Source organism: Streptomyces sp. NPDC037242 (assembly GCF_055604165.1).
Genome location: NZ_JBVJUY010000027.1, coordinates 1 through 56,005, shown reverse-complemented (window position 1 = coordinate 56,005; position 56,005 = coordinate 1). Strand labels below are relative to the sequence as shown.

The window sequence follows — 56,005 nt, the reverse complement described above, 5'->3', positions numbered from 1 at the left end:
GCTGGCTGAGCGGCTCCCTGACCCTGGAGCGGGCCCGCGAACTGCTCACCGGCGCCGTGGACGCGGAACTCGGCCCCCGCCCCGAGTAGCCGGTCGCCCCGGACCGCCCCGGACCGAGCAAACGCCCGGGACGCAGAACGACCCCCGTTCCTCCTCCAGGAGGCACGGGGGTCGTGCGTACTGCTACCGCGGGGACCGTCAGACGGTCAGCGGGCGGATCGCGGTCGGGGCGTGACCCGGCTCGGTCGCCAGCTCCTCGAACTCGGTGACGTCGCTCATGTCGACCGTCTTGCTCATCGAGATGTTGGTGACGCGCTCCAGGATGGCCTCGACGACGACCGGGACGCTGTACTCGGCGGCCAGCTTCTTGGCCTCCTCCAGAGCGGCACCCAGCTCGTTCGGGTCCTGGACGCGGATCGCCTTGCAGCCGAGACCCTCGACGACCTTGACGTGGTCGACGCCGTAGACACCCAGCTCGGGGGCGTTGATGTTCTCGAACTCGAGGTTGACCTCGAAGTTGATGCCGAGACCACCCTGCGCCTGGCGGATCAGGCCCAGGTAGGCGTTGTTCACCAGGACGTGGACGTACGGGATCTTGTGCTGCGCACCGACGGCCAGCTCCTCCAGCATGAACTGGAAGTCGTAGTCGCCGGAGAGGGCGACGACGGGGGTCTGCGGGTCGGCGGTGGCGACACCCAGCGCGGCCGGGATGGTCCAGCCGAGCGGGCCGGCCTGGCCGCAGTTGATCCAGTGGCGCGGCTTGAAGACGTGCAGCATCTGCGCGCCGGCGATCTGGGAGAGGCCGATGGTGGTGACGTAGCGCGTCTCCGGGCCGAAGGCCTTGTTCATCTCCTCGTAGACGCGCTGCGGCTTCATGGGGATGTTGTCGAAGTGCGTGCGGCGCTGCAGCGAGCCCTTGCGCTCCAGGTGCGAGGCGACCCAGGCGCTGAAGTCGGGCAGCTTGCCCTCGGCCTTGAGCTCCTTGGCGACCTCGATGAAGACGGTCAGCGCGGCCTTGGCGTCGGAGACGATGCCGAGGTCCGGGGCGAAGATCTTGCCGATCTGGGTGGGCTCGATGTCGACGTGGACGAACTTGCGGTCGCCGAGGTACGCGTCCAGGTTGTAACCGGTGTGGCGGTTGGCCCAGCGGTTGCCGATGCCGAGGACGAAGTCCGACTCCAGGAACGTCGCGTTGCCGTAGCGGTGCGAGGTCTGGACACCGACCATGCCGGCGGCCAGCTCGTGGTCGTCCGGGATGGTGCCCCAGCCCATGAGGGTGGAGATGACCGGGACGCCGATGAGCTCGGCGAACTCGACCAGCAGGTCGGAGGCGTCGGCGTTGATGATGCCGCCGCCGGCGACGATCAGCGGGCGCTCGGAGGCCAGCAGGAACTGGATGGCGCGCTCGGCCTGCTTGCGGGTCGCGGCCGGCTTGTGCACGGGCAGCGGCTCGTACAGGTCGGGGTCGAACTCGATCTCGGTCAGCTGGACGTCGATCGGCAGGTCGATGAGGACCGGGCCCGGACGGCCGGAGCGCATCAGGTAGAAGGCCTCCTGGAACACACCGGGGACCTGCGCGGCCTCCAGGACCGTGGTGGCCTTCTTGGTGACCGGCTTGGCGATCGACGCGATGTCGACGGCCTGGAAGTCTTCCTTGTGGAGCTTGGAGACCGGGGCCTGACCGGTGATGCACAGGATCGGGATCGAGTCCGCGATGGCCGAGTACAGGCCGGTGATCATGTCGGTGCCGGCGGGGCCGGAGGTACCGATGCAGACGCCGATGTTGCCCGGGGTCGTGCGGGTGTAGCCCTCCGCCATGTGCGAGGCGCCCTCGACGTGGCGGGCCAGCGTGTGGTTGATGCCACCGACGTTCTTGAGCTCGCGGTAGAACGGGTTGATCGCAGCGCCGGGCACGCCGAACGCTTGCGAAACGCCCTCGCGCTTGAGGATCTCCACTGCAGCGGCGGCGGCTGTCATACGAGGCATCGAGTTCTCCTGCGGGTCTGGCGGTCAGGCTTTTCCGTAATCCGGAAGTTTTGTTCTGCTATACGGAACAAGCTAAGCGGCGACTCCGCGCACGTCAAGGCGATACGGCTGCCAGGAACCCACCAAAAGCCGCGTCTTGGGCGGTGAGCTGTACGAATGTCCAGCGCTCGACGGAAATTCGAGGACGGCCTCGCCCCGGTGGTAGCTCGTGGTGGAGCATGGAGCTACGCACGGCGACGGAGGGGATCCACGGCTCATGGCGGATGCGGTACCGGTGCGCTGCCCGGCGTGCCTGCGCGAGAACAGCTACATCGCCCCGGTCTTCCCCTGCGCCTGCGGGAGCCCGGTCACCCCGCCGCTGGACCTGGCGGGACCACCCGAGCCGCTGACCCATCGCACGTGGTCGGACAGCTGGGTGGCGGTACGGTGCACCGCCTGCGGGCGGGAGAGCGAGTGGCCGCACCCGGAGCTGGGGTGCGGGTCCTGCGGGACGGTGGTGCGGATTCCGGTGCATCCGCTGGAGACCCCGGACTCCGAATCGGAACTGGGTGCGGCACTGGGTCCGGGCCCGGGACGTACGGACGGGGTACGGCCGCGGCCGCCCGCGGCGCCGCCCCTGCTGCCGGAGGCTCCGCCGGAGCCCGGACCGGCGCACGCCGCGCCCGCGACGCCGCCCGCGCCGCCGACGGCTCCGGTGCCGCGGCCCGCCTTCCGCCCGGTGACCATCCGTACGGCCCGCGACGCGGTGGCCACGGCCGCGCTGTACCTGCGCTGGCTCGGCTTCCAGGACGTACGGCAGCCCGACGGGCGGCCGATCCCGTCGGCGGCGGTGGACCTGCGGGCTCCGGGCCTGGTCGCGCAGGTGGACCCGACCACGGCGCCGGCCGGGCTGCGGGCGGTGGAGTGCGTCTGGCTGAACGGCCTGACCGCCTCCGCGACCAGCGTCTACTTCGCGCTCGCCGGGTACACCCAGGACGCGCGCACGCGCGCGGACGACCTGGGGATACCCCTGTTCGTCATGGACCTCACCGGAATGCCGCAGCCGGTCAACGACCCGGCGGACGCGCTCGTCGGCGGCGGGGCCTGAGGGCCGTCCCCTTAAGCTCGGAGGCATTAGCTGCCTTTTCCCGCCGAGGAGAGCTCGATGAGCCTGTACGACATCCCGCTGACCACTCTGTCCGACGAGCCCACCAGCCTCGCGGCCCACAAGGGCAAGGCGATCCTGCTGGTGAACACCGCGTCGCAGTGCGGGCTCACCCCTCAGTACTCGGGCCTGGCCCGGCTGCAGTTCAAGTACGAGGAGAAGGGCTTCACCGTCATCGGCGTGCCCTGCAACCAGTTCGGCGAGCAGGAGCCCGGCACCGCCGACGACATCCAGACCTTCTGCGCCGCGGGCTTCGGCGTGACCTTCCCGATGCTGGAGAAGACCGAGGTCAACGGCGAGAACCGGCACCCGCTCTACCAGGAGCTGGTGCAGACCCCCGACACGGAGGGCGCCGCGGGCGACATCCAGTGGAACTTCGAGAAGTTCCTGATCTCTCCCGCCGGCGAGGTCGTGGCCCGCTTCCGGCCGCGCACCGAGCCCGAGTCCCCCGAGGTCATCGCGGCCATCGAGGCGCTGCTGCCCGCGTAGGGCCACGAACACCGACAGCCCGGGCCGTTTCCGGCCCGGGCTGTGTGCATCACGGGGACTATCTGACGGTCAGGGCGTCGAGGTAGGACCGTACGTTGCGGCGCGTCTCGGGGACGCTGTCGCCGCCGAACTTCTCCGCGACCGCGTCGGCCAGCACCAGCGCGACCATGGCCTCGGCCACGATGCCCGCGGCCGGGACGGCGCAGACGTCCGAGCGCTGGTGGTGGGCCGCCGCGGCCTTGCCCGTGGCCACGTCGACGGTGGACAGGGCCCGCGGCACGGTCGCGATGGGTTTCATCGCGGCCCGTACGCGCAGCAGCTCGCCCGTGGTCAGGCCGCCCTCCGTGCCTCCGGAGCGGCCGGAGGTGCGGCGGATGCCGTCCGGGGTCGGCACGATCTCGTCGTGGGCCCGCGATCCGGGCACCCGCGCGAGGTCGAAGCCGTCGCCGACCTCGACGCCCTTGATGGCCTGGATGCCCATCAGGGCGGCGGCCAGCCTGGCGTCCAGGCGGCGGTCCCAGTGGACGTGCGAGCCCAGACCGACCGGCACTCCGTACGCCAGGACCTCCACCACACCGCCCAGGGTGTCCCCCTCCCGGTGGGCCCGGTCGATCTCGGCGACCATCGCCTCGGAGGCCTGCGCGTCGAGACAGCGCACCGGGTCCGCGTCCAGCCGGTCCACGTCGCCGGGGACCGGGTACAGGCCGTGCGGGGCCTTGGCCGCGGCCAGTTCGACGACGTGCGAGAGGATCTCGATCCCGGCCGTCTCCCTGAGGTACGACCTCGCCACCGCGCCCAGCGCCACCCGGGCCGCCGTCTCCCGGGCGCTGGCGCGCTCCAGGACCGGGCGGGCCTCGTCGAAGCCGTACTTCTGCATGCCGGCCAGGTCGGCGTGGCCCGGGCGGGGCCGGGTCAGCGGGGCGGCCCGGCCGAGGTCGGCGAGGACGTCCGGGTCCACGGGGTCGGCCGACATGACCTGCTCCCATTTGGGCCACTCGGTGTTGCCCACCATGACCGCGACGGGCGAGCCCAGGGTCAGGCCGTGGCGGACACCGCCGAGGAAGGTGACCTCGTCGCGCTCGAACCTCATCCGGGCGCCGCGTCCGTGGCCGAGGCGCCGCCGCGCCAGGTGGTCGGCCACCGCCTGCGTGGTGATCGGTACGCCTGCGGGAACGCCCTCCAGGATCCCCACCAGTGCCGGTCCGTGTGACTCCCCCGCGGTGAGCCAGCGCCACCTGCTCAACTGAGGGCCCCCTCGCGTACGGCCGGGAGCTCCGGGTCGCGTGCGGGACGGCGGCGCAGCTCGGCGGCGGCGCTGACCAGGGTGAGCAGCAGGGTGATCCCCACGCCACCGAGGATGGCGACCACGGGGGTGGAGCCCGAGAGGACGGTCGCGGCCACGGACGCGGTGATGGTGTAGCCGACGCCCTGGACGGCGTACTGGATGGAGTACCCGGCCGTGTGGGCGTGCTCCGGGAGGCGCTCGCGCAGGCTCATGCTGCGGGTGACCATCACGCCCGCCTGGAAGACGCCGGCCGCGAGGAAGGCGAGGGCGATGCCGACCAGGTTGGTGAACACCGCGGACAGCGCGACGCAGACCGAGGTGATCAGCAGGAAGACCAGGCTCTGGCCGCGTACCGTGCCCGGCCAGGTCCGCAGGCCGTAGAGGAACGCGCCGGCCGCGCTGGTCAGGGAGAACAGGGCGAGCAGGGCCCCGGCCCAGTTGACGGTGAGCTGCCGGTATTCGAGGAGCGGGGTGAGGGCGAGCTCCGCGGTGGCCAGCATGGACATCGCGCCCGCGCTGGTCAGGTAGATGGGCCAGGCGGAGGCGAGCACCCGGCCCCGGCCGATGGTCTTGGCCTTCTTGTCCGTCTGCCCCGCGGCCGCTGCGTCGGCCTCGGCCTCGGGCCGGTAGGCCGGCAGCAGGAAGAGGATCACCGCGGCCGCGAGGAACCCGACCGCGCCGACTGCCATCGGCGCGCTCGGCGAGGCGTTCACCGCCAGGACGACGACGAGCGCGGGGGCCCCGCCCCAGGTGATCTGGGTCAGGACCGTCTCGGCGCTCAGCGCCCGGGGCTCGTCGGCCTTGTCCACGAGGGCGATCAGCATCGACCGCATTCCGCCGGGGCCCGCGGCCGGGGCCGCGCCGGCCGCGAAGGCCAGTGCGGCCGTCACGGCCACCGGGGCCTCGGGGAACAGGGCGAGACCGGCGAAGGCGGCGGCGCCGGCCGCCATGCCGACGGCCAGGTGGACGTGGAGCCGCTTCGGGCGCATCCAGGCCCCGAGCACCACTGATCCCAGCACCTCGCCGAGGACGTAGGCGGCGGCCAGCGTCGCGCCCAGCGAGTAGCCGCCCGCGGTGTCGCGGACGAGGAACACCAGGCCCAGGGGGGCTACGGCGATGGGCAGCCTGCCGACGAAGGCGGCGGCCATCCACAGCAGGACGTTCCCTTTGAGGATCTTCCGGTAACTCATGGTCCTTCTTCTCTTCGCTTCTTGTTGCGGGTCGTCGGCCGTGGCGGGTGGTGGTCGGCCGCAAGCGCTCGTCAGACGAACAGCCCGGACAGGAGGTCCTCGGTCTTCTCCGCGGCGGCCATGTCCTCGGCGACGAGGCAGTACTCGACCGTGCCGCCGTGCGTGCTGTCGTCGGAGGTGATGACGACGCCGGTCCGGGTCTGCGGGTCGAAGGCGAGGCCCAGTTCCCGGATCCTGTCGACGGCTTCCCGGAAGGACGGCACCTGCCAGTGGTGGCGCTGGATGAGGATGCGTTCCCGGAGGAAGTCCGGTCCCACGAGCTGCTCGGCCAGGTAGTTGATGTGGGTCGAGCCGCCCACGCGCCCGTTGAACTCGTTGATCAGGATGTCGCCGCCGGGCGTGACGATCGCGTCCACGCTGATCGGGCCGCGGTAGCCCATGGCGCGGACCGTCTCGCAGAGGCGGTGTGCCTCGGCGAGGAACTGCGGGAAGCCCGGGTGGTCGGCCGACTTCGCCGGAATGACCAGACCGTTGAAGATCGGACCCATCAGCATCTCGCCGTGCCCGAAGAGCTCGGTCTCCTCCTCGCCGATGCGGAACTCGGCGTAGACGGGCACGCTGTCCGGGGTGTAGTCCTCGACGACCACCGGCCGGCTGTCGTCGTCCGAGTACCAGGACCACCGCTGGTCCAGATGGCGGGCGAGGTCCTCCCGGCTGCTGAGGACGGTGACTTCGGGGGCGCCGATGGGGGTGACGCCGCCGTCGCGGCTGAGGATGGCGTTGCCGTAGCCGGCGACGTGGAAGTCCTTCTTCACGATGGCGTGGCGGTCCCGTCCGAGGAGTTCCCACAGGAACTCCTCGGCCTCGGCCCGGGCGAAGGCCACCACGCCCCTGGGGATGGGGTTGCCGATGCCGGCGGCCAGTGCCCGGAACGTCGCCTTGCTGTTGAGGAGTTGGCCCCCGCCCTGGTGGATGTAGCGGAATCCGGGGGTCGTTCGGCCGAGTTCCAGGGAGTGGGCCAGCCGCACGACCGGGCTGTCGTAGTAGATCGGGAAGACCCGGTCGACGCCGGACTCCTCGGCGTTGCGGCGGAGTTCCTCGACGAACGGCCGGTCGTCCCAGCGGTCCGGGGTGAGGACGTCGACGCCCAGGGTGCCCGCGGGCGGGGCCAGGACGGTGATCCGGTCGCGGTCGGCGCCGGTCAGGGCGGTGACGTAGGCGAGGAACTCCTCGCTGGGTACGTGCGGTACGACGAGGACGTCGCCCTCGGACGCGTACCAGATCATGCGCTGGGCGGTCACGCCCGCGGTCCTGCGGTGCTCCGCGGTGAGTTCTGCCAGGTCGCCGACCATCTGGGCCGTGCGGTTGTTGGCTATGAACAGGGTGCTCATCGAGTCTCCACGGTTGCTTCGAGCCGCTCGATCTGGTCGGCGACGGTCTGGGTGGGCAGCACCACGGCGCAGCGGCCGGCCGCGTAGTGCAGGGCGCTGCGGTGGTCCTCCGCGGTGAAGTCGGCCACGGCGTCGGCGACCAGGAAGGTCTGGATGTCGTTCGTGTACGACTCGACGGCGGTCGCCAGGACTCCGATGTTGGCGTAGATCCCGCAGATGACCAGCTGGTCGCGGCCCTGCTCGCGCAGGAAGCCGAGGAGGCCGGTGCGGTGGAAGGCGCTGTAGCGCCACTTGGTGTACACCTGGTCGCCCGGCCGCGGTGCGATGCCGTCGACGACCTCGCGCTGCTCGGGGCTCACCGACATGCCCGGCCCCCAGAAGTCGCGCAGCAGGCCGCGGTCCTGCTCGCTCATGCCGCCCGGCTGGGCGGTGTAGGCCACCGGAATCCCCTGTGCGGCGCACCGCTCGCGCAGCTCGCGGACGTTGGCGGTGAGGGAGAGCACGGGGTCGGCGGCGGCCGGGAAGGCGTCGACGAAGTACCGCTGCATGTCGTGGATGAGCAGCACCGCACGTGCGGGGTCGACCCTCCAGTCGGCCTTGTTGGCCGGGAGTTCGGCTTCGGCCGGCATGGGGTAGGGCTGGATTGCTGGCAGTGACACGGGAGTTGGGGAACCTCTCACTGGTGGGGCCAGGACTCGGCGACCGTGATGGCCTGTCCGAGGTTGAGACGGGGGTCGCACAGCGTGGTGTAGGCCTCGCCCAGCGCGTTCAGCTCGGCCTCGTCCGCCCAGCACTCGACGACGGGGGCGGCGGTGGCTTCCAGGTGGAGCCCGCCCGGTACGCCGCCCTCCTGGAGCACGGCGGAGTGGAAGCCCTGGACCTCCCGTACGACGGTGGCGACGGAGCGGGTCTTGTGGCCGGCCGGGCCGGTGACGGTGTTGCCGTGCATGGGGTCGGACAGCCAGATCACCGGGTGCCCGGCGTCCCGTACGGCCGCGACGAGGGCGGGGAGGCGGTCGGCGACGAGGTCGGCGCCGAGCCGGGGGATCAGGGTGAGCCGGCCGGGCTGCCGGTTGGGGTCGAGGCGCTCGCACAGCGCGAGCAGTTCGGCGGGCTCCATGGCGGGCCCGACCTTGCAGGCCACCGGGTTGGCGACCTGGGAGAGCAGTGCGACGTGGGCGCTGTCGAGTTGGCGGGTGCGTTCGCCGATCCACGGCCAGTGGGCGGAGGTGAGGAAGGTCCGGTTGTAGGCGTCGCGGCGCAGTTGGGGCAGCTCGTAGTCGAGCAGGAGGGCCTCGTGGCTGCTCCAGAGCGGAGCGCCGTCGGTGCCGTCCTGGCGTTCGCGCAGCAGGCCGAGGACGTCTCCGGCCGCCTCGTGGCAGTCGAGCATGCGCAGCGGGTCGGGTGTGCGCAGCAGGGGGTCGAACTCCGGGCCGTTGACCATCGGGCCGCGGTGTACGGGGAGTTCGACGCCGCCGCGCCGCTCGGTCGGCTGGGAGCGGGGTTTGGCGTACTGTCCGGCGATCCGGCCGACGCGCAGTACGGGCAGCCCGGAGCGCGCCTGGAGGACGCCGGCGAGGCACTCGGCCAGGCCGGCCTTGCGGGCCACGGCTTCGGGGGTGCGGTCGGCGGGGTCCTCGGCGCAGTCGCCGGCCTGAACGATCAGGGCGTTGCCGGCCGCGACCTCGGCGAGCAGGCTGCGCAGGCGCAGGATCTCGCGCGAGGGTACGAGCGGCGGGCTGTCGCGGATCTCGCGGACGGCCTTGGCCAGGAGGTCCTGGTCGGGCCAGTGCGGCTGCTGCGCGGCGGGCAGGGCGCGCAGCGCGTCGTGCTCGGCGGCGGCGAGCGGCAGCAGGGCCGCGTCGGTGTGGCGGGGACGGGTCAGGGTGTTCACCGGTTGCTCCCGGTCGGGGTGGGCGTGGCGGTCGGGGCGGTCGGGGCGGCGAGGGCCGTGGTGACGAGTTGGCGGAGCAGTGCGGGCCCGTCCTCGGTCAGCAGGGACTCGGGGTGGAACTGGGCGGTGGCGAAGCCGGGGCCGCGCAGTCCGTGCACCTCGCCGGTGTGCGGGTCGCGGCTGACCTCCACGCCGGTGGCGGTGTCCAGGCGGTCGCCGGCTGACCGGCCCGCGAAGGTGTTGTAGAACCCGGCTCGTGCGCGGCGGCCGAAGAAGTCGATCTCCTGCTGGAGGCCCTGGTTGGGGGTTTCCTTGCGGACCAGCTCGACTCCGAGCAGCGAGGAAACGACCTGGTGCCCGAGGCACACGGCGACGAGCGGGGTCCCGGCGTCGAGCAGCCGCCGGGCCAGAGCGCGCGAGGTGGCGATCTTGGGGTCCTCGGTGCGCCTCGGGTCCCCGGGCCCGGGGCCCAGGAGCACCAGATCCGCCCGGCTCAGGTCCTCGTCGGAGACCTCGCGCCAGGGGTGTACGGTCACCGACGGCCCCAGGGAGCCCAGTTGGTGGGCGAGCATCGCGGTGAAGGTGTCCTCGTTGTCCACGACGGCCACCCGCAGCCCCGCGAGCTCGGGTACGGCGTACGCCCCGGCGGGCATCGGGTCCAGCCAGAACCGGGCGAGCCGCTCGTTGTACGAGGCGAGGCCCCTCAGCACCTCCGGGTGCTCGCCGAGCCGCCGGGCCGCGCCGGCAGCGGGGCGGTCGGCGACGGCTCCGGCGGTGACGGCGGTCGCCGCGGCCGCGGCCGCGGCCGCCGTCGGCTGCTCGCGCAGCACCGAGAGGAGCCCGGCGGCCTTCGCGTGCGTCTCGGCGACCTCGCTCTGCGGGTCGGAGTGGCGTACCAGGGTCGCGCCCACCCCGATCTCCAGCCGGCCGTCCGTATCGATCTCGGCGGTGCGGATGAGGATCGCGGAATCCATGGCCCGGCGGCCGGCGGCGTCCCGGCCGACGAGTGCCAGCGCCCCGCTGTAGTACGAGCGGCCGCGGGGTTCGTAGCGGTGCAGCACCTCGCAGGCGCTCTCCACCGGGCTGCCGGTGACCGTCGGGGCGAACATCGTCTCGCGCAGGATGTCCCGTACGTCGAGGCGGCTCTCGCCCCTGATGAAGTACTCGGTGTGGGCGAGCCGGGCCATCTCCTTGAGGAAGGGACCCTCCACCCGCAGGCCCGGTTCGCAGATCCGGGACATCATCTTGAGTTCCTCGTCGACCACCATCTGCAGTTCCTCGCGTTCCTTGCGGTCGGCGAGGAGCCCGAGGGCTCCGGCGACGGTGGGGCCCGTCGCCGGATAGCGGTAGGTGCCGCTGATCGGGTTCATGGTGACCGTCCCCGACTCCAGGCTGATGTGCCGCTCGGGCGAGGCCCCGACGAGCGTCCGGTCCCCGGTGTGGACCAGGAAGGTCCAGTACGCGCCGGCCTCCCGGGCGAGGAGCCGGCTGAAGAAGGTCAGGGCGGCGGCCGGGCCGTAGCCCTCGATGGTGGCGGTGAACGCGCGCTTGATGACGAAGTTCGCACCCGCGCCCTGGCCGATCTCCTCGGCGATCACCTTGCGCACGATCTGCGCGTACTCGGCGTCCGGGATGTCGAACGCCTCGTCGCGCAGGGCGAGCGGTGCGTCGGGCAGGGTGGCCAGGAACCGGCCGGTGGACAGGGAGTGCTGCTCGCGCACCTTGAGGACGGTCAGCGGGGCGCCGTCGTCGGTGCAGGTGTAGCCGCGTTCGGCGATCTGCCGGTACGGGAGCAGGGCCAGCAGGTCGTGACCGGCCGCGGCCCCGGCGCCGGGGTCCTCGTCCAGCGGGATCGCGGCCAGCTGCTCGACCGTCGTGACGTCCCCGAGGAGGAGTTCGAGCCGGTCGGGGCCGGTCGCGTGCGGGCGGTGCAGCAGGGCGAAGGGGGTGCCGTCGAGGGGGACGGCTATGTCGCCGTCGAGGGGGCTGGTGTCCGTGGTAACCATGTCGCTCTTCCTTGTCGAACCGTGTCAGCCCTCGGAGTCCTGCGCGAGATCCGTCAGGAAGCCGTCGATGTGGTGGTGGAGCAGGGGTGCGCGGGTGGCGTCGAGTGCTTCGAAGTGGGTGCACTCCAGTTCCCGTACGCGCAGTTGCGGTGCGCGCCGCGCCCACTGACCGAGCTGGTCGGAGTGCCGGTCGGCGGTGCAGGAGACCAGCAGCGCGGGTCCGCGGTGGGCGTCGGACGCGCGGTGGGCGTAGGCGGCTTCCAGGTGGGCGGCGGCGACTTCGCGCAGCCGTTCGCCCTGTTCGCCGTCGGGCTGCGATCCCATGGACCGTCCGATGCGGTCCAAGAACGCCTCGCGGTCGGTGCCGGGCCGGGCGGCGAGCTCGGCGTAGCTGTCCACCATGACCACGGCCGGGGCGGGGACGTCGCCGTCCTGGGCGAGGCGGCCGGCCAGTTCCCAGGCCAGTACGCCGCCGAGGGACCAGCCAACGAGGTACCGGGGCGGACGGGGCAGGGTACGCAGTTCGGCGAGGTAGCGCTCGACCATGGCGGGTACGTCGCGGTCGGGCCGCTCGCCGGGCAGCAGTCCCGAGGCGCGGATGGCGTGGACCGGGCCGCGGCGGACGAGTTCGCCGGCGAGCTGGAAGTACGGGCTGATGCCGCCGCCGGCCGCGGGCAGCAGGACGGTCTGGTCGCCGCCGCCTTCGCTCTCGCCGAGCGGGATGAGGAGCGGCTGGTGCGGGGTCACTGTGGTCATGCCTGGTTCCTCCGTGCGGTGACGGCTTCGGCCAGGGCGCCCACCGTCGGCGCCTTGAAGAAGTCGAGGACCGGGATCCGTACGCCGAACCGGTTCTCGATCCGGGTGAGGGCGGTCAGTACGTTCAGGGAGTGCGCGCCCTGGTCGAAGAGGGAGCCGTGCACCGTCACCTGCCGGTCGAGGAGCGTGCTCCAGATCCCGCGCAGCCCCTCGACGAGCCACGGGTCGAGGCCCTCGGTGGTCTCGGGGTCGGCGTCGGCGTCGGCGTCGGCGTCGGCGTCGGCCGGCGTGGTGGCGGGGAGCAGTTCGGGCAGTGCGCGCAGCAGCGCCGCCCGGTCCAGCTTCCCGTTGTGGCTGGTGGGGATGGCGGCCACGGTCAGCACGTGGGCCGGGACCATGTAGGAGGGCAGTGTCGCGGCGAGCGCGGCGCGCACCTGCGCGGGGCGGGCCGGGTGGTCCTCGGCCGGGACCAGGAAGAGCACCAACTCCCGCTGCGCGCCCTCCTTGTGGGCGGCCGCGACCGCGGCGCGGACGCCGGGTACGGCCAGGGCCGCGTTCTCCAGCTCGCCGAGTTCGACGCGGTGGCCGCGGATCTTGACCTGGTGGTCGTCCCGTCCGGCATAGACCAGCACCCCGTGCTCGTCGCGGAACACGACGTCGCCGGTGCGGTAGCGGCGTGCGTCCGGGCCGGCGCCGTACGGGTCGGGGACGAAGCGTTCCGCGGTCCGTTCGGGGTCGTTGACGTAGCCCTGGGCTGGGCAGTCGCCGCCGAGCAGCAGCTCGCCGGGGACGCCGGCCGGGGCCAGGTGTCCGGTGACGTCCACGACCTGGGCGCCGACGCCGGGGATCGGGAGGCCGATCGGTACGTGGGAGGGCCAGGGCTGGGTGTCGGCGGACAGCTCCTGCGCCGTGACGACATGGGTCTCGGTGGGGCCGTACATGTTGAACAGGCCGATGCCGGGGCGGCGGGCGAAGAACTCCTGGACGGCCCGTTCGACCTGCAACTGCTCGCCAGCGACGCAGATGTGACGGAGAGTCGGCAGTTCCTCGGCCAGTTCGTCGGCGGCGAGGGCGAAGGGGCGCAGCGCGGCCACCGGGAGGTAGAGGTGGGTCACCGCGGTCTCGGCCACCCGGCGCACCAGGGAGGGCAGGTCGCGCCGGTCCACGGGGTCGCGGGAGATCAGCGTGCCTCCGGCGGCCAGCGTCGGGAAGATCTCCTGGAAGGAGACGTCGAAGCCGATCGGCGCGTACTGCATGAAGCGCGTGGTGGCGTCCATGGCGAGCACGTCGAGCTGCCATCGGGTCAGGTTGACCAGGGCCCCGTTGCCCATGAGCACGCCCTTGGGGCGGCCGGTGGAGCCCGAGGTGAACATGGCGTAGACGGGGTCCCCGGGGCCCCGCTCGGCGGCCGGGACCCGATGTGCCTGCCGGTCGCCCTCCGGGCGCGGGGCCGCCAGCTGCTCCGGGGTGAGGACGGTGGCGGCGCCGAAGACGCCTTCGCCGACCACGAGCCGGCAGTCGGCCTGGGCGGTCATCATGTCGAGGCGCTCGGCGGGGAGTTGGGGGTCGAGCGGGAGGTAGGCGGCCCGGCGCTCCAGGATCGCCAGCACGCTCGCGACGGTCGCGGCCAGTCCCCGGGTGGCGACGCCGACGACGCTCTCGTGGCCGACGCCGCGGTCGGCGAGGCCGGCCGCGATGGCGCGTACGGTCCGGGCGAGCTCGCCGTACGTCGTGCTGGAGCCGTCGGCGACGATGGCCGTCCGGTCGGGGTGTTCGGCCGCGGTGGCCATGACCCACTCGTACACGGTGGCGTACTCGGTGGACGGGGACGGGGACGGGGAACCGGACCGGGCCGGCGCCGTGGTCAGGACGGGCCCGGCGTCGCGGAACAGTTCGGCGAGGGTGCCACCGGGGTTGCGGGCGGCGTTGCCCACGGCTTCGCGAAGGGAGTCGGCGATGCCCTGCGCCACGACGGGCGGCAGCAGCGCCAAGTCGTGCTCCAGTTCCAGGAGCCAGCCCTCGGCGGTGGGGGTGGCGAACAGCAGCAGGTCGAACTTGGCGGTTCCGTTGCCGTGCTGGCGCACCGACCGTACGGGACCCCCGGGCTCGACCACGGTGCTGTCCTGCATGGCGAGCAGCGCCGAGAACACCGGGTTGCGGTTGCTGGAGCGGTCCGGCGCGCCGTGCGCCGCGATCCGGTTGAAGGGGATGTGGGAACGGAACTTCGTGTCCTCGACCTCCTCGTCCACCACCTTGGCGACGAACTCGTCGAAGGGGGAGGTCCAGTCGACCGGCACGGACATCGGCAGGGTGTTGACGAAGAACCCGCACAGGCCGAAGGAGCCGAGGGTGCGCCGGGACATCAGGGTGGCGCCGAGCGTCGCGTGGTCGCCGCCCGAGTGCCGGGCCAGGACCGTCGCGTACGCCGCCGCGTAGAAGGTGAAGGCGGTGATGCCCAACTTCCGGCACGTCGCATCGACGGCCGCGGACTCCGCGGCGGTGAGCGGGAGTTCGATCCGCGCACCGGCGAAGTCGGTCTCGGTCGGACGGCCCGGCCGGGGGTAGAGCTCGGTCGCCCGGACGGTGGCGAGACGGGCGGCCAGCGCTGCGGCCTCCTCCTCGGTCTCCTCGTCGGCCGCGGCGGCGAGCTGCGCCTGGAGTTCGGCGCGCAGCGCGCCCTCTCGGCCGGCGCGCAGCGCCTCGACGTCGAGGGTGCCGCCGAGCGCGGCGGTCAGGTCACCGACGAACGGCCCGGCGGAGAACCCGTCGAAGACCGTGTGGTGGACGGCGAGCAGCAGCGTCGCCGCGGACTCGTCTTCGCAGCGCAGATGGGCCGCGCGGAAGAGCGGTGGATCGTCCAGGGAGAAGACGTGGTCGGACAGCTGCGCGAGCAACGCGTCGCGCCGCCCGGGGAATTCGGCCGCGGACGTCTCTTCGGAGTCCAGCGGCAGGCGTTCGGGCGGGAGCGGGGCGAGCAGCTCGGCGTGCGGTGAAGGCGCCTCGTGCAGCCCCAGTCGGAGCGTGGGCTGCACGGCGGTCACCGCCGCGAGTGCGGCGCGCAGGTCGCGCGCCGCTGTCCCGGGGTCGAGCCGGAACTCCAGGACGATGTTGTAGAGGTTGCGGGCGGCAACCGACCGGTCGATGACGAGCAGCCCGAGCTGGGCCTCGGTCACCGGGAAAATCTGGGTGTTCTGCACAGGAAGACCTCACGGGTATGCGGGCGGCACCGGCGGTAAACCCATTAAAATCATTCCTTCGCAAAGGTTTCAAATGTAATCGGCGACCCTGATCGAAACGCGCCCTGCCCCCGGCGTCGGCCAGGGGCAGGGCGTATCGGTGGCGCGGGGAGGCGGCCTTCAGGCGTCCGGAGTCGCCATCACCCGCTGCGCGTAGGCCGCGGCGGCCGGGCCCAGCTGCACCGAACCGTGGCTCGCGACGGCGTGGATGTCGCGCCAGAAGCGCTGGAGCTCCCCGTCCTCGTCCTGGCCGCGGGCACCGGCGCTGCGGTAGAGCCGCTCCACGGCGGCGACCAGCAGATCGATCGCCACGGCGCAGTCGCGCAGGTTCAGCGGCACCTGCGCCGCAGGGTCCTCGGCCCGGTCGGCCCGCTGCGCCGCTCCCGCGAGCAGCAGCCCGGCGGCGTCGATCTCGGCCGAGGAGCGGGCGAGCACCTGCTGGCAGGTGCCGTCCTCGAAGGCCGGACGGCCGTCCGGGGTCCGCCGCTCGCGGGTGATCGCGATCCAGGCCCGTAGCGCCCCCCGGGCCGCACCCAGTGCCGGCGCGACGAAGAGCAGGGAGGCAACCAGGGGGAACGGGATGCGATGGCAGCGGGCCGCCTCGGGGTCCGCCGAGCCGGCCAGCAGGTCCTCGCGCGTCATGGCGCGGTGTTCGGGGACGAAGGCGCCGTCGACGCTCAGCGTGTGGCTCCCGGTGCCGCGCAGCCCGGCATTGCGCCAGGTGTCGTGGACCCGTACGTCGTCGGCCGGCACGGCCAGGATGCGCTGACGGGGGCCTTGGGGGGCGCCCTCGACGCTGGCCAGCAGTACCCACCGTGCGTGGCGCACCGCGCTTGCCATGGCCCAAGTGCCCGAAAGCCGCCAGCCGCCGGGTACTGGGGTGAGTTCACCGGACGGCGGCACAACAGCGGCCGCTATGGACACATCCGGCGACTCCTGCCACAGTTCCTTCTGAGCCTCCCGCGGCAGATGGGCGGCGAGTCGACCGTGGGCCGCCAGCAGTGCGGCGCACCAGGCGGCGGACGGGCACTCCTCCCCCACCACAGCGACCGCCTCCACGATTTCGGCGAAGGTACCGGCCGAGCCCGACCATCGCCGGGGCACGAAGTGCCGCAGGAATCCCGCATCGGACAGGGCCGAGACCACGGCGGGGCTCAGGTCCCTGTCCCGTTCGGACCCCTTCGCGTGCCGGGCCGCCTCCGCTGCGGCAACTCGGCTCGCGAGCTGTGTTGTTGCTCCGGACGACAGGTGACTGGACATGAGCGGCGCCTCCTCGGCGGCTGTCAGAGAAAGAATTCACAGACGAATGTTTTTGGGTGTAGGTTCATACCCCCGCACTTCTGCGGCACTTCAGGTAGGCAAGGAGGCGGCCCTCCGATGAAACAGGACAGGTCGCGGCGCACACACGCCCTGGTCTTGGACGCAGCCGCCGCGGAGTTCGCCGCTCACGGATTCGCCCGTACCAATCTGCAGATCGTGGCGAGGCACACCGGACTGACCAAGGGCGCGGTGTACGGTCACTTCTCCTCCAAGGAGGCCTTGGCCGACGAGCTGGTCCGCCTCTTCGAGGAGAGCTGGGGGGACTTGCTGCGCAGCGCCGAACAGACCGGAACCGCACCCCCGGCCGGCCTGCGCACGCTGCTGCTGGAGCTGACCCGGCACGCCCAGGAGGACGTCCGCTTCACTGCGGGCCTGCGCCTCGCCTCCGAGGAGGCCCGGGCGACGGGCGAAACACCCGCCTTCATCGCGGGGTTGGGCGACACGATCGCCCGCCTCGTGCGGAGCGCGCAGGAGCACGGGGTCGTCGATCCCGCGCTCGACGCCGAGTCCGTGAGCCGGCTGCTGCTGGCCCTCGTGCTCGGCGTGCACCAGGTCACGTCCACCGCGGCAGCTGATCCGACGCCCCAGCAGGTCCTCGCCATATGGGACTTGACCCTCCTCCTCATCCGCCCCGCCGCCAACTGAACGCCTCCCGCGGGCCGCACGGGACAGGCGCGGCGCACGGGAGGCGTCGAGGCATCGAGGCGTGGAGGACAAAGGCGAGCGCACTAGGGGGTGTCTGACGGATGTCCGCGGCGTCGCGACGCCCGGCAGGCACCCCCTAGACCCGCATCAGCGGGCGGAGCCGGGTTCCGGCCGTCCGCCCCTGCCGCGTCGGCGGCCGGCTCGACCGCACCTCGCTGACCGCGCTTTCCACGGCACACAGGATCTGCTCCGCGCGCGGCTGCAACAGTGCTCCCGCTGCCGTGAGTTCGACCGGCAGCCGGCCCCGCCGGTGGAAGAGCTCCACACCGAGGGCCTGCTCCAGGAGCTTGATCTGGCCGGTGACCGTGGACTGCGCGCAGTGCAGGTTCTTCGCCGCCTGGGTGAAGCTCAGCTCCCGCGCTACTTCGCGGAAGGCCCGGAGATGCTGGAGTTCCACGAGTTCCCCTCCCCCACCGGTGCCACGGGAACACGGGGACGGTAGAGGGCCGTGCAGCGCGCGATCGTCCGCTCCCCCTGAACGGCTGCCATTTGGATACGGCGCAGCCCGTGCCGCCCCGTGGTCGGCAGGGCCGACACGCCGTCCACGACCTTGATCATGGTAGGCTCGCGCAGCTCGCCGAAGGTGTCGAAACGCACCTCCGAGAAGGCGAGCGACCAGGCCGCGGGCCGCTGACCGGAACCGTTCTCCACCGGATCCCGCCCGTCCCGGCCGAGCCGACCGACCTGACCGAGCTGACCGACCTGGTGGCAGCCCGCCTGGCGGAACGCCTCGACGAGCGCCATGCCGGGAACGTGATCGCAGGAATGCTCGAAGTAGCCCGGGTGGTCGCCGTCCACGTGCATCAGGTACCGCCCCGGAGTGGCCGTCCCCGTCCGGTCGACGGAGAGCAGGACGTTCTCCTGCCGCTGCCGTCCGGCCTCGGCGGCGTCGAGCATACGGAGCTCCGCGGCGAGCGGGCCGAGCGCCACCGCCGCCGCGGCGGGCGCGGGAGCACGGCGGTTGCGCAGCAACCCGTACAACTCGGCGCCGACCGCAAGCAGGCGTACCGACACCCGGGCGCAGCGGCGGCCGCCCGACTCCACCCATGCCTCGAAACGCGCCCCGATCCGGTTCCCGGACGGGTGGGCCTCCGGGACGAACCGGCCGTCGAGCACGAGCTGGAGGGGCTCGCTGCCCACCACCAGCGCACCGGGGTCCACGATGTGGAAGTCAAGGTCGCGGAAGATGAAGCTGTGCGCCAGCGGGACCTCGTAGAAGCGGTGCGCGGTGTAGATCGCCGCCTGCCGCACGGTCTCGACCAGCAGCAGCGGGTCGCTGCTGCCCTCGGCGTCCGGCTGGTAGAGCGCGTGCTGGCGGGGCCACTGCGCGGCGATGCGCACCCGATTGCCCTCACCACGGCGTCCGTCGGTGAGGAAGACCTCGGCCACCGAGGCGCGGTGGACCAGGGAACGCGGGACCGTCCGGTCGAAGGTCAGGGCGCCCTCGATGGCCGCGGACCCCGACGGCAACTGCCGGGGCATGCGCGGCAGGTCGGCGCGGGAGACCGGGCCGGGCGCGAGTGAAGGACTGGACAGCAAGACAGAACCCCCCGATAGATCGATCCTCGGCAACGTGCGTCCGATTATCGGATCGAAAATAAACCTGCCGGAAGGTATATTGCAACCCTTGAAAGTTTCCGAAAACTGCCATACCGGAGGGTCGGCAGCAGGGACACCAGAGATCAGCGGGGACACGCCATGAGCAGCACCAGCGACACCACGACCAGCATCGGCTCGACCCGGCAGCACGCGGGGCGCGAGCTGAAGCAGGAGCGCGCCCGACGGACCAGGGAGCAGATCCTGTGGGCCGCCGCCGAGGAGTTCAAGGAGAAGGGCTACCCGGCGGTGACCCTTCAGCACGTCGCCACCCGGACCGGGCTGACCAAGGGCGCCGTCTACTTCCACTACGCCAACAAGGAGGCCCTCGCCGTCGCCGTCGTCGAGGAGCACTACGCCCGCTGGGCACCCCTGGTGACCGAGGTGCAGGAGTCCGAGCGCGCGCCGCTGGACATCATGCTGACCGTGCTCGACCGCACCGCCGAGCTCTTCCGCGACGACACGATGGTCCAGGCCGGCGCCCGACTGCAGATCGAGCGTTCACTGATCAAGGCGGACCTCCCCCAGCCGTACGTGGGCTGGCAGGAGCTGATGACCACGCTGGCCTCCGCGGCGCTCGACGCCGGCCAGCTGCGCCCGGGCACCTCGCCCGCCGCGCTCGCCCGCGTGATCGTCGCCGCTTTCTTCGGCACCCAGCACATCTCCGACGTGCTCACCGGCCGGGCCGACCTGATGGAGCGCTACGCCGAGCTCCGGGACATCGTCTTCACCGGCGTCACGGCCTGACGTACGGCCGGGCACCCGGTCCGACGTACGGTCGCCCGAAACCCGACCCCACCCGCCGAGGACCGTGCGGCGGGTGGCCGGAGAGCCTTCCATCGAGATTCCCGATCTCATTTGAAACCTTCGCGAAGGTTGGATTTAGTGGTGGTCGGCCCGAGAGACTCGGTTGCCATCGCAATCTCTGGAGTGCTTGCCATATGAAGCTTGAAGCGGTCATCTCGGATGTGCTCGCCATACCCCTGGGGGAGGTCGACGACAGCCTTGGCCCCGCGCGCGACGACCGCTGGGACAGCCTGAAGCAGATGCAGCTGATCGTCACCCTCGAAGAGCAGTACAAGGTCAACTTCACGCGCCAGGACCTTCGCGCGATGAAGTCGGTGGGCGCCGTGCGCGAGGTACTGCTGGGCAAGGGGGTGGCGGCGTGACGCTCACCGAGCAGGCCCCCCGAGCCCCCCAGGGCATGGCGCCGGGTCCCCTCGGGGACGCCGACCTCGCCTCCCTGCTGATGATCCGGCACTTCGAGTGGAAGCTGCTCGACCTGTTCGCGGAAGGGAAGCTCAACGGTACGACCCACACCTGCCTCGGCCAGGAGTACGTGCCGGTCTCCCTCGACCCGATGCTGTCCACCGGCGACTTCGTCTTCAGCAACCACCGGGGGCACGGCCACTACCTCGCGCGCTTCGCCGACCCCGCCGGGCTGCTCGCCGAGATCACCGGGCGCGAGGGCGCCGTCTGCGGAGGCGTCGGCGGCAGCCAGCACATCTTCCGCGACAGCTACCTGTCCACCGGCATCCAGGGCGAGAGCCTGCCGGTCGCCGCCGGTGCGGCACTGCACTTCAAGCGGGCCGGCCTGCCCCACATCGCCGTCGTCTACATCGGCGACGGGACCTGGGGCGAGGGCTCGGTGTACGAGGCCCTGAACATCGCCCGGCTGTGGGAGCTCCCGCTGCTCGTGGTGGTCGAGAACAACGGCATCTCCCAGACCACGCCGAACAGCGTCAACATGGCCGGCACGATCGCGGGCCGGGCCCGCGCCTTCGACGTCGACCACCACCGGGTGACGGGCAACGACGTACGCCGCATCCGCGCCGAGCTGACCCCCCTCATCGACCGGGTGCGCCATCAACACCAGCCGCTCGTAGTCGAGTTCGACACCGTGCGGCTCGGCCCGCACAGCAAGGGCGACGACACCCGCCCGGAGCAGGACATCGAGTCGGCGCGCGCGCACGACTGGTACGGCGCGCTGCGCGCGCAGGACCCCGAGCGCTTCGACCGCCACGACCAAGAGCAACGAGAACTGATCGCCCGGGTGGCCGCCGATGTCCTGGCGCGTCCGCTGGTGGCTGGAGAGACCGCATGAAGCGCAACGAGCGCGTGGGCGAGAACCTGAACCAGGCCCTGCACCAGGTGATGGCCTCCCACGAGGACGTCTACCTGATCGGCGAGGACGTCCTCGACCCGTACGGCGGCGCCTTCAACATCACCAAAGGGCTCTCGGACCGCTTCCACGACCGGGTGCTGACCACGCCCATCAGCGAGAACGCCATCCTCGGCATCGCCAACGGCCTCGCCCTCACGGGGAACAAGCCGATCGCCGAGATGATGTTCGGGGACTTCATCACGCTGGCGTTCGACCAGATCGTGAACTTCTCCGCCAAGTCCGTCTCCATGTACGGCGCCGCCCACCCGATGCACCTGGTCGTACGCTGCCCGGTCGGCGGCCGGCGCGGCTACGGCCCGACGCACAGCCAAAGCCCCCAGAAGCACTTCCTCGGCGTGCCGGACCTGCACCTGTTCGAGCTGTCGCCCTTCCATGACAACGCGACGGTCATGCGGGGAATGGTCGAACTGGGCAAGCCCTGCATCTTCTTCGAGGACAAGGTGCTCTACACCGAGCGTCGACACCAGGGCGGCCCGGTCGCGGACCTGTTCTCACTGGAGTTCATCGGCGAGGAACCCTTCCCCGTGGCGCGGCTGTTCATCGAGGACACCGACCCGGAACTCGTCCTCGTGGCGCCCGGCGGCCTCGCGCACCGGGCCGTCGAAGCGGCGCGCGAGCTGTTCCTGGAGCACGAGATCGCCTGCGAGATCTACGTACCTTCGGCGCTGTACCCCTTCGACGCGCGGCTGTTGGCGGAGCCCGTCGCGCGTGCGGGCCGCGTCTGCGTGGTGGAGGACGCGCCGCCCGGCGGCAGTTGGGGCGCCGAAGTCGCCCACCAGCTGTACTCGAACCTCTGGGACAGCCTCCGCGCCCCCGTCCGTCTTGTCCATTCCGCGGACTCGGTCATCCCGACGGCCCTCCATCTGGAGCGCGACGTCCTGGTGAGCAGCGAGTCCCTGGGTCTGGCCCTGAAAGAGCTGGCTCAATGATCGAGATCACCGTTCCCAAGCTGAACAACAACGACGCCCAGTACGACCTGGTGGAGTGGCTCGCCGAGGACGGCGCCACCGTGGCGAAGGACGAGGACCTCGTCACGCTGGAGACCTCCAAGGCCGCCGAGGACCTGGTCAGCGAGCACGACGGAGTGCTGCACCACGCGGTCGGGGCCGGGGAGCAGGTGGCGCCGGGCGCCGTGATCGGCCGGATCTTCGCCGATGCGGCGGCCCGCGACGCCTTCCTGGCCGCGGGTAGCGGGTCCGGGTCCGGGTCCGGGTCCGGTGCCGAGGCTCTCGGTGAGGGCACGGACTTCGTGCTCACCGCGTCGGCACGCGCCCAGGCCGCCGAGTCCGGCATCACCGAGGACGAGCTGCGCTCCCTCGGCAAGCGGATCATCAAGGGCTCGGACATCGAGGCCCTCGCGGAGCGGCGCGCGGCGACAGCGGCTGCTGCTGCGGTATCGCTCGCAGAAGTCCCGGGCAATCGGCTTGAGTTGAGCCAGCACCAGCGGGCCATCGGAGCGGTGGTCACGCAGTCGCACCGTACTGTCCCCGCGTCCTTCACCGTCGTACGGATCAGGATCGACGCCGCCGAGGCCGAGGCCAGGGAGCTCTCGGCCGCCTCGGGGACGATGGTCGGCCTGCCCGCACTGCTGATCAACCGGCTCGCCTCCCTGCGCGAGGCCTTCCCGGCCTTCTTCGCCACTTACCACGAGGACGGGTACGTACTGCTCGCGGAGCAGTCCCACGTGGGGGTGACGGTCGACCTGGGCAAGGGGCTCTACATCCCGGTCGTACGGGATGCGGACCGGCTCTCCGAGGTCGAAGTCGCCGAGCGGTTGGAGGACTTCCGCTTCTCCGCGCTGCGCGGGGACTTCCGCGGCAGCGAACTCATGGGCGCGGCCATCACCTTGTCGCTCAACAACGACGAGGACATGCTGCTGACCCAGCCCATCGTCTTCCCCGGCCAGACGTGCATGGTCTCGCTGGGCGGCGTACAGACCGGCCTCGAACTGGCCGCGGACGGCAGCATCTTCGCCGCCCGGTACGTACACGTGGGGCTCGCCTTCGACCACCGGGTCGTCAACGGCCGGGAGGCCGTGCAGTTCCTCCAGGCGATCAAGGGCGCGCTCCAGACGCGGACGGCGCAGCACGCGACGGCCGCGACGGCCGCGACGTCCGGCTGACCGAGCGGCGGGACGGGAACGGTGAGCCACCCCATCACTCGGTGGACCGCCGTTCCCTTACCCCGACCGATCAGTTGATCTCCCGCTCCAGGCCGGCCCAGTACGGCTGCCGGAGCTTGAACTTCTGGATCTTGCCCGTGGCCGTGCGCGGGATCGCTTCGCGGAACTCGACGGTCGTGGGCGCCTTGTAGCCGGCCATCCGCTGCTTGCAGTGGGCGATGATGTCGGCCTCCTGTGCCGTCGCCCCTTCGGCGAGGACCACGAGGGCCTTGATCGTCTCGCCCCACTTCTCGTGCGGCACGCCGATGACCGCTACCTCGGCGACCGCCGGATGACTGAAGATCGTGTCCTCCACCTCGATCGACGAGACGTTCTCGCCCCCGGTGATGATCACGTCCTTCTTCCGGTCGGAGATCGTCAGGTGCCCGTCGGCCTCGTCGACCGTGCCGCCGTCGCCGGTGTGGAACCAGCCGTCCGTCAGCGCCTCCTGCGTCTCCTCCGGCTTGTCCCAGTAGCCGTCGAGCACGACGTTCGACCTGGCCAGCACCTCGCCCGAGCCGGATACCCGCAGCTTCACGCCGAGCGCGGGCAGCCCCGCGCGGGACAGCTTGCGCGCCCGCTCCGCGGCCGGCAGCTGCGCGTCCTCGGCCCGTCCCCGGTTGAAGGTGAGCAGCGGCGAGGTCTCGGTCAGGCCGTAGATCTGGGTGAACTCCCAGCCCAGTTCCTCGTCCATCCGCTGGATCATCTTGGTCGGCGGAGGCGCGCCGGCGCAGACGACCCGTACGCGGTCGCGGCCCGGGATCTCGCCCTCCCAGGTCGCCGCCGCGTCGAGGACCGCGTTCCACACGGCGGGCGCGCCGCACATGAGCGTGACTCCGTGCTCCTCGACCCGGCGCAGGATCTCGGCGCCGTCGACCTTGCGCAACACCACCTGTTTCACGCCGAGTCCGGCCATCACGTACGGCATGCCCCAGCCGTTGCAGTGGAACATCGGCAGCGTGTGCATGTAGACGTCGCGTTCCCACACACGGGTGTGCAGCCCGAAGGTCAGCCCGTTGACCCAGATGTTGCGATGGGTCAACTGCACACCCTTGGGCCTGGCGGTGGTGCCCGAGGTGTAGTTGACGGTCGCGGTGGCGTCCTCGTCCGGGTTCGACCACGGGCGCGGCTCGACGCCGAACCGCATCAGCTCAGCATCGGTCTGCTCACCGAGCACGAACCGGTGGCGCGCCTTCACCCCTGCCAGGGCCCCGTTCAGCTCCGGGTCGACCAGCAGTACCGATGCCCCGCTCTGCCGGACGACGTAGTCGATCTCCTCCGGCTTGAGGCGGAAGTTGACGGGTACGCAGATCCGGCCGCTCATCGGGACCGCGAACAACAGCTCAAGCAGACGGGCCGAGTTGTGGCTGACCACCGCCACCCGCTCGCCCTCGCCGACGCCGAGCGCGTCGAACCCCGCCTGCCAGGCCCGTACCCGCTCGCCGAGTCGCCCGTACGTCGACACGGGCACGGGTGGGCCCGGCTGATCCGGCTCGTCGACCACGCCGGTGCTGGAGGAGAACCCCAGCTCCGCCCGGTCGAGGAAGTCCGCGACAGTCATGGGAACCCGCATAGCTATCTCCTGTACCGGGACGACTACATCACCTGGTGCGGAGTCTGGCACGCGGCGCTGGGGTCAGTCGTGGATTGACCCGAAGCGTACGGAGCCGGTGGCAGGGCCTGAACCGGGGTTGGCGGCCCCGCCCGCGGCTCGCGTTTCTGTCGTTTCGGTCATCGCGGCGAGCAGCGACTGACCTTCCGCGACGATCTCGTCCCGCTGCGCCTTGGAGGCCGTACCGAACAGCTCCACGGTGAGGCCCGCCCCGTCCAGCTTCCACAGGCCGGCGAGGAACCCGTCGACGAGCAGGGTGCAGAAGGCCTGGTTGCCGCGCCAGCTACGGCCCTTGAGCTCGGGCGCGAGCACCCGGGAGCGGTCTGCGTGCGAGAGCAGCAGGTTGTCGAACTCCGGGAGGAAGCGCGGCGGCGCGGGCGTGTCGGCGTCGGGGCGGGGCGCGTCGGGCAGGTCGAAGAGCTCGACCCCGTTCTCGTCCTGGAAGACCGCGAGCCCGGGGCGCAGCCGCTCGAAGGCCTCGCGGAGCTTCGTCAGGCCGGCCCAGGTCTGCATGTCCTTGACGGAGGCGGGGCCGAAGGCGCGGAGGTAGCGCAGGACGACCTCGTCGACGGCGGGGCCGGCGGGGGCGGTGTGGTCTCCGGGGGCCGGGTGCCCGGCGGCCGCCCCGCCCAGCCACGTGTCGAGGGTGGTGAGCCGGACCTGCCCGCTGCGCCCCCACACGCCGCGGGGCGTGACCTGGACGAGCGGGAGCCGGCAGCGCGCGGCGACGGCCAGCGACTGCGGGTCGGCGTCGGGCCACTGCTTGAGGAGCTCCTCACGGATCTCCCCCATGGTGCGCGGCTCGGCCTCGACGAAGGACCGCGCGGTCTTGTCGAGCCGGTCCAGGTCCACTCCGACGAGGCCCTTGCGGAAGTAGTTGACCTCCCGGTCGCGGGCGGGCTGGACGAGCGGGCGCAGCGTGAGCGCGTCCTCGGCGGTGTGCGTGTGGATGGTGGAGCGCATGGTGACCATGCGGACCACCTGGCGGGACTCCATCAGTCCGGCCAGCTCGGCCGGGCGGAATCCGGCGAGGCGGGCGTGCAACTGGAAGTAGGGCGGCTTCACGTTCTGGGCCTGGAGCCCGAGCAGGTGCTCGACGGCGTCCCGCGCGGAGAGCTCGGCGCGGCTCAGGAGCAGCTGGCGGGCGAGCGTGGCACGGTTCAGCGAGCGGGTGTCGAGTACGGGGTGCGTCGTCCTGGAGGCCATGACAGCAAACTATCCGCCCTTGCGGACACCCACTGTCCGCAACTCGAAAGCCCCGGGGACGGAGAGCAGCCTTCCCAATCCTTTCATCCATATATCCTGCACCTTGCCCGTAAACATACGTTCGCCGCCCGGGAGCTGACCTGCGATGTCGGAGCGTCCAGACCGCCGCCCCCCGCCGCCCGAGAAGCGCACGGGATGGCGTCGCCCCGCCGCTCCGCCCGCGGGGCCCCCGGCCACGCCCCCGGGAGCCGCACGGCCGACGCCGCAGGCCCCCTCCCCCGCGAACCACCGCAGCGTGATCGACTCAGCCGTCTACCGCGACGGCCGCCGCATCGCCTCCCCCGCGACCCTCGCCGACACCTTCCGGCAGCTGCGCGAACAGCCCGACGGCATGGCCTGGATCGGACTGCACCGCCCGACGGAGTCCGAACTGCACTCGCTGGCAGCTGAGTTCAACCTCCACGAACTCGCCGTAGAGGACGCCCTGGAGGCCCACCAGCGCCCCAAGCTGGAGCGCTACGGCGACACCCTCTTCGTCGTACTACGCGCGGCCCGCTACCTGGACGCGCTGGAGGAGGTCGACTTCGGCGAACTCCACGTCTTCGTAGGCCCGGATTTCCTGATCACGGTCCGCCACGGCGCCGCCCCGGACCTCTCGGCGGTCCGCCGCCGCATGGAGGAAACCCCGGAACTGCTCTCCCTCGGCCCGGAGGCCGCCCTCTACGCGATCCTCGACGCAGTGGTCGACGGCTACGCCCCGGTCGTCGAGGGCGTCCAGAACGACATGGACGAGATCGAGACGGAGGTCTTCCGCGGAGACCCGGAGGTCTCCCGCCGCATCTACGAACTCTCCCGTGAAATGGTCGAGTTCCAGCGCGCCACCCGCCCCCTGGTCGGCATGCTCCACGCCCTGATGGCCGGCTTCGCCAAGTACGGCACGGACGAGGAACTCCAGCGCTACCTCCGTGACGTAGCCGACCACGTGACCCACACCAGCGAACGCGTCGACGGCTTCCGCCAGGCCCTGACGGAAATCCTGACGGTCAACGCCACCCTGGTCTCCCAACAACAGAACGCGGAAATGCGCGCCCTGGCCGAAGCGGGCTTCGAACAGAACGAGGAAATCAAGAAGATCTCCTCGTGGGCCGCCATCCTCTTCGCCCCCACCCTGGTCGGAACCATCTACGGCATGAACTTCGAGGACATGCCGGAGCTGAAGTGGGCCGGCGGCTACCCCTTCGCAATCCTGCTGATGGCAGTGGTCTGCGTGAGCCTGTACGTCATCTTCAAGAAGCGCGACTGGCTGTAGACCGCACAGCAGCACCATTGATCAACTTAGCCCTTGCGAACGCACGGGAGTGCTCTCAGGACCCCCTGGGGAGAATCTGGGGAGAATCCGCAGCCCGCCCATGGCGGGCGCTCCCCCAGACCTTGGGGCCAGCCCTCCCGCACCGATGACCGCCAATTCCCCGCCGCGCTCGCCACCGCGATGGCCGTTCGATTCGACTACGCCGACGGGAAGAGCGGGGTCGACTTCGAACCCTTCCCGGCCTTCCTGTCCGCTGCCGAGACCACCGACTGGTTCCAGGCATGGACCGGGAACAGCGAACTGGACGGCAACGACTTCCGCGTGTTCGGACAGGACGGCACGGGCGGGTACGCGGCGATCTGGCTCATCCGCCCGAGCCGCCCTCTGGCCGAGCAGCCCATCGTCTTCCTCGGCTCCGAGGGCGAGACCGGTGTCGTAGCAGGCGACCTGGGCGACTTCCTGTGGCTACTGGCCGACGGCTTCGGCCCCTGGGAAGCCGCCACGTCCTACGAGCCGGACTGGAAGGCGCAGCCCAATCCGGAGCTGGCAGCCATCGCCGAAGGATTCGCACCGCACCAGCGCCGGTCGGCGGCAGCCGTGATCGAGCTGGCGACCCGGGAGTTCCCCGGCTTCGACGACACCATCATGGACCTCTGCCGCTGAACCCAGCGTCGTCACCTGCACGACCAGCCGGAATCACGGGAATGACGGAACGCTCAAGTCACCGCGCCCCTCTGTCGCGTTCGAGCATCACCACCAAACGGGACCACTGAGCGGCAGCCGCGGCCGGCCGTCGCCGCGATGCGGTGCACCCACTCGTGGCGGATGGCCACACTCCGGTCCACTGCTCCCGTCACCTGGCACTGCGGGGCCCTACGCCCACAGGCGGAGACCTCAAGACGATGTCAGCGCGATCTGACACCATCGCGGTGGGCGAGACCGGAAGCAGCCCGCGAAGGGGGACGGTGGCGATGAGCTGGTGGCTGTGGGCTCTTCTGGGCGTCGCGGTCGTGGCCGTGGCACGGCTGACGTGGAGGATCGTCAACAAGCGTGGGTTGCGGGACACCAGAACCATGGGACTCGACTTCGGGCGCGATGAACACGGTGGTGTGGTCTTCCTCGACACGGCCAACAACTGGGCAGACAGCACCGCGGGCTACGACCGGGACATCGCTTGCGAGGTGGACTCCCGGGGACCGAACCAGCTCCCGTTCAACCGTCCACCGGGGACAGCACCGGGTGAAGGCGACTGGGGCTCATGGTGGCTGGACCGCATCAGGTATCTCCGGGAGCACCACGTCCAGAACTCGGAGAAGCACATCGTGTACATCATCCAAGCCCGACGGCTCGCTGGGCTTCCCGAGTTGGAGGCGACGGACGACACGGGTTCAGGGTGACACCCAAGGCTTGAGCAAGCCGATGTGCTCGTGGACTGCACCCCTGGACGCGCTCCGCCTGGCACCGGGGACGGCGCCGCCACCGTCGCTGCCGGGCAGCTGCGCGAAGTGCTCGGGCGGCTCATCGCGGCGGGGGTGAAGCTTCACCCCGACCTACGCCTCGTGGGCACGCCGCCACCCCGACACACTCGCCGCACACGTTTCCCGACTCACCTCCTCGTCGAGCTGCGGCCATCGCTGTCGAGGTCTTCGGCGAGTTCGACGCGCAGCTGGCTACGGGTGCGCACCAGAATCCGCCCGAGCACGTTCTTGCCGGTCCCGGTCCTGCCTCGACCCCAGTAGTGATCGGTGGTGGTGTCCTCGACGATCTCTTCGTCACCGGTGGACAGCAGAATGTCACGGATATCGACATGCGCGCGGAACTTGATCGCCACCGCGCGGCTCATCACGTCGCCCTTGGCTCGCTCCCAGTCCCTCCGCAGAGGCCTGGACGAGTCACGGCCCAGCTCCGCCGCCCGCAGCGGCGTGCGAGCACGCCGGATGAGATCCGCGTGGCGGGTGCCCTTGAACTTCTGCGCCTGGAAGTAGTGTTCCGAGGTTGGCCACCAGACCCCGTCGAGGTCGAAGCCGTGATCAGAAAAATTCGAGAAGCAACCATAGGGGACTTCGTCGGCGCCGTAGAAGTAGATCGTCATGGGTAACCTCGCGGAAGTTGCGGAAACCGCACCGTGTCAGGCACGCCCACACCCCCACAACCAGTTTCTTCACCAAGCCCTCGGAAGATCTCGAACGCAGTCTGAGGGTCGTCCGGCCATGGTGGCGCGTACGGTTCGTTTGGATGTGCCGGGCTTCGGGGTCGACGATGGAGACCACGCGGTAGTGGGTGGTTCCCTTGGTGACGTGCGCCAACGCCCGTCGCGGCCACCGGAGTCGTCGGCCGGACGGAGAAGCCGCCCACCACGACCCGCTGGTCTACTGAAAGTTGGCCGACTCCCCATGGACGTGGCAGTCGAGGAGATCGACGGTCTCCTCACGGATTACCTGCGCGGGGACGACAGCGCCCTCGACGGCCTGCTTGCTGCGGGTCCGGTGAGTCTTCGTCGGCTCCTCTCCATTCGGGCGGGCCGGTCCGAGCCGGGATGGGACTTGGCGGAGATCATGCGCCACGACCGGGACGACTGCCGGCGCCCCGGAGAAGCGCAGATACACCTTGCCCGCGCCTTCCCGGACACCTTCTTCGACGAGGCGGAGGACCCCGTGCACGCATGGGCGATCCTGGAGACGCTGGAGTACATCAGGGATCCGCGAGCTCTGCCGTTCCTGGAGCGCCACCTGCGGACCGGTAGCCCGGAGTACCGCCGTCGAGCGCTGCGGGGTCTGGCCGAGAACGGGACGGCCGATCACACGGAGGCCGTCGCCGCGTTCCTGGCCGACCCCGAGTCGCGGTCCGAAGCGGTGAACACGCTGGCGCGGCTGGGCGACGCCCGCGCGGTCGGGCCCTTGCTGCGTGAGCACTTGGCAGACGACTCCCCGTTCGCCCGGCGCGCCGGAGTAGCCCTCGACCAGGTCGAGCAGCGCATCGGCGGGCCGCCGGCACCGCCGGTCTGGCGCGAGCTGGGGCCGGTGGTGTTCACCGCGCAGGCCGTGATGGGCGTGCCGTGGTGCGTGACCGAGGTCCTGGTGGAGCCCGGCCAGACCGTCCGGGGCGGCGAACTCATGGCTATCCTGGAGAACGACGCGATCTGCCGGGAGCTGATCGCAGACTGGCCCGGCACGGTCACGGAGGTCCGCATCGCGGTGAACGACGAAGTTCTGGAGGAGGCCGTCGTCCTCGTTGTGCAGTCCCGTCGCCGGATCGGCTAGTACCAATGCCGTGTAGTCAGCCTCCCTGGCACGAGAAGTCCCGTTGTCAGGCCGGTCCGCCACCACAACGTTCACCGGACTCTGGTACGAGGACGGCGGTGAGCCGGATTTCGACCACTCTGCCGGGGGCGCATCGTGCTTCCGCTCAGGTCGATGCCCGGCGAGTTGGGCTGTCGCGCCGACGCCGGCCATGACGAACCCGGCCTCGGTATCCGCCCGGTTCACCGAATGAATCGCTGTTCTGTGCAGACTGGGAGACCCAATGCACTTCGTCATAGACCCGAAGAGCGCCGTGTTCTCGTGGGATTACCGCTCCGGCATGATCCGGGTGTCGGCCGAGCCGTCGTTGTACTTCGACACTTCCGCACGGTCGCTGCACATCGACCAGAACCCGGTCGGCGAGCGATCGTTGGCGCAAGTGAGGAACACGTCCCCATGGAAACGCACCGAACTCACCTCGGTCGCGATCGAAGGAAACCGGCTCGTGTGCCGCGCACCTGACGAAGACGTCACCTACGAGCTGTCCGCCTGCTCGCTCGTCGTTGAGCCGACGACGACACTGATCAACGCCGGTCGCCGACAAGCGGGCACCGCCCTTGGCGCAGAGGGCGACCACCCGGGACCGACGGGTAGGTCAGCACCACGCCGGCCGTCTGACAAAGCGTCGTTCATGAGAATCGGGAGCGTGGCACTCCTGGCCGGAGAGCTACCCCGAAGCCTTTCCACCCTGCCCGGAGGGTATGGCAGGCCACACCCCCAAGTGGGTGGCACACCTCAGTGACCAGCACCCACGAGTGCGCAACGATGAGCGCTGGAACCGCGCCCTTTCCGCACATCCTGGTTCTGAGACCCGGTCGGACTGAGCCCCTCAACGCGCGGTGCACGCAATCGTCCGAGCCGAAGGAACTTTCTTGCGCTGGCCCATATCGCCGTCGAGATCCGCAGCTTTCCCCACACGTACAGTTGCTGTACTCACCGCCCTCGCTGGAGCTCTCGGTGCGGCTCTCGTCTTCGCGCCTGACCTTCTGGCGGCACGTGGTCGAGACAGCGACCTAGCCGATAGGCGCATCCTCACCAACGACCTGCGCGACGCGTTCATCGGTTATTGGAATTCCGGGAAAGAGCAATATTCTCCAGACCTGGAGAGGGTTGTTGACTACTGGTTCCGTTACAACGTGGTCAAGGGTGTGATCGCTACGGTCCTGCTGATCGTTCTCGTTGCGCTCGGCTCTCTTCTCTGGAAGACGTTCCTGAGAGATGGCGGACCTGGAAGGGCGAGGAGGGGCGCCCTCGTGTCGGCCGGCGTATCTGTCGTGGGCTTCGCGCTGTTCGCTTTGTGGACGGCGGTGGCCAGTCTCCAGGGTGCGGTAGCGCCCTTCGCTTCGATCCTGCCGCAACTGGGGGGCGCCTCCCACGGAGCGCTTGCCGATACAGTCGACCAGATCAAGCAGCACCTGACCGACTCCACGGGCAGGAGTGAACAAGCTCGGCCCGCCCTTGAGGGAATAGTCAGCGACTACGTGCGGTTCCACCTGGTCCGCGAGATCGCGGCGGTGCCTATAGCACTCGCCTTCATGGCTGCGGGCGTGGTGTTGTGGAAGAAGGTTGCACGAAAGGGATCGACTGACAGGCGAACGAGGCGCGTATTGGTGTCGTTCGCTTTTTCGTCGACAGCGTTGTCGCTCTTCTTCATTTTGATCTTTGCGGTAAACAGGGCCACCGCAGCGGATCCCGATCCAGGACTCCTGAACTTTTTCAATGGCAGCTGGTGACGCACCGTGGCAGTCGGTCAGCCGCGGGCGGTGAAAACGGCGGCCTTCTGGGCGGGAGGAACATTACGCTGGGGGCATGGTTGAGTCGTTGCCTTCCGTGGCCGCGGGGCGGTGGCGGCCACGTGTCGGGTTTGCCGTTCGCATCGCGCGTCGCACGGTCATGGAGTCGGTGTACCTCGTTACCGCGCCGTTGAGCGCTGCTGTCGGTCTGCCACTTGTGGTCGGCGGCCTGTGCGTCGGAACAGTCGGTTCGTTGTTGCAGAGCGGGTCGCCCGTCGCGGCCCGGGCTCTGGCAGTGGCGCGGTGGCCCGGCGACCTGGAATGGTGGCGGATCGGCCAGGTGCGCTCCCGGGCGGGCGGGGCCCGGGGCACGGGCTGGCGGCCGCGGTCGAAGGGGACGGCCGACGCGGCCGACCCGGGGCTGTGGCTCGACCTGGCGCACACGGTGCTGGTGCTCCCCGTCGTCCTGGTCACCTCGGTGGTGGCAGTGCTGTGGTGGTTCGTGGGAGTCGCGACCGCCACATACCCCCTGCGCAGTCAGGTCACCCCTGGGTCGCCGCGGCCGTTGACTCTGTACGCGGGCAGCGACCAGTCCCACATCGCATTGAGTCTTGGGCTGACGTCGCCGGCCGAGCGGCTGGCCTTCGCGATGACAGTCGCCGTGCTGCTGCTGTTCACCCTGCCGCTGGTGACCCGGGTATGCGTCGCGGCCCAGACCGGTCTCGGACAGGCACTGTTGTCCAACATGTCCGCGTTGCACCGCAGGATCAGCGGACTGGAGCAGGACCGCGACACCGCCGTCGCACAGGCCGTCGCAGCGGTGACAGCTGAGGCGGCTGCCTTGCGCCGGCTCGAACGCGACATCCACGACGGGCCCCAACAGCAGTTGGTCCGTCTGGCGATGGAACTGGGTCGCGCGCAGCATCACTTCGACCGCAATCCGGAACTCGTCCGGGCCGCACTCGCCGACGCGGTCGTCCAGACCCAGCAGGCGCTGGACGAGCTGCGGGCCCTTTCCCGAGGCATCGCCCCGCCGATCCTCGCCGACCGCGGACTGCGGGAGGCGCTCTCCACTCTGGCCGCGCGCTGCGTCGTACCCGCCGAGCTCGACGCCGGTCCTCTGGGTCGTCGGCCGGACGCCGTCGTCGAGACGACCGCGTACTTCGTGGTCGCCGAGGCGCTGACCAACGTGGCCAAGCACAGCCGTGCTCGCCGGTGCACTATCGGTATGCGTCACGCTGAGGGGATCCTGCGGGTCTGGGTGACGGACGACGGGGCGGGCGGCGCGGCCCTGGCCAAGGGACACGGACTGCAGGGGTTGGCCGACCGGGTGCATGCGGTCGGTGGCCGACTGCGAGTCGAGAGTCCTGAGGACGGCCCGACGACGGTCACCGCGGAGCTCCCGTGTCGCTGACCTCGGACGAAACAGGGTCTGGAGCAGGGTCGGACCCAACGGCCCGAGATCCGCTGCGGATCGTCGTCGCCGATGACGCGGTGCTGCTGCGCGAGGGCCTGGTCCGCCTGCTCGTTGAGGACGGTCACGAGGTGGTGGCGGCGGTCGGTGACGGTCCTGCCCTGGTCGAGGCGGTGCTCGCACACCGCCCGGACGTGTCGGTCGTCGATGTACGGATGCCGCCGACCCATACCGACGATGGTCTGCGGGCGGCGATCGCGGCCCGCAGACAGTTGCCCGGCACCCCCATGCTGGTGCTCAGCCAGTACGTGGAGGTGTCCTACGCCGCCGATCTGCTCGCGGACGGTTCCGGCGCTGTCGGCTATCTGCTGAAGGACCGGGTCGCCAGGATCGAGGAGTTCCTCGACACGCTGGACCGCGTCGCCCACGGCGCGACGGTGCTCGACCCCCAGGTCATCGCTCAGTTGCTGGCCGGGCAGCGCCGCGGCAACGCCCTTGGGGCGCTGACCGTACGTGAACGGCAGATCCTGGCGCTGATGGCGGAGGGCTGCTCCAACACGGCCGTCGCCCGGCGACTGGTGGTCTCCTCCAGCGCGGTGGAGAAGAACATCGGCAACATCTTCGCCAAGCTCGGACTGCCGCCCGACGACGCCCAGCACCGCCGGGTACTCGCCGTCCTCACCTACCTCAAAGGCTGACGACAGCTCGCTTCCACAGCATGAACCTCACCACCATCTGAAACACCCTCCGCAAGGCCGGCGGCGAGGGCGGTGCGGTGCGGGCCAGGGGTGGGTTCCCGGTCGCCGGGCTCGGTGGAACTGCGGTTCTCGCGTACGCCCGGCGATGCGCCGAACGCCAGGAACGCCAACGCGGGAGCCATCGTGACCCCCGCGCTCACCGCGGCTGCGGTGGCCGGGGTGGCGAAGGTGAGGCCGACCGCGGCGGCGGCGGTGACCAGCGCAACGGCGGCACCGTACGCGGCGACGGTGAGGCGGATCAGGCGTAGCCGTTCCGCCTCCGGTCGTCGGGTACGGCTCAGGAGCCAGGCCAGGGAGGGCAGCAGCAGGACGGCGTGCATGGTGACGGCATGGGCGGGGCGCAGGAAGCCCGCCGACCGGTAGGCCTCGGCCACGCGGCCCGCGCCCTCCAGTGTCAGCCCGTAGGCGATCATCACTGCTCCGGTCGCCATGGAGGCGGTGAGCGCCACCAGTCCGGCGCGGAGCGCGAGCCGCATGCTGGGGGCGGCCGTCGGGTGGGGGCGCAGTGCGGCGACGGTGAGTGCGACGACGACCGCGATGAGGGTGACGCCGCCGGCCGCGAGGGCGCGAGTGACGAAGGTGTCGAAGGTGGTCTCGGTGTTGAAGTGCGAGGGGACACCGCGCCATGCCTGCAGGGTGATCAGACCGGTCTCCAGCAGGGACGCCGCGGTGAACGCGCCCAGGAGGAACGTACGGGTGCGCGCGGCGAGCGGGAGGAGCCGGCAGATCCAGGTGACGGTCAGCACGCTGGTACCGAAGGACAGCCCGAAGGTGATCGGCTTCCGCCAGGAGACGGGGCCGTCCCACGGGCCGCCGGCGAGCAGGAGGACGACCGTGTGGAAGGCGGCCGACGCGAGCAGTAGCAGGGCCGCACCGACGGGGATCTGCCAGGCCCAGCGCGATTGCACGGGCGAGGTTGCGGTGATGCGTTCGTCCGCGGTGATGCGTTCGTCCCCCGTCATGTGCTCGCCCGCCGTCATGCGTTCGCCCGCGGTGCGGTCGGGTGCGCGCGGAACAGTGCGAACGCGGCCCACACCAGCCATGCCGTGCCACCGAAGCGGACGACGGGCAGCAGGTAGCCGAAGCCGATGGCGAGGAGCGTGAGGGTGGCGGCCAGTCCGGCGGCGGCGATGACCAGCCCCGTGGTGGCGCAGGCGCGCGGCAGGGTCCCGCTCCCGCGGGCCGCCAGACAGGTGCCTGCCGCCAGGAGCGCGAAGGACACGGCGTATCCGACACCGCCGGCGAGGAAGGACAGGTCCGCCAGGGCACGTGCCAGGGCTGCGGGTGCGTCTTCCGGAAGCCGGCCGAGGGTCCAGGTGAGCGCGGCGCTGGAGGCCAGTGCGCCACTGGCCAGCAGTCCGCCGGCGAGGACTGCTGCCGCCGCGGCGCCCTGATCCTGCCCCCGCCGCACCAGCCGGGCCAGGGTGGCGGCCACCGGCACCAGGAGGACGGCGGAGACGAGCAGCAGGAAGGCGCCCAGGTCGATCGCCGTGCCGTGGTCGCGTACGTACCGGCTCAGGATGTCGCGGCCGGAGGCGTCCGGCTGCGGGGTGGCGCGGTTGGTGACGACGTACGCGGCGGTGAGTACGGCGTAGGAGAGCGAGACGGTGAGCAGCGCGACGGCGCCGCGCGGGCGCGGGGCCGCGCCCCGGAGCGAGTCCGCGCGGGACCCGTGGACTGATGTATGCATGACATCTCCTGGATCATCGGTGAGGGCGATTCGTGCGGGATCCCGCGGGTGGTGTGGGCGCGGAACCCCGCTGCGCGACAGCCAGAATGCCGCTGCGGGGGCGCCCTGGTCGTCCCGCGGCGGGAGGCGGTGCGGCTACTCCGCCGGGAGTAGTCCGCACCGCGGTGTCTCCACAACGCGGCGGGTACGGTGCCGTGCCGGGCGGCACGGATCAGGCGGGATCCGGAACGGACCGCCCGGCGGCCGGAGTACGCGCAGGCCGCCGCTCCCGGGACGCCCGCTCGTCGGCATCCGCCAGCCAGAACCAGACCGGCGGGAAGACCAGCTCGATCACGGCCAGTGCCACCTGGAACCAGTGCGGCCACCCGTGCACCGCCAGGGACAGCAACCGCCCCGCGCCGCCCAGCAGGAACACCGCCGCCAGCCACCGCACCACCTTCGCCGGGACGGGGTCCTGTCGGGCCGCCCACAGCCAGGCCAGCCCGTACCCGGCGAAGATCGCGCCGAAGAACCGGCCCAGGCTGTCCAGAGTGGGACCGGCGTCGGCCTCGCCCGGAATCGCGGCATTGCCGCCGGCCACGTGGAACAGCCCGATCGCCACGCAGGCGACGCCCATCACCCATGCGAACACCCGGAGCGCCTTGGCCATGACTCCACCCCCTTAGTTGACGTGTGTCTACTTAGCTTTGGCGTCAGGGTAGCCCTCTTTGATAGACGTGTGTCAAGTAGTAATCTGGGTGCGTGCCGCCCCGCCGACGCCTGACCCCTGCCGACCGCCGCGCCCAGCTGCTCGCCGTCGGCACCCGGCTCTTCTCCGCCGCGCCGTACGACGACGTACTGATGGAGGACGTCGCCCGGCAGGCCGATGTGTCCCGCGCCCTGCTCTACCAGCACTTCCCGAGCAAGCACGCCCTCTTCGCGGCGGTCTACCAGCAGGCGAGCGACCGGCTGCTGGAGGCGACCACGTTCGACCCCGGCGCCACGCTCGTCGAGCAGCTCACCCAGGGCCTGGACGCCCACCTCGACTACTTCATCCCCAACCGCCACGCCGTCCTGGCCGCGAACCGGGTGCTGGCGGGCGACCCTGTCATCCAGACGATCATGACGGACGAACTCGACGCCCTGCGCTCACGCCTGCTCGGTGTGCTCCCGCTCGACGACGCACGCACGCACGCCGCGGTCTCCGCGGCACTGCAGGCCTGGCTCGTGTTCGTCCAGGTGCTGTGCGTGGACTGGCTCACGCGCGAGACCTGCACCCGCACCGAGTTGCGGGACACCTGCATCGGCGCGGCGGTCGGCGCCCTGCGCCCCCTGCTCTCCGAGGACCCCGCCCCGGACTGGCCGCCCGCCCCGCCGGCCTGAACCGGCCCGACCGGCGGGCCTGGTGAAACGACGACCCTCCCGCCCTGTCGCGTCAGGGCTTGGTCAGGCGGACCGTGTCTCCCGTGCGGTCGGCCGCGAGGACTTCGATGCGTACGCCCGTTGCGGGGTCGGTGAAGCTCTGCCCGGGGGCGTACGCAGCCGGGGCGCAGGCGGTCGGAGAGGTCGGGGTCGGGCTCGTGATGCGTACCGGGCCCTCGCCCGTCGGGATGGCGGAGTCGACCTTGTAGATGAGGACGCCGGTGGAGCAGGCGGCCGCGTCGTTGCCCTGGGCGCGGCGGGACTCCGCCACGTACGCCGTCGTCCCGCCCGTACGCACCACGGCGATCTTGGTTCCGCCGGGCCGCTCCACCGGGGTCAGCCGTACCGTCCGGCGGCCGGACGCGGGCAGGCAGGCGACCTGGTCGTCGCGGGTCCAGCCGAGTTTCCAGGAGTGCCAGCCGAGGTACTGCGGGGCGTGGCCGGCGATGTCTCCCATGACGTCCCAGCCGCCCGCGTACTGGTGGGTGGCGCCGGTGAAGGAGTAGAGGTCGGGCAGGCCGAAGGTGTGGGCGGTTTCGTGGGCCGCGACCTTGTGGCCCCAGCGCCACATGTCCTGCCCGAAGGTGACGGCCCATTTGAGGCGGGTGCCGTCGGCGGTGATGCCGGGCGTCGCCGGGTCGTAGAGGTAGGTCGGGGAGAAGGGGATGGCGGTCGCCCTCCTGGTGGGGACGACGTAGACCATGTCGTAGCGGGAGAAGTCCGCGTAGGGGTCCGCGGCCGTGATCGCGTCGCGGAGGTACTTCTCGTGGGCCTCGAAGGTGAGGCCGCGTGCGAAGCCGTAGGAGGTGGAGTCGGCGGGCATCCGGATCCAGCGGCGCAGTGGGGTGTTCTCCAGTCGCAGACGACCGTGGCTCGCGCGGCCCATCCAGTCGGCGGCCGGGGCCAGGTGTGCGGCGTACGGCTCGGTGGAGTCGATGGCCGGGGCGTCGGGGAAGTCCACGTACAGCGTCAGGACGCGGCGGGTGCCGGTGGCCGGCTGGAACTGGGTCCGGTCGGTGTCGTGGCCCTCGTCCGTCCAGCCGGTCCGGCCGGGGAGCGCACAGCCGGCGGCGGGGGGCGGCGAGCCGGGGGCAGCGGCCGCGGTGGGGGCGGACAGGCAGGAGATGAGGGCGACGGCCGTGGCGAGCGCCGGCAGGTGGTGGTGGAGCGGAGTGGTCATGTCTCTCCCGTCGGAGGCGAGTTGGGTGGTACGAGGCACCAGGCGCGCCGGGCGCGAGGCACCAGTACGCGGGCGTACGAGGGCCTACGCGCGGCCCGCGGCCAGGTCCATCAGGCGGGACAGCACGCGGCCGCCGGAGGCGGTGACGCCGTCGTGCTCCCATTCGTTGGTGACCCACACCCGGGTGGCGCCGACCTCGCGCGCGGTGCGCAGGGAGAGCCCGGCGTCCACGTACATGTCATCGTGGTAGACGAGTGCGGCGAGCGGGACCCGGTTGGCGGCGAGGCGGCAAGGGTCGTACAACGGTGGCCAGTCGGGGCGTTCGGCGAGCAGATCGGCGGCGTCAGCGAAGGGGCGCAGGCCCTTGATCTCGCGGAACATCCAGGGGTAGATCATTTCTCCGGTGAGCAGGAGGGGGTCGGCGTCCTCGGCGAACTCGCGGAAGGCGGCCATGGCCCTGGACGCCGCCCAGCCGGTCGGTCCCGCGCCCTGACCGTAGAGGGTCTCCTGCAGGACGGCGAAGAGCGGGTTGTCGGTGAAGCCGGTCAGTGTCATCACCTGGTGCAGGAACGTGTCGGTCGGTTTCCCGGCCTCGTCGAGGGATTCGTCGAGCAGCCAGTGGATCCGCTCGAAGCCGTCGCCCATGCCGAGGGCAAGGCCGAGCGTGCGCAGGCGGTGGGGGGTGAGCCGGTCTCCGTCGGGCAGACGGACATCGGCGACGGCCAGGAGGCGGGCGATGTCGCGCAGCCGGGCGGCGTCCTCGGGGTAGCGGGCGTAGAACTCGCGGACGCGGTCCCGCACCCGGGGGTAGGTGCGGGCGTAGACCTCGTCGGCGGTGGCCGAGAGGCCGGGCAGGCCGCCGGTCACGTAGCACGCCCGCAGGCCTTCGGGGGCCCGGGAGAGGTACGTGAGGGTGACGAAGCCGCCGTAGCTCTGGCCGAGGGTCTCCCAGGGCTCGTCCCCGCACAGCCGGCGGCGGATCAGTTCGGCGTCGGCGACGATCGAGTCGGCGCGGAAGTGGGCCAGATGGCCGGCGAGCCGGTCCGGCGAGGCGAAGCGGGAGGCCGCCCGGGCGGTGACGGGGGTGGAGCGGCCCGTGCCGCGCTGGTCGAGGAGCAGGACCCGGTGGGTCTTGAGGGCCTGCGGCAGCCAGCCGGGCGAACCAGCGGAAGGCCTGGGGGACTTGCCGCCTGGGCCGCCCTGAAGGTAGAGCAGCCAGGGGAGTTGCCGTCCCGCGTGGCGTACGTCGCCGACCTCCCGGGCGAAGAGCTGGATGGTCGGGCCGTGGGGGGCCGCGTGGTCCAGGGGGACGGTGAAGACGTGGTCGACGGTGGCGTAGGCGGGGTTCATGGGTCCCTTTCGCGGCCGGGGTGACCGCACAGTGACGTGTGACGTTGCATCACAGCGTGGCGCGGTCAACGTGGGCCATGAAGCCCTCACTTGCCCATAACGCCGCGCTATGGAAGCGCGACATTTGTGGGTGCCATTTCACATAACTATGTTACGGGTCACATTCCACCGTCCTCAGGACCCCGACTGCTCACGGAGTGACCACCGATGAAGAAGCGCACGCTCCACGCCGTCGCCACCGCCCTGGCGGCGACCATCGCCCTCGGCACGGCCGGCTGTTCCGACGACGGCCACTCCGGCGGCAGTCAGCAGAACAAGGACGGGCGGAACGGAAGGGACGGGAAGAACCCCGCACTCGCCAACGCGGGGGCCACGGTCGGCGGCACTCCGCAGAAGGGCGGCACGCTGACCGTCCTGTCCAACCAGGACTTCACCCACCTCGACCCGGCCCGCAACTGGGTGATCGGCGACATGGACTTCGGTACCCGGCTGCTCTACCGCACCCTGGTCACGTACAAGGCCGAACCGGGCGGGCAGGGCGGAGAGTTGGTCCCGGACCTCGCCGAGGACCTCGGTGTGCCGTCCAACGGAGCCAGGACATGGACCTTCAAGCTCAAGAGGGGCCTCACGTACGAGGACGGCACGCCGATCACCGCCCAGGACGTCAAGTACAACGTGGAGCGGTCCTTCTCCCCCGACCTGCCCGGCGGCCCGGACTACGCCGCCCGCTACCTGGCCGGCGCCGAGGGCTACCGAGGCCCTGCCCAGGGGCAGCATCTCGACTCCGTCAAGACCCCCGACGACCACACGATCGTCTTCGAACTCCGCAAGCCCTTCGCGGAGTTCCCCAACGCCACCGTCCTGCCCACCTTCGCCCCCGTGCCCGCGGCCCAGGACAAAGGCGCCCAGTACGACAGCCGCCCGTTCTCCTCGGGCCCGTACAAGATCGAGTCGTACGACCGCGACAAGCGGCTGGTGCTGGTCCGCAACCCCCACTGGGACCCGGCGACAGACACCGTCCGCAAGGCCTACCCGGACAAGCTGGTCGTGGTGATGGGGCTCAGGGCCAACCAGATCGACGACCGGCTCATCGCCTCGGAGGACGTGGACGCCTCCGCCGTCTCCTGGGGCAAGCTGCGCCCCGAGAGCACCCCCAAGGTGCTCACCAAGGCCGACGTCAGGGCGCGGCTGCTGGCCGAGTACACCAACTGCACCGAGATGGTGCAGATGCACACCGGCCGCGCCCCCTTCGACGACGTCAGGGTGCGCCAGGCCGTGCAGTACGCCCTGGACCGCGAGGCGGTGCTGACCGCCTCGGGCGGCCCGGCCCTCAACGACCCGGCCACCGCGCTCATGCCCGGCTCGCTCTTCGGCGGCCGACAGCCCGACACGCTGGGCATCCCGGTCACCGGTGACGTGGAGAAGGCGAAGCGGCTCCTGAAGGAGGCGGGCAAGCCCGAAGGGTTCACGACCACCCTCACCGTCTCCAACGGTGACAAGGGGGTTGCCGAGGCGGTCCAGCAGTCCCTGGGCCGGGCGGGGATCAAGGTCACGATCGACGCCGTCGACCCCTCGGCCTTCTACGACACCATCGGCGACACCAAGAACCGCGCCGACCTCGTCTACACCGGCTGGTGCCCCGACTACCCCTCAGGCTCCACCTTCCTGCCCTTCCTCTTCGACGGCCGCTACATCAAGGAGAAGGGGAACTCCGGCAATCACTCGCTCTTCCGTGACGAGGCGACCATGAAGCGGATGGACGAGATCGCCGCCATGACGGACACGGCGCGGGCCAACGAGGCCTGGCAGCAGTTGGACGGGGAGATCCTCGCCAAGGCCCCGACGGCGCCCGCCGTCATCGAGCGCATGCCGCTGCTGCTCGGCACCAACATCGCCGGCGCCTTCGGCCACACGTCCTTCGGCGGCCAGCTCGACTATGCCACCCTCGGACTCAAGGACCCGGCGAAGAGCGGCACCTGACCCCGCTCCTGCGACTTCGCGATGGCGGAGTAATGGCGTGTGACATTTCACATAGGATTGATGGGAGCCGGCTCCTGTCCGAAGGCCGTCGCCGCTCCATAACATGCGCGGCATGGAACTGGAGGTACGGCACCTGCGGGTGGTGTGCGCGATCGCCGAGGCCGGCAGCCTCACCCGGGCCGCCGCCACGCTGTCCATGACCCAGCCGGGCCTCAGTACGCAGTTGCGCCGCATCGAGTCGATGCTCGGCGGTGTCCTCTTCGACCGGCGCCGGGCCGGAGCCACCCCGACGGCCTTCGGCGAGTTGGTGCTGGCCCGGGCGCACGCGGTGCTGCCGGGCATCGACGCGCTCCTCGCCGACACCGCCCGCGCGGCCCGCCACCTGGCGTCCCCCGACCGGGTCCGCGTCGGATCGGTCGGCGCTCCCCTCATCGGCCACCTCGTACTGGCCGTCGGGCGGTTGCTGCCGGAGGCCGAGGTGACGTCCCGGTGCCACTACTCCCCCGTCACGCTCCTGGACGACCTCGCCGCCGGCCGTCTGGAGGCGGCGGTCCTCGGCGACCACCCGGAGCAGGTCCTGCCGCCGCGCGACGGGGTGGTTCTCACCCCCCTGGTCACCGAGCCCGTCTTCGCGATGCTGCCCGCGGCCCACCCGCTGGCCGGCCAGGAGGCCGTGTCCCTGACCGAACTGGCCGATCACGACTGGGCGATGCCCCGGCCCGACGGCGACCGCACCCGCGAGTACTGGTCCTCCGTGTGCGCACTGACCGGCCGCCGCCCCTCCGCCCCGCACGAGGCCGAGGGGCGCCAGCTGGTCGAACTGGTCCGCGCGGGCCTGGCCGTCAGCCTCTGCCAGGCCACTTTCCCGCAAACCCCCGGAATCGCCGTCCGTCCCCTGTCGGGAAACCCGCTCTGGTACCGCCACGTCCTGGCCTGGCACCGTGACGGCCCGCTGGCCGCCCACGGCGAGGACATCCTGCGCACGGTGGCGGCCGGCTACCTCGACACCTGCGCCGCCAGCCCGGTCTATGCCGACTGGCGCAGACGGCACCCGGACCGCGCCGACGGGCAGGCCGCGGATCAGGCGGGGAGGCGGGTCCACGCACCGACCAGTTCGGCCAGGTAGACCGCGCAGGGGGTGGTCCGGAGTTCCTCGCGGAGCCGGGCGAGCAGGGTGTCCGGGTCGAAGTCGCCCCGCGCGACCACGCCGGACTCCTCCGCGAAGGGGAGCGCGGTGAGCAGCGTCTGCCCCAGCATCACCACGGCCGATTCCTTGTCCTGCGGCGTGGGCACCGCCACGGCGAGCTCGGGGCCCGGTAGCCCGGCCTCCCGGAACAGGGAGTACAGCCGCTCGCCCGTGTCCAGGGTGCGGCCCGCGGCGCGCAGGCAGTCGTTGCCCCACCGCCGCCGCCACGGGGCCGAGCAGGCTGCCCAGCGGTTCCGGCATCCGGCTCGGCCCGGTCGCCACCGCCGCGTTCGGATCGCCCTGGCGCCACATGTGGTTCAGGTAGACCAGCGGAGCCAGCAGCCGCTGCGCCTCGGACGCGGGCACCAGCCCGGCGTGCCGCACACGGCCCACGTCCAGGTCCGCGTCCTGCTCCAGGTGCGCAGCCCGGCAGGCGAACCGCTCCCGGAACGCGGCCGCATCCCCTCGGGCGTACTGCGCGGCAGCCGCCCGGCACAGGTCCGCGACCGGGCCCCGGAAGTCGGGTGCGTGCTCCAGCAGGAACCCGGTCCGGGTGGAGGCCAGCGCGCCGATCGCCCGCAACGGCCCCAACTCCCGGAAACAGGAGCCGTCTTCGTCGCCGGGCAGAGGTCTTGCGAACAGGGTGTCGCGCCGCTCGCCGCTCAGCACGACCAGCGGAACCTCGATCAGCGCACCCCGCACACCGGCTCGCCGACCGGCAGCAGATCGGCGTCCAACTCGGTGATCGGCACCCGGACGGGCGGGTCTGCCTGGCGGAGGTGCGCCAAGCACCCCAGGAGCAACCGGAATCCGACCGGGAAGCGACCGGGCAGGACCCTGCGACACCTGGCCGGCGGGCCTAGGGTGTGCCCATGGCCACGGCCGTCAGAACGCTTGCGGGCGTGATCACGCGGCCCGATTCTTGGGCCATGGCACAAGAGATCCAAGAATATGACGTCCCGTCAATCACAGGGGAGTTACGTACGGTACGGCGGGTCGGAGTGGTCGGGCTGGACGAGGCGCAGTTCCCGCTGTTGACCTCCGTGACCGTCGCCCAGCCCGGCCTCGCGCCCGGTCCGGTGCCGCTCGCGATCGAGCAACTGCTGCTGCGTGCCGTGTCCGGGCTCGACGGGGACCTGTACGCGGCCGCGACGCTCACCCTGGGCCTCACCCCGGACCTGCGCGACGCACCCCCGTACGAACGGCGGCGGCGGGCCGCCGAGGTGTACCGCCTCAGCAACGAGCGTTTCCGCAAGAAGCAGGAGATCGAGGTGCTCAAGCAGGTTGCCCAGCAGATCTGCCGGCTGGCCGCGTCGAACGAGCCGGCGGGGCCGACCGTCCGTGAGCCGGAAGCGGCGCTCCCGCCCCGGTTTCGACAGCACGTCCTGCACTGCCGCGACCAGGGCCGGCCCCTGGACGTCACGCTGCACATCCGGTCCGTAGCGGAGCTGACCGACATGGACGTCGTCGTCTCCCCGTCCAACGTCCATCTGGAACTGCCGCCCATGCACAAGGGGTCCGTGGCGGCCGCCCTGCGCCGCGCCGCCGCCCGCCGGGACGCCGCGGGTGACGTCGTGGAGGACCCGCTCCACGACGAACTCCGGGCCTGGCGCGAGCGGTACGGGGCGATCCGCCGGCCGGTGCACCCCGGAACCGTCGCCGCGACCGGCTCCGGAGCCCTGATCACGCGCGGCATCCGGCGCATCTACCACGCGGCCGTCGCCGTACCGCACGCCGGTACCAACGACTACGGGGTCCAGGCCCAGGACATCGCCACCGCCGCGAGGCGCGTCCTCGACCTGATGGCCGAGGAGTCCGCAGAATTCGCAGAGTCCGCAGAATCCGGGGCGGCCGCAGAGCCCGGGCGGTCCGTGCCCGGCGGCCGCCCGCTGCGTTCCGTGTGCTTCCCTCTGATCGGAGCCGGCCGGGGCGGGCTGCCTCCCGCCACCGCCGCGAACGCGCTCGGCGCGGCGCTCTGCGCGCACCCGCGGCGGGACATCGCCGTACACCTGGTGACCCGCCGCATCAGCGTGGCCCACAGCATCGCCGAAGCGCTCACCGGCGAGCGCCTGCGCCTGCCCGGAGGGACCCGGTGAACCCGTTCACGACCCTGTCCGCCTTCGCCGCCGCCTGGCAGCGCCTGGCGCCTCTGCTCGACCAGGCGGCCACCGCCCTGCTGGGCGCCGAACTGGCCGCGCTGCGCGCCCTCGCCCCCGGGACGCGGGCCGCCGAGGAACTCGCCCGGCAGGCCGTGGAAACCGTACTCTCGGGCCTGCCGGAGGACGACGCGGCGCACCTGCGCGGCCGGTACGGCGAAGGCGGGCGCTTCTGGGACGGCCCGCAGGAGCCGCCCGGCCCCCCGGGGTTCGAGTGGGCCGACCTGTGTCTGCTCGTCGTCGACCGCAACCCCATGGTCGGCCCGCTCCTCGGCCCCGTACGCGACCGCCTGCTGCGCGAGCCGGCCCTGGGCGCGGAGCAGCTCGAGGACCTCGGCGGGGATCCCGACGACGACCGGCTGATCCGGCTGACTGACCTCGCGGGCGCCGCACGCTACCCCGCCTTCCAGTTCGAGGCCGCGGGCATGCCCTACCGGGCGGTCCTCGACGTCAACCTCCTGCTGGAGTCGGGCTCCGACCCCTGGGGCGCGGCCGAGTGGTGGCTGTCCGGGCACACCTGGCTGGGCACCGCGCCGGCCCGGCTGCTCGGCTCCGGGCGGGACGACGTACTGCGCTCCCTGGCCGCGGCTCTGCGGGACCCGGCCGAAGGGGGGTTCTGAGGATGCCCAACACACCGCCTCCGGAATTCCTTCCGGGGGTTCCGCGGCGCATCACCTACCCGGCGGGGACCCCCGTACTGCGCGTCCACTCCACCCGCCGCCCGCCGGCCGGCTTCAACCCCGTCCCGGCCCGGAGCCTGTACGGCGGCGGGCGCTTCGACAGCACGCCCTACCACCCGTACGGCTTCCTGTACGTCGGCCTGCACCTGGGAGCGACGGTCAGCGAGACCTTCCTGCGCTCGCTCCCCTTCCCGGCGGACGGCGGGCACCGGATCGTCCCGCGCTCGGCCGTCGCCGGGCGGAGCCTGTCCTTCCTGCGGCTGGTCCGCGACACGGAGGTGGTGTCGCTCCTCAGCGCCGGGGATCTGGCCGCCGTCGCGCAGGACACCTGGCTGGTGCAGGCCGAGGCGGCCGACTACCCGCAGACCCGGGACTGGGGCCACTGGATCCGCGAGCAGACCAAGCCCTGGGCCCAGGGCTTCGTCTGGCGCTCGAAGCGGGAGCCCGAGGGCGAGGTGGCCGTGCTGTTCGAGGACCGGTGCGACGGTCCGGCCGTCGAACCGTACGGGGTGGCGGCCCAGGACTTCGACACGCCGGGGGGCGAGGAGTGGCTGAACGGCGTCCTGCGCCGCTACCACGCGCAGGTCGCCCCGCCCGCGGCCGGAAGGGGACGCTGACGTGCTGCCCGACCCGTACGACCTCACCCCGCTGCTGCACGAGTTGCAGGGCGCCGCCGGCAGCGGGTCCTACGGCCGCAGCGAGCTCGCCGCCGTACGGGCGGCCGTCGCCCGGGCCGCCGGCGAGACGGACGCCGACCGGGCCTTCGCCGTGTTCGTGGAGCGGTTCCGCGGGCTCGAACCCGGCTTCAGGCGGGCCAAGTTCGCCGGGGACCTCCTCCAGGTCGCGGCCGTCGCCCGGTACCGCGGCCCCCACCTGGACGCGCCCGCCCGCCAGGAGCTCCTGCACGCGGGGCTCGGCGCCTTCGACGAGACCCGCTGGCGGGAGGTCCTGCACAACGCGGCGATGGTCCTGGAACTGTGCGACCAGGACGCCGACTTCGGCGCCGCGCCGTCGCTCGGGGAGGGGACCACCGGCCGCAGCGTCGACCCGGCCGACCCCGCCTTCTCCAGGGCCGCCCGCTTCCCGGCGGCGGACCCCTCGAAGGCCGCGCTCCTGGACGCCGCCCAGCAGGCCGAACGCGCCCAGCAGAGCGGCGGCGAGGCCGAACTGGAGGCAGCCGCGGCCAAGTTCGCGAGCGCCCTCGCCCAGGTCGAGCTCGATCCGGGCAACCGCGCCTACTTCACGGCCTTCCACGCCACGCTTCGCGCCGAACTCGCCTACCGTCGCAATGACACCGACGAACTGGCGACGTGCATCCTCGACCAGGAGAACGCACTGCGCGGGGTCCCCGAAGACCACCTGGACCGTGCGGGCGCGCAAGCGTGGCTCACCAACGACCTCGGGAAGCAACGCCTGCTCGCAGCCCGCGAGTCGGGCACCCTGCCGGCGCCCGCACCCCTGCCCGAACGCGCCGCGCCGCCGCCCGGCGCGCCGGCCCACGAGGTGCTCGACCACGCGATGACGCTCATCGCCGACGCCGTCGCGGCCCTCGACCCCGAGCGGGCGCGTACGGGCATCGGCCTGCTCACCGGCTGCCTCGCGCAGCTGGACCCCAGTCCCGACGGCCCGTACGGCGCGTACGGCGCGTACGACCCGTGGGTGCGCTGCGCCACCGCCCTCGGCTCGGCGCACCTGCTGCGGGCCGCGCTGCTGCGGGACTCCCACCCCGGGCTGCTGGCCGACGGCACGCCGCTCGCGCGGGAGATCGTGGACCACATGGTCCAGAGCACCGTCCTGCTCGAACGGGCCCTGGCGGCGAGCGGCGGACCCGCGCATCCGCAGTGGGCGACCATCGGCACCAGCCTCGCCAGCGGGTACCGGTACCGCTCCCTGCTGCCCGGCCTGACCGCCCGCCAGCGGGATCAGTTGCGCGCCAGGGCCCGGTCGACCGGGCTGGCCGCGCTGCCGGGCTTCGCCTGGAGCGTGCTCCTCCAGTCGGGTACCGACCATGCGACGCAGGCGGGCTCGCGCGCCGCCGAACGGGCCCTCGACATCGCGCGCTGGTGCCTGGAGGACGAGCGCCCCGCGGAGGCGGTACAGGCGCTGGACGCGGGCCGGGGCCTGCTGCTGCACGCGGCCCGGACCGCCGCGACCGTACCGGACATGCTCACCGAGCTGGGGCGGGCGGACCTGGCCGCGCAGTGGAGCAGCACCACGCCCGCGGCGAGACTGGTCACGGCCGGCGGCCCCTTCGGCGTGGGGGACCTGAACGCGGGAGGGGACGAGCGGCCCGTACCGCTGCGCCGCGAAGTGCTCGACGCCCTCGGGCACTCCCCGTACCGCAGGCGGCTGCTGGACCCGCCGGCCGCGGAGGAGATCGGCGCGGCCCTGGACAAGACGGAGGCGGGCGCGCTCGTCTACCTGATCCCCGGAGGCACGGACGGGCTGCGGGACGAGCCGGTGCCCGGTGCGGCCGTGTGCGTACTGCCCGACGGCAGCCTACGCACGATCCGACTGCCCGAACTGCTGCCCGAGGCCCCTGAGTTCAGGGAGTACCTGGACCTGGCCCCGGCCGGCGGCGGGAGGATCGCGGGGACCCAGCAGGACCACGCGGCGGCGGTCGCGGCGACGCAGGCCGCGACGCCCGACATCCGGCGCGCGGCCCTGGACCGGCTGTGCGGCTGGGCGTGGGACGTGGCGGTGCGGCACATCGTCGACGCCCTGGGCTCCTCGGCCGCGGAGCCGTCGGTCGTGCTGATCCCCGTGGGCGTGCTGGGCCTGGTGCCGTGGCACGCGGCCTGGCGGGAGGTACGGGCGGGGCTGCGCGGGCGGACACGCCGGTACGCCGTGCAGGACCTGCGCATCTCCTACGCCCCCTCGGCCCGCATGCTGTGCGGAATCGCGGACCGCGGCCCCCGGACCCCGCGGGAGCGGGCCTCGGGACCGGTCCTGGTGGTCGGCAACCCCGAGGGGAACCTCGAACACGCCGGCCGGGAAGCGGCGGCCGTCCACCGCGTGTTCCATCCGCACGGGGTGCTGCTGGAAGGCCCGGCGGGCACGGCTCACGAGGTCGCGGCCCGGCTGCGCCGCAGTCCGGGCGGCATCCTGCACCTGGCCTGCCACGGGCTGGTGGAGCCGGGCGGCCGGCACAGCGCGCTGCTCAGGCTCGCCCACGGGACACGGCTGAGCGCCGAGGAGGTCGCGGAGTCGGCCGGTCGTCTGCCGACGGCCGACGAGGTGTTCCTCGCGGCGTGCGTCACCCAGGTGTCGGGGCGCGGGCACGACGAGGCGTACAGCCTCGCGGCGGCCTTCCTGGTGGCGGGTGCCCGATCGGTGGTCGGCACCCTGTGGCCGGTTCCGGACGGTTCCACGTCCTTGCTCATGTACATGACCCACGATGCGATGTGCCGCGAGGAGCTCTCCCCCGCCCGCGCGGTCCACCGGGCCCAGCTGTGGATGCTCGACGAGGAGCGCGTGGCCCCGCCGGGGATGCCGGATCAGCTCGCCGCCCTGGTCCGCGACGTGGTACGGGACGACGTGGCGGGCTGGGCGGGGTTCACCGCGCTGGGGTGGTGAGGCGGGGTGGGGACGCGCCGCCCGGCCCGGCGGCGCGTCCCCCGCTCAGGGCACCCGGGTGTGCAGGGCGACCATGGTGGTGCCCCACCGCGAGGCGGCGGGCAGCGAGGGCGAGTAGTGGGCGGAGACGTTGCGCGCGCGGCGGGCCGGGGGGCTCCAGACGGGCAGCCGGAAGGGGTCCAGGTTCAGTTCCGCGTCGGCGACGATCAGTTTGAGCCAGTCGGTTACGCAGGCACCGCCGACCTGGGGGCGGCCCGGCGGCAGGAACAGCCAGACCGGCTTGCCCTGCTGGACGAGGACGGAGCGGTCGGGGCCGATGAAATCGGCGTACAGGCCGGGGTCGCAGGCGTATTCGTCGGTGAGGTCGAGCAGGGTGCACCACAGCGGGTACGCGGACGTGTTGTTGATCGCCACGCGCACCCGGGGTGGGTTCCCGTCCCGGTCGTAGGTGAGCGCGACCTCTCCGCCGGGTGCGGGCAGCGGCTGACCGTGGACGTCCGCGACCTCGATGCGGACCTGCTCGGACAGGGAGGGGTCCGGGTTGGTGAGGGCCCGCAACTGGTGCCAGCGCGCGAGGTGTTCCAGCAGGTCGACGACGGCCGCGGCGTCCTCGGGGCCGTGCAGCGGCAGCGGGGCTGCGGCCGAGGGGTGGCCCGCCGCGCCGCGCACCCGGACCTGTCCGGTGGCCGCCTCGGCATGCCCGTCCACGTCTACGTCGAGGACGAGGCCGAGCCCGGCCGGGGAGTGTGCCGCCGTGTCGGCGGTCAGCAGCGGCGAGGCCCCGACGGCACGCAACAGCGGTTCCACCAGGCCGGGTTGCCCGTTCAGCCGTACCCGCACCGGGGCGAAGGCCAGGGCGGAGGGAGTGACCGGGTGGGCGCGCACCAGGTCCCCGGGGCCGGGCAGCCAGCCGACCGGACTGACGAGGCACCGCTCGGCCTGGACCTCATGGACGCGTACGGTCCGCGACGGGGCCGCACGGCGGCCCTCGCACTCGGCGTAGCCGCCGCTGTCCCCGGCGTCCGTCAGCACGAACTCGGCGCCCACCGAGGCCAGTCCGTGGGCGGCCCCGCAGTCCACCTCCCACCCGCGGACCCCGTCGTGGCGCAGCCGGTACGGGGTGACGGGCGCGGCGGCGCCGGACAGGAAGCGCTCCCCGCCCGGGCCGTGCAGGGTGGGGTGCTGCTCCAAGGCCGGTCCGGGCCGGGCACGCAGGGACCTGGCGACGGCGGCTTCGACGACGGAGTGCAGGGCGCCGTAGGTCGGGTCGACGACACCGCCCGTACGCAGTGCGGCAAGCAGCGCGTGAGTGAACTCGCCGTGCATGCGCTCCCGTTGAACGGTTGCAGGGTCGGGCCAGTAGCCCCAGTCGGTGGACTGCCCCGATTCGTAGGACTCCTCGTTGAGCCTGCTAGCAGCGAGCACGGTGTGCCGGCGGGGCCGCTCACCGCCCGCGTCCAGGGCGTCGCGCGTCGCCGATCCGCTCGGCGCGGGTGTCCACCACGGCTGCCAGTCCACTCCGCGCGGCCGGACGCCGCGGCTCGCCCCACCGGAGAAACAGCAGTCCAGGACGGCCAGTACGTGTACGCCCCGCCCGGCTGCGGCGTCGAGGAGGGCGCCCAGCTCCTTGTCCGCGAAGTACGGCTGTCCCCCGTCGGCGAGGCTGTCGGCGCAGACGAGGACCTGGTCCTCGCCGGTGCCCTCGCGCAGGTCGCCGGGGGCCGAGGGGAACCGGCTGCCGTGTCCGCTGAACCAGAACAGCACGGTGTCGCCCGGGCGGGCGCGGCCCAGGTGGTCCGTGATGCCCGATGCGACGGCGTCGCGGGTGGCCCGGGCGTTGTACAGCGAGACGAACTCCGGTGACCAGCCGGGCCGCAGCCGTTCCTGGAGGAGCGAGCGCGCGGCCGCCACGTCGTTCACGCAGCCGGCCAGCGCGTTCTTGGGGTACTCGTCGATGCCCACGAAGAGGGCGAACAAGGAAGGCATGGCGCGAGCATGGCAGAACCGCGGAACTGCCGTACTGTTGCGGCCGGTTGCCGCCAGGGCGCCTTCCGGGCGCCTTCCGGGCGCGTCCCGGACCCCGCATTCCCCCGGCTCCCCCGCGTGCTGAGAATGACCGGCAGCACGCCCCGATTCCTCGGGCCGCCATGCAACGCAGAAGGGATCCACCGATGGACGAACGCCGCCCCACGCCCCCGGGGCCGACCGTCAGATCTGCCGCGCCGCTGCGGACGGAGGCCGCGATATGAGCTTCATCTGGGCCCTGATCGTCTGGCTGGTGCAGATGGCGGGCACATGGGCGCTGGTCGGTCTCAGCATCGTGCTGATCTTCCGGCGCACGTCCATCTCGGCCTTCGCGGTGGCCCGCTCCCTGGCCACCGCCGCGGTGGTCCTGACGCTGGCCCACCGGTACGGCTTCGCCACCGACGGGGTGATGGGCTGGATGAACGCGGTCGCCGCCAAGTACTCCGTCATGGCGGCCGTGGCGGGCGTCGCGCTGGTGGTCCTGGCCTCGGTGTACGTGTCGGTCGGGCGCCCCGGGGCGCGCACCGCCCGCTTCCTGCGGCTGTTCTTCGTACGGCACGAGGGCGGAACCGCTCCGGGGCCCGTCACGGTGCTGCTGGCGCTGCTGGCGGCCGCCGGCTTCCTGTTCTGGTCGATGCAGGCCATCAGCGGCTACGGCTCCGAGTTCGTACGCCTCCTGTGCGCCATCGTGCTCTTCCCCCCCGCGGTCGCGTACCTGCTGCTCGTCCCGTTCAGCGTCGCCGGTACGGTCTTCAACGCGGCCAACGCGCATCCCGCCCTCCCCGCGCTGGCGGCCCCGTTCGTGGCGGTGGCGGCGGTCGTGACCGACCGGTTCGTCGGAGGTGTCATCGCCACCCCGGACAACCTCGGCGACCCGCTGGCCCTCGCCGGCCTGGTGACGGTGATCGGTCTGAGCGCGGCCGACCTGGTACTGCTGCGCAGGCGCGGCCTGGGCCTGACACAGGACCCGCCCGAGCCGGCGCCGAGGCACCGCGCCGGGCGGGATCCGGAGCCGGAGCCGGGGCCTGTGCCCGGGTACGCGCCTGGGCCCGGGTACGCGCCTGGCCCCGGGCCCTCAACCGCGCCGGGGAGCGGCTATTGGGAGTGACGCCCCGCCTGCGGGCGTACGGACTACCGGGCGGTCCGCACGCTCCGGGCGAGCGTGGTGTACGCACCCCAGGCGTCCAGCAGGGGCGGGCGGGACCACCGTCCTGCGCCTCACGGAGCCGGTGCGCAGGACGGCCGAGCGCACCTCGGCCGGTGGGGCCGCGGGGAACTCGGACGGCAGGAGGGCGACGGTGCCCGCCTCGAACGGGGCGGCCGCGCTCGTACCGGTGAGCACCAGCGGGCGGCCGTCGGCGCCGAGGCCCGCGATGCGTTCTCCCGGCGCGCCGATGCCCCGTACTCCGATCGATCCCCCCAGGTTGGACAGGTTCATCGGCAGCCCCCGCGCGTCGTACGCGACCACCGGGACGGTCCACGGGTGCCGGGTGATCACGGAGGTCCCGAGCGCGCCCTGGTTCCCGGCCGCCACGACCGTGATCACGCCGGCTGAACCTCAGCGTCGCGCCCGAGTGGCCGTCCAGTACGGGAAACCGAGAGCTGGAGTGGGCACTGGACCACGCGGCACACCGCTGGTGCCCGGCGCCGCGCGGCCCGCGCCGCCCGGACCCCGCACTCGCACTCGCACTCGCCCAGGCCCGGTACGAAGTCTGCGGCGTCGCACCGGCCTTCGGCCCCTAGCCGAGTAACTAGAATTATTGTCTAGAAACTTACTCTACAAACAGTCCGTGTGGGGGCCACGCTTCAACCCTGCGCCGGGTTCCGGCCCCGATACACACGGAGGATCAATCCATGTCCATCCCACCGCAGCGGGAACCCCACGGAACCACCCGGCGGGGAGCCCTCAAGGCCGGCATGGGCTTCGCCCTGGGAGCCGGGCTGCTCGGCGCCGCTCCCGGCACGGCCGCCGCCGACGGCCGGCGGGCCCCGGCGGCCCTGCTCCAGACCGGCACACCGCTGTGCGAGCAGCCCGGCGACTCGGCGAGCAGGCAGGGGCTCGGCTCCGGGGACCTCGCCATCCCGTACTACCGGGAACACGACAACACCTGGGGCTACGTCTTCGGTGACGCCTGGCCGGAGCCCGCGCTGGGCGGGCCCACCCTCGGGTGTCCCGTGATGCTGAACCAGGACCGCTTCGACGCCTCCGGCCGGACCCCGATCTCCTTCACCTGGGCCATGCCCACCGGCGGTGACGCCAGGCAGCTCTTCGACTACCAGCACAACCAGGACAACGGGTACGGCTACGAGACCAGCCGCATCCCCAACGACTGCATCGAGTTCGGCGGTCGCACCTACATCCAGTACACGTCCGTGACCACCTGGGAGCCGCCCCACGGGTACGACGGCTCCCTCATGTCTGGCGTCGCCTACTCCGACGACTTCGGCATCACGTGGCACGACTACCCGTACCACTGGCCCGGCGACGTACAGGGCGCCAACCAGTCCATGTACGGCATGTGGTCGTTCGCCGGCATCGACCCCGACGGCTGGCTGTACATCTTCTCCAAGCGCTGGAACGGCAGCCACCGCAACTGGGGCGACGGCGGCGCGATCCAGCTGTTCCGGATCTGGCCCGACGACTTCCGCGCCGGGAACTTCGGCGCACAGCAGAACTGGGCCTTCCTCGACGGGCGTTGGCAGTGGACCACCGCCGTCGGCCCGTCGGTGATCCTCTCCGGGCACAACATCGGGGAGTTCTCCGTCAAGCGCATCGGAAACCGGTACTGCATGAGCTACTTCGACGTCGACGACTACTCGATCTGCACGCGCACCGCGGCCCGGCCGGACGCCGCGTGGAGCGCGCCCACCCCGCAGATCGTCGGCGACGCCAGGCCTCCGCACCACTGGGGCAGGCCGCAGCTCCCCTTCCTCTACGGCGGGTACATCCACCCCGGCAGCGCGAGCTCGACGTCGCTGACCCTGATCGCCTCGCAGTGGGACGTGGCGGGCAAGTCGGCCTATCGGGTCCTGCAGTACGACGGCATCAGGCCGTAGCCGTAGCAGACATCGCATGGCGGACAGCGGATACGGCGACCATGGAGGTGGCGGCGTGAGCGGGATCGTGATTCACCTCCCGGCGGATCCGGACACCGGAACCGACGGCGACGGGATGACCATGCGGCTCGGACCGGGGGAAGTGGCCCGGTTCGGCCGGGGCTCGGCCGCGGTCCCGGTCGAGCTGCTGCTCCACGACCCGGCGGTCTCCCGGCTCGCCGGGGAGATCCGGGTGACCCAGGACCACTGGCAGCTCACCAACCACAGCCCTACCCAGAGCTATCTGGTGGAGAACCCGGAGGGGGCCGGGGAGTACCTACGGGTGCCGCCGCGCCGGGCGGCGGCCCCGATCCCCTTCGAGTTCGCCCGGGTCGTGCTGCCCGGGCGCGGCCGGGCGGTCGCCTTCCAGGTGTTCGCACCCGGACACCTCTACCTCGACCGCCCCGGCGTGGACGGCCCGTGGGGCACCCGCACCCTCACGGCCTACTCCCTGGACGAGACCGCCGCCTACTTCCTGGTGCTCGTCGCACTGTGCGAGCCGCGGCTGCGCGACGAATCGGCCATCGCCCTCCCGACCACGCCCCAGGTCGTCGAACGCCTGCGCAATCACCCGGAGTTCGGGCAGCTGACGGCCCGCGCGGTCAGTTCGCACATCGACTACCTCGCGGGCGACAAACTCCGGCTCGCCGAGCCGGCCGACCCGGGGCGCGGCAGCCGCCGCAACGGCAAACGGGAGGCCCTCGTCGCCCTCGCACTCCGCTTCGGCCTGGTCGGCGAGGAGCACCTGACCCTGCTGCCGCCCCGCCCCCGCGGGGGCGCGCCCGTCCTGACCGGGGCCCGGTCGTGACCTTCCGGGCCGCCGGGCGGGCTAGGGGGTGGGGGGGGGGGGGGGGGGGGGGGGGGGGGGGGGAGAGAAAAAAAAGAAAAAAAAAAAAAAAAAAAAAAAGAGAGAGGTGGCAGAGACACCCCCCCAACCCCCCCACACCCCTCCCCTCCCCCCCCCCCCCCCCCCCCCCCCCCCCCCCCCCCCCCCCCCCCCCCCCCCTCTG

50 protein-coding genes (1 of these 50 cut by a window edge) are annotated in these 56,005 nt (G+C 71.8%); 27 read left to right on the top strand and 23 right to left on the bottom strand.

Going from position 1 to position 56,005, the window contains the following annotated elements; all coding sequences use genetic code 11:
* Window positions 1-89, top strand: partial view of a TetR/AcrR family transcriptional regulator gene (locus tag ACZ7GJ_RS27810; RefSeq protein WP_470755639.1) — the end only. 493 nt of this gene lie to the left of the window's left edge; 89 of the gene's 582 nt are visible here — the last part of the coding sequence; the start codon falls outside the window, past its left edge; its stop codon occupies window positions 87-89.
* 109 nt (window positions 90-198) lie between these two features.
* Here ACZ7GJ_RS27810 and gcl read toward each other — a convergent pair whose 3' ends face one another.
* On the bottom strand, window positions 199-1,977 hold the full coding sequence (gcl, locus tag ACZ7GJ_RS27805; protein WP_470755684.1) for a glyoxylate carboligase: 1,779 nt from the start codon (window positions 1,975-1,977) through the stop codon (window positions 199-201).
* A 265-nt stretch (window positions 1,978-2,242) separates the two neighbouring features.
* Between gcl and ACZ7GJ_RS27800 the strand changes: the two genes are divergently transcribed.
* Window positions 2,243-3,073, top strand: coding sequence for a hypothetical protein (locus tag ACZ7GJ_RS27800; RefSeq protein ID WP_470755638.1), 831 nt, complete (start codon window positions 2,243-2,245; stop codon window positions 3,071-3,073).
* 57 nt (window positions 3,074-3,130) lie between these two features.
* Window positions 3,131-3,619, top strand: a complete 489-nt coding sequence (locus ACZ7GJ_RS27795; RefSeq protein WP_470755637.1) for a glutathione peroxidase — start codon at window positions 3,131-3,133, stop codon at window positions 3,617-3,619.
* Window positions 3,620-3,677: 58 nt separating this feature from the next.
* Here ACZ7GJ_RS27795 and aroC read toward each other — a convergent pair whose 3' ends face one another.
* The 9 genes from aroC to ACZ7GJ_RS27750 all read right to left on the bottom strand — a co-directional run bounded on the left by aroC (window position 3,678) and on the right by ACZ7GJ_RS27750 (window position 16,637).
* Window positions 3,678-4,862 (bottom strand): chorismate synthase, encoded by a 1,185-nt coding sequence (aroC, locus tag ACZ7GJ_RS27790; RefSeq protein ID WP_470755636.1) that lies wholly within the window; start codon window positions 4,860-4,862, stop codon window positions 3,678-3,680.
* On the bottom strand, window positions 4,859-6,094 hold the full coding sequence (locus ACZ7GJ_RS27785) for an MFS transporter (protein WP_470755635.1): 1,236 nt from the start codon (window positions 6,092-6,094) through the stop codon (window positions 4,859-4,861). Before ACZ7GJ_RS27785 ends, aroC begins: the two co-directional genes overlap by 4 nt.
* A 71-nt stretch (window positions 6,095-6,165) precedes the next feature.
* A complete protein-coding gene (locus tag ACZ7GJ_RS27780; protein ID WP_470755634.1) occupies window positions 6,166-7,485 on the bottom strand; it encodes a preATP grasp domain-containing protein in 1,320 nt (439 codons plus the stop codon).
* Window positions 7,482-8,144 (bottom strand): isochorismatase family protein, encoded by a 663-nt coding sequence (locus tag ACZ7GJ_RS27775; protein WP_470755633.1) that lies wholly within the window; start codon window positions 8,142-8,144, stop codon window positions 7,482-7,484. The genes ACZ7GJ_RS27780 and ACZ7GJ_RS27775 overlap by 4 nt, the downstream gene beginning before the upstream one ends.
* A gap of 17 nt (window positions 8,145-8,161) precedes the next feature.
* On the bottom strand, window positions 8,162-9,370 hold the full coding sequence (locus ACZ7GJ_RS27770) for a 3-deoxy-7-phosphoheptulonate synthase (RefSeq protein ID WP_470755683.1): 1,209 nt from the start codon (window positions 9,368-9,370) through the stop codon (window positions 8,162-8,164).
* A 5-nt stretch (window positions 9,371-9,375) separates the two neighbouring features.
* Window positions 9,376-11,385, bottom strand: a complete 2,010-nt coding sequence (locus tag ACZ7GJ_RS27765) for an anthranilate synthase family protein (RefSeq protein WP_470755632.1) — start codon at window positions 11,383-11,385, stop codon at window positions 9,376-9,378.
* Window positions 11,386-11,409: 24 nt separating this feature from the next.
* Complete coding sequence (locus tag ACZ7GJ_RS27760; RefSeq protein ID WP_470755631.1) at window positions 11,410-12,141, bottom strand: alpha/beta fold hydrolase; 732 nt, start codon at window positions 12,139-12,141, stop codon at window positions 11,410-11,412.
* On the bottom strand, window positions 12,138-15,314 hold the full coding sequence (locus tag ACZ7GJ_RS27755; RefSeq protein WP_470755630.1) for a non-ribosomal peptide synthetase: 3,177 nt from the start codon (window positions 15,312-15,314) through the stop codon (window positions 12,138-12,140). Before ACZ7GJ_RS27755 ends, ACZ7GJ_RS27760 begins: the two co-directional genes overlap by 4 nt.
* A gap of 183 nt (window positions 15,315-15,497) precedes the next feature.
* Window positions 15,498-16,637, bottom strand: coding sequence for an acyl-CoA dehydrogenase family protein (locus ACZ7GJ_RS27750; RefSeq protein WP_470755629.1), 1,140 nt, complete (start codon window positions 16,635-16,637; stop codon window positions 15,498-15,500).
* A 117-nt stretch (window positions 16,638-16,754) separates the two neighbouring features.
* On the opposite strand from ACZ7GJ_RS27750, the gene ACZ7GJ_RS27745 reads away from it, so the two are divergent.
* A complete protein-coding gene (locus ACZ7GJ_RS27745) occupies window positions 16,755-17,342 on the top strand; it encodes a TetR family transcriptional regulator (protein WP_470755628.1) in 588 nt (195 codons plus the stop codon).
* A gap of 136 nt (window positions 17,343-17,478) precedes the next feature.
* Here ACZ7GJ_RS27745 and ACZ7GJ_RS27740 read toward each other — a convergent pair whose 3' ends face one another.
* Together ACZ7GJ_RS27740 and ACZ7GJ_RS27735 are read right to left on the bottom strand one after the other, a co-directional pair.
* Window positions 17,479-17,799, bottom strand: coding sequence for a LysR family transcriptional regulator (locus tag ACZ7GJ_RS27740; protein ID WP_470755627.1), 321 nt, complete (start codon window positions 17,797-17,799; stop codon window positions 17,479-17,481).
* A complete protein-coding gene (locus ACZ7GJ_RS27735) occupies window positions 17,763-18,941 on the bottom strand; it encodes a ScbA/BarX family gamma-butyrolactone biosynthesis protein (protein WP_470755626.1) in 1,179 nt (392 codons plus the stop codon). The genes ACZ7GJ_RS27740 and ACZ7GJ_RS27735 overlap by 37 nt, the downstream gene beginning before the upstream one ends.
* A 159-nt stretch (window positions 18,942-19,100) precedes the next feature.
* Between ACZ7GJ_RS27735 and ACZ7GJ_RS27730 the strand changes: the two genes are divergently transcribed.
* From ACZ7GJ_RS27730 to ACZ7GJ_RS27710, 5 genes are all read left to right on the top strand, one after another.
* Window positions 19,101-19,745 carry a ScbR family autoregulator-binding transcription factor gene (locus tag ACZ7GJ_RS27730; RefSeq protein WP_470755625.1) on the top strand — a complete coding sequence of 215 codons (645 nt, stop codon included), beginning with the start codon at window positions 19,101-19,103 and terminating at the stop codon, window positions 19,743-19,745.
* Window positions 19,746-19,939: 194 nt separating this feature from the next.
* Window positions 19,940-20,167: an acyl carrier protein gene (locus ACZ7GJ_RS27725; RefSeq protein ID WP_470755624.1), complete on the top strand. Its 228-nt coding sequence runs from the start codon at window positions 19,940-19,942 to the stop codon at window positions 20,165-20,167.
* Window positions 20,164-21,102, top strand: a complete 939-nt coding sequence (locus tag ACZ7GJ_RS27720; RefSeq protein ID WP_470755623.1) for a thiamine pyrophosphate-dependent dehydrogenase E1 component subunit alpha — start codon at window positions 20,164-20,166, stop codon at window positions 21,100-21,102. Before ACZ7GJ_RS27725 ends, ACZ7GJ_RS27720 begins: the two co-directional genes overlap by 4 nt.
* Window positions 21,099-22,112, top strand: a complete 1,014-nt coding sequence (locus ACZ7GJ_RS27715; RefSeq protein ID WP_470755622.1) for an alpha-ketoacid dehydrogenase subunit beta — start codon at window positions 21,099-21,101, stop codon at window positions 22,110-22,112. Before ACZ7GJ_RS27720 ends, ACZ7GJ_RS27715 begins: the two co-directional genes overlap by 4 nt.
* A complete protein-coding gene (locus ACZ7GJ_RS27710; protein WP_470755621.1) occupies window positions 22,109-23,305 on the top strand; it encodes a 2-oxo acid dehydrogenase subunit E2 in 1,197 nt (398 codons plus the stop codon). The genes ACZ7GJ_RS27715 and ACZ7GJ_RS27710 overlap by 4 nt, the downstream gene beginning before the upstream one ends.
* A gap of 70 nt (window positions 23,306-23,375) precedes the next feature.
* On the opposite strand, the gene ACZ7GJ_RS27705 is transcribed toward ACZ7GJ_RS27710, so the two are convergent.
* Together ACZ7GJ_RS27705 and ACZ7GJ_RS27700 are read right to left on the bottom strand one after the other, a co-directional pair.
* A complete protein-coding gene (locus tag ACZ7GJ_RS27705; protein ID WP_470755620.1) occupies window positions 23,376-24,917 on the bottom strand; it encodes an AMP-binding protein in 1,542 nt (513 codons plus the stop codon).
* 63 nt (window positions 24,918-24,980) lie between these two features.
* The gene (locus tag ACZ7GJ_RS27700) at window positions 24,981-26,162 is read right to left on the bottom strand and encodes a winged helix DNA-binding domain-containing protein (RefSeq protein WP_470755619.1); all 1,182 of its coding nucleotides are present in this window, start codon (window positions 26,160-26,162) and stop codon (window positions 24,981-24,983) included.
* A 145-nt stretch (window positions 26,163-26,307) separates the two neighbouring features.
* Here ACZ7GJ_RS27700 and ACZ7GJ_RS27695 point away from each other — a divergent pair, with 145 nt between their 5' ends.
* The 3 genes from ACZ7GJ_RS27695 (at window position 26,308) to ACZ7GJ_RS27685 (ending at window position 28,868) form a co-directional block, all read left to right on the top strand.
* Window positions 26,308-27,471: a magnesium and cobalt transport protein CorA gene (locus tag ACZ7GJ_RS27695; protein WP_470755618.1), complete on the top strand. Its 1,164-nt coding sequence runs from the start codon at window positions 26,308-26,310 to the stop codon at window positions 27,469-27,471.
* A gap of 180 nt (window positions 27,472-27,651) precedes the next feature.
* On the top strand, window positions 27,652-28,134 hold the full coding sequence (locus ACZ7GJ_RS27690; RefSeq protein WP_470755617.1) for an SMI1/KNR4 family protein: 483 nt from the start codon (window positions 27,652-27,654) through the stop codon (window positions 28,132-28,134).
* Window positions 28,135-28,442: 308 nt separating this feature from the next.
* A complete protein-coding gene (locus tag ACZ7GJ_RS27685; RefSeq protein ID WP_470755616.1) occupies window positions 28,443-28,868 on the top strand; it encodes a hypothetical protein in 426 nt (141 codons plus the stop codon).
* Window positions 28,869-29,077: 209 nt separating this feature from the next.
* On the opposite strand, the gene ACZ7GJ_RS27680 is transcribed toward ACZ7GJ_RS27685, so the two are convergent.
* Window positions 29,078-29,563 carry an NADAR family protein gene (locus ACZ7GJ_RS27680; protein ID WP_470755615.1) on the bottom strand — a complete coding sequence of 162 codons (486 nt, stop codon included), beginning with the start codon at window positions 29,561-29,563 and terminating at the stop codon, window positions 29,078-29,080.
* A 301-nt stretch (window positions 29,564-29,864) separates the two neighbouring features.
* On the opposite strand from ACZ7GJ_RS27680, the gene ACZ7GJ_RS27675 reads away from it, so the two are divergent.
* From ACZ7GJ_RS27675 to ACZ7GJ_RS27655, 5 genes are all read left to right on the top strand, one after another.
* Window positions 29,865-30,731, top strand: coding sequence for a HEAT repeat domain-containing protein (locus ACZ7GJ_RS27675; protein WP_470755614.1), 867 nt, complete (start codon window positions 29,865-29,867; stop codon window positions 30,729-30,731).
* A gap of 262 nt (window positions 30,732-30,993) precedes the next feature.
* A complete protein-coding gene (locus ACZ7GJ_RS27670) occupies window positions 30,994-31,512 on the top strand; it encodes a DUF8184 family protein (RefSeq protein WP_470755613.1) in 519 nt (172 codons plus the stop codon).
* Window positions 31,513-31,642: 130 nt separating this feature from the next.
* Window positions 31,643-32,503 carry a hypothetical protein gene (locus ACZ7GJ_RS27665; protein ID WP_470755612.1) on the top strand — a complete coding sequence of 287 codons (861 nt, stop codon included), beginning with the start codon at window positions 31,643-31,645 and terminating at the stop codon, window positions 32,501-32,503.
* 76 nt (window positions 32,504-32,579) lie between these two features.
* On the top strand, window positions 32,580-33,917 hold the full coding sequence (locus tag ACZ7GJ_RS27660) for a sensor histidine kinase (RefSeq protein WP_470755611.1): 1,338 nt from the start codon (window positions 32,580-32,582) through the stop codon (window positions 33,915-33,917).
* A gap of 53 nt (window positions 33,918-33,970) precedes the next feature.
* Window positions 33,971-34,615 carry a response regulator transcription factor gene (locus tag ACZ7GJ_RS27655; protein WP_470755682.1) on the top strand — a complete coding sequence of 215 codons (645 nt, stop codon included), beginning with the start codon at window positions 33,971-33,973 and terminating at the stop codon, window positions 34,613-34,615.
* On the opposite strand, the gene ACZ7GJ_RS27650 is transcribed toward ACZ7GJ_RS27655, so the two are convergent.
* From ACZ7GJ_RS27650 to ACZ7GJ_RS27640, 3 genes are all read right to left on the bottom strand, one after another.
* Window positions 34,600-35,655, bottom strand: coding sequence for a hypothetical protein (locus ACZ7GJ_RS27650; protein WP_470755610.1), 1,056 nt, complete (start codon window positions 35,653-35,655; stop codon window positions 34,600-34,602). The two genes, ACZ7GJ_RS27655 and ACZ7GJ_RS27650, sit on opposite strands and share 16 nt — an antisense overlap.
* A complete protein-coding gene (locus ACZ7GJ_RS27645; protein ID WP_470755609.1) occupies window positions 35,652-36,365 on the bottom strand; it encodes a DUF4386 domain-containing protein in 714 nt (237 codons plus the stop codon). Before ACZ7GJ_RS27645 ends, ACZ7GJ_RS27650 begins: the two co-directional genes overlap by 4 nt.
* A 211-nt stretch (window positions 36,366-36,576) precedes the next feature.
* Window positions 36,577-37,014, bottom strand: a complete 438-nt coding sequence (locus tag ACZ7GJ_RS27640) for a DUF4345 domain-containing protein (RefSeq protein WP_470755608.1) — start codon at window positions 37,012-37,014, stop codon at window positions 36,577-36,579.
* Window positions 37,015-37,106: 92 nt separating this feature from the next.
* Between ACZ7GJ_RS27640 and ACZ7GJ_RS27635 the strand changes: the two genes are divergently transcribed.
* Window positions 37,107-37,727 carry a TetR/AcrR family transcriptional regulator gene (locus ACZ7GJ_RS27635; RefSeq protein ID WP_470755607.1) on the top strand — a complete coding sequence of 207 codons (621 nt, stop codon included), beginning with the start codon at window positions 37,107-37,109 and terminating at the stop codon, window positions 37,725-37,727.
* Window positions 37,728-37,779: 52 nt separating this feature from the next.
* Here ACZ7GJ_RS27635 and ACZ7GJ_RS27630 read toward each other — a convergent pair whose 3' ends face one another.
* Both ACZ7GJ_RS27630 and ACZ7GJ_RS27625 read right to left on the bottom strand, forming a co-directional pair.
* Window positions 37,780-38,946 (bottom strand): M6 family metalloprotease domain-containing protein, encoded by a 1,167-nt coding sequence (locus ACZ7GJ_RS27630; RefSeq protein WP_470755606.1) that lies wholly within the window; start codon window positions 38,944-38,946, stop codon window positions 37,780-37,782.
* Window positions 38,947-39,030: 84 nt separating this feature from the next.
* The gene (locus ACZ7GJ_RS27625; protein WP_470755605.1) at window positions 39,031-40,296 is read right to left on the bottom strand and encodes an alpha/beta fold hydrolase; all 1,266 of its coding nucleotides are present in this window, start codon (window positions 40,294-40,296) and stop codon (window positions 39,031-39,033) included.
* 207 nt (window positions 40,297-40,503) lie between these two features.
* Here ACZ7GJ_RS27625 and ACZ7GJ_RS27620 point away from each other — a divergent pair, with 207 nt between their 5' ends.
* The gene (locus tag ACZ7GJ_RS27620; RefSeq protein WP_470755604.1) at window positions 40,504-42,276 is read left to right on the top strand and encodes an ABC transporter substrate-binding protein; all 1,773 of its coding nucleotides are present in this window, start codon (window positions 40,504-40,506) and stop codon (window positions 42,274-42,276) included.
* Between the two features lie 112 nt (window positions 42,277-42,388).
* Window positions 42,389-43,402, top strand: a complete 1,014-nt coding sequence (locus tag ACZ7GJ_RS27615) for a LysR family transcriptional regulator (protein WP_470755603.1) — start codon at window positions 42,389-42,391, stop codon at window positions 43,400-43,402.
* Here the strand turns inward: ACZ7GJ_RS27615 and ACZ7GJ_RS27610 are convergent.
* Window positions 43,357-43,575: a hypothetical protein gene (locus ACZ7GJ_RS27610; protein ID WP_470755602.1), complete on the bottom strand. Its 219-nt coding sequence runs from the start codon at window positions 43,573-43,575 to the stop codon at window positions 43,357-43,359. The genes ACZ7GJ_RS27615 and ACZ7GJ_RS27610 overlap by 46 nt on opposite strands.
* An 888-nt stretch (window positions 43,576-44,463) precedes the next feature.
* Here ACZ7GJ_RS27610 and ACZ7GJ_RS27605 point away from each other — a divergent pair.
* The 4 genes from ACZ7GJ_RS27605 to ACZ7GJ_RS27590 are packed head-to-tail and all read left to right on the top strand — an operon-like array spanning window position 44,464 to window position 49,874.
* Window positions 44,464-45,558: a macro domain-containing protein gene (locus ACZ7GJ_RS27605; protein WP_470755601.1), complete on the top strand. Its 1,095-nt coding sequence runs from the start codon at window positions 44,464-44,466 to the stop codon at window positions 45,556-45,558.
* Window positions 45,555-46,238 (top strand): hypothetical protein, encoded by a 684-nt coding sequence (locus ACZ7GJ_RS27600; protein WP_470755600.1) that lies wholly within the window; start codon window positions 45,555-45,557, stop codon window positions 46,236-46,238. The genes ACZ7GJ_RS27605 and ACZ7GJ_RS27600 overlap by 4 nt, the downstream gene beginning before the upstream one ends.
* A 2-nt stretch (window positions 46,239-46,240) precedes the next feature.
* Window positions 46,241-46,915, top strand: a complete 675-nt coding sequence (locus ACZ7GJ_RS27595; protein WP_470755599.1) for an RES family NAD+ phosphorylase — start codon at window positions 46,241-46,243, stop codon at window positions 46,913-46,915.
* A gap of 1 nt (window position 46,916) precedes the next feature.
* On the top strand, window positions 46,917-49,874 hold the full coding sequence (locus ACZ7GJ_RS27590; RefSeq protein WP_470755598.1) for a CHAT domain-containing protein: 2,958 nt from the start codon (window positions 46,917-46,919) through the stop codon (window positions 49,872-49,874).
* Window positions 49,875-49,919: 45 nt separating this feature from the next.
* On the opposite strand, the gene ACZ7GJ_RS27585 is transcribed toward ACZ7GJ_RS27590, so the two are convergent.
* Window positions 49,920-51,860: a caspase family protein gene (locus tag ACZ7GJ_RS27585; protein WP_470755597.1), complete on the bottom strand. Its 1,941-nt coding sequence runs from the start codon at window positions 51,858-51,860 to the stop codon at window positions 49,920-49,922.
* Window positions 51,861-52,119: 259 nt separating this feature from the next.
* Here ACZ7GJ_RS27585 and ACZ7GJ_RS27580 point away from each other — a divergent pair, with 259 nt between their 5' ends.
* Complete coding sequence (locus ACZ7GJ_RS27580; protein WP_470755596.1) at window positions 52,120-53,007, top strand: hypothetical protein; 888 nt, start codon at window positions 52,120-52,122, stop codon at window positions 53,005-53,007.
* Here ACZ7GJ_RS27580 and ACZ7GJ_RS27575 read toward each other — a convergent pair.
* Window positions 52,975-53,445: a S8 family serine peptidase gene (locus ACZ7GJ_RS27575; RefSeq protein ID WP_470755595.1), complete on the bottom strand. Its 471-nt coding sequence runs from the start codon at window positions 53,443-53,445 to the stop codon at window positions 52,975-52,977. The two genes, ACZ7GJ_RS27580 and ACZ7GJ_RS27575, sit on opposite strands and share 33 nt — an antisense overlap.
* A 308-nt stretch (window positions 53,446-53,753) precedes the next feature.
* Here ACZ7GJ_RS27575 and ACZ7GJ_RS27570 point away from each other — a divergent pair, with 308 nt between their 5' ends.
* Both ACZ7GJ_RS27570 and ACZ7GJ_RS27565 read left to right on the top strand, forming a co-directional pair.
* On the top strand, window positions 53,754-54,956 hold the full coding sequence (locus ACZ7GJ_RS27570) for a DUF4185 domain-containing protein (RefSeq protein ID WP_470755594.1): 1,203 nt from the start codon (window positions 53,754-53,756) through the stop codon (window positions 54,954-54,956).
* Between the two features lie 55 nt (window positions 54,957-55,011).
* A complete protein-coding gene (locus ACZ7GJ_RS27565) occupies window positions 55,012-55,803 on the top strand; it encodes an FHA domain-containing protein (protein WP_470755593.1) in 792 nt (263 codons plus the stop codon).
* The last annotated feature ends 202 nt before the right edge of the window (window positions 55,804-56,005 follow it).

What these genes read in the sequence shown, in the direction of transcription:
- gcl (WP_470755684.1), bottom strand. Translation starts at nt 1,977, where the DNA reads ATGACAGCCGCCGCCGCTGCAGTGGAGATCCTCAAGCGCGAGGGCGTT.
- ACZ7GJ_RS27800 (WP_470755638.1), top strand. Translation starts at nt 2,243, where the DNA reads ATGGCGGATGCGGTACCGGTGCGCTGCCCGGCGTGCCTGCGCGAGAAC.
- ACZ7GJ_RS27795 (WP_470755637.1), top strand. Translation starts at nt 3,131, where the DNA reads ATGAGCCTGTACGACATCCCGCTGACCACTCTGTCCGACGAGCCCACC.
- ACZ7GJ_RS27785 (WP_470755635.1), bottom strand. Translation starts at nt 6,094, where the DNA reads ATGAGTTACCGGAAGATCCTCAAAGGGAACGTCCTGCTGTGGATGGCC.
- ACZ7GJ_RS27780 (WP_470755634.1), bottom strand. Translation starts at nt 7,485, where the DNA reads ATGAGCACCCTGTTCATAGCCAACAACCGCACGGCCCAGATGGTCGGC.
- ACZ7GJ_RS27765 (WP_470755632.1), bottom strand. Translation starts at nt 11,385, where the DNA reads ATGGTTACCACGGACACCAGCCCCCTCGACGGCGACATAGCCGTCCCC.
- ACZ7GJ_RS27760 (WP_470755631.1), bottom strand. Translation starts at nt 12,141, where the DNA reads ATGACCACAGTGACCCCGCACCAGCCGCTCCTCATCCCGCTCGGCGAG.
- ACZ7GJ_RS27750 (WP_470755629.1), bottom strand. Translation starts at nt 16,637, where the DNA reads ATGTCCAGTCACCTGTCGTCCGGAGCAACAACACAGCTCGCGAGCCGA.
- ACZ7GJ_RS27745 (WP_470755628.1), top strand. Translation starts at nt 16,755, where the DNA reads ATGAAACAGGACAGGTCGCGGCGCACACACGCCCTGGTCTTGGACGCA.
- ACZ7GJ_RS27730 (WP_470755625.1), top strand. Translation starts at nt 19,101, where the DNA reads ATGAGCAGCACCAGCGACACCACGACCAGCATCGGCTCGACCCGGCAG.
- ACZ7GJ_RS27725 (WP_470755624.1), top strand. Translation starts at nt 19,940, where the DNA reads ATGAAGCTTGAAGCGGTCATCTCGGATGTGCTCGCCATACCCCTGGGG.
- ACZ7GJ_RS27715 (WP_470755622.1), top strand. Translation starts at nt 21,099, where the DNA reads ATGAAGCGCAACGAGCGCGTGGGCGAGAACCTGAACCAGGCCCTGCAC.
- ACZ7GJ_RS27710 (WP_470755621.1), top strand. Translation starts at nt 22,109, where the DNA reads ATGATCGAGATCACCGTTCCCAAGCTGAACAACAACGACGCCCAGTAC.
- ACZ7GJ_RS27705 (WP_470755620.1), bottom strand. Translation starts at nt 24,917, where the DNA reads ATGCGGGTTCCCATGACTGTCGCGGACTTCCTCGACCGGGCGGAGCTG.
- ACZ7GJ_RS27700 (WP_470755619.1), bottom strand. Translation starts at nt 26,162, where the DNA reads ATGGCCTCCAGGACGACGCACCCCGTACTCGACACCCGCTCGCTGAAC.
- ACZ7GJ_RS27695 (WP_470755618.1), top strand. Translation starts at nt 26,308, where the DNA reads ATGTCGGAGCGTCCAGACCGCCGCCCCCCGCCGCCCGAGAAGCGCACG.
- ACZ7GJ_RS27690 (WP_470755617.1), top strand. Translation starts at nt 27,652, where the DNA reads ATGGCCGTTCGATTCGACTACGCCGACGGGAAGAGCGGGGTCGACTTC.
- ACZ7GJ_RS27685 (WP_470755616.1), top strand. Translation starts at nt 28,443, where the DNA reads ATGAGCTGGTGGCTGTGGGCTCTTCTGGGCGTCGCGGTCGTGGCCGTG.
- ACZ7GJ_RS27680 (WP_470755615.1), bottom strand. Translation starts at nt 29,563, where the DNA reads ATGACGATCTACTTCTACGGCGCCGACGAAGTCCCCTATGGTTGCTTC.
- ACZ7GJ_RS27675 (WP_470755614.1), top strand. Translation starts at nt 29,865, where the DNA reads ATGGACGTGGCAGTCGAGGAGATCGACGGTCTCCTCACGGATTACCTG.
- ACZ7GJ_RS27670 (WP_470755613.1), top strand. Translation starts at nt 30,994, where the DNA reads ATGCACTTCGTCATAGACCCGAAGAGCGCCGTGTTCTCGTGGGATTAC.
- ACZ7GJ_RS27660 (WP_470755611.1), top strand. Translation starts at nt 32,580, where the DNA reads ATGGTTGAGTCGTTGCCTTCCGTGGCCGCGGGGCGGTGGCGGCCACGT.
- ACZ7GJ_RS27650 (WP_470755610.1), bottom strand. Translation starts at nt 35,655, where the DNA reads ATGACGGCGGGCGAGCACATGACGGGGGACGAACGCATCACCGCGGAC.
- ACZ7GJ_RS27645 (WP_470755609.1), bottom strand. Translation starts at nt 36,365, where the DNA reads ATGCATACATCAGTCCACGGGTCCCGCGCGGACTCGCTCCGGGGCGCG.
- ACZ7GJ_RS27640 (WP_470755608.1), bottom strand. Translation starts at nt 37,014, where the DNA reads ATGGCCAAGGCGCTCCGGGTGTTCGCATGGGTGATGGGCGTCGCCTGC.
- ACZ7GJ_RS27630 (WP_470755606.1), bottom strand. Translation starts at nt 38,946, where the DNA reads ATGACCACTCCGCTCCACCACCACCTGCCGGCGCTCGCCACGGCCGTC.
- ACZ7GJ_RS27625 (WP_470755605.1), bottom strand. Translation starts at nt 40,296, where the DNA reads ATGAACCCCGCCTACGCCACCGTCGACCACGTCTTCACCGTCCCCCTG.
- ACZ7GJ_RS27620 (WP_470755604.1), top strand. Translation starts at nt 40,504, where the DNA reads ATGAAGAAGCGCACGCTCCACGCCGTCGCCACCGCCCTGGCGGCGACC.
- ACZ7GJ_RS27615 (WP_470755603.1), top strand. Translation starts at nt 42,389, where the DNA reads ATGGAACTGGAGGTACGGCACCTGCGGGTGGTGTGCGCGATCGCCGAG.
- ACZ7GJ_RS27595 (WP_470755599.1), top strand. Translation starts at nt 46,241, where the DNA reads ATGCCCAACACACCGCCTCCGGAATTCCTTCCGGGGGTTCCGCGGCGC.
- ACZ7GJ_RS27585 (WP_470755597.1), bottom strand. Translation starts at nt 51,860, where the DNA reads ATGCCTTCCTTGTTCGCCCTCTTCGTGGGCATCGACGAGTACCCCAAG.
- ACZ7GJ_RS27580 (WP_470755596.1), top strand. Translation starts at nt 52,120, where the DNA reads ATGAGCTTCATCTGGGCCCTGATCGTCTGGCTGGTGCAGATGGCGGGC.
- ACZ7GJ_RS27570 (WP_470755594.1), top strand. Translation starts at nt 53,754, where the DNA reads ATGTCCATCCCACCGCAGCGGGAACCCCACGGAACCACCCGGCGGGGA.